This is a genomic window from Terrilactibacillus tamarindi, assembly GCF_009718825.1.
Taxonomy (GTDB): Bacteria; Bacillota; Bacilli; order Bacillales; family Sporolactobacillaceae; genus Terrilactibacillus; species Terrilactibacillus tamarindi.
On the sequence record NZ_WNHB01000005.1, the window covers coordinates 115,343 to 162,732 of the forward strand.

Annotated in this window: 43 protein-coding genes and 2 pseudogenes (1 of these 45 cut by a window edge); 29 read left to right on the top strand and 16 right to left on the bottom strand. The window is 37.1% G+C overall.

Going from position 1 to position 47,390, the window contains the following annotated elements:
- The 10 genes from GMB86_RS04675 to GMB86_RS04720 all read left to right on the top strand — a co-directional run.
- On the top strand, window positions 1-1,111 hold the 3' portion of the coding sequence (locus tag GMB86_RS04675; RefSeq protein ID WP_230459000.1) for a Glu/Leu/Phe/Val family dehydrogenase. 146 nt of this gene lie to the left of the window's left edge; only the last 1,111 of its 1,257 coding nucleotides appear in the window; its start codon lies beyond the left edge, outside the window; the stop codon is at window positions 1,109-1,111.
- A gap of 182 nt (window positions 1,112-1,293) precedes the next feature.
- Complete coding sequence (locus tag GMB86_RS04680) at window positions 1,294-2,271, top strand: aldo/keto reductase (RefSeq protein ID WP_155217307.1); 978 nt, start codon at window positions 1,294-1,296, stop codon at window positions 2,269-2,271.
- Window positions 2,272-2,344: 73 nt separating this feature from the next.
- Window positions 2,345-3,508: a PucR family transcriptional regulator gene (locus GMB86_RS04685; RefSeq protein WP_155217309.1), complete on the top strand. Its 1,164-nt coding sequence runs from the start codon at window positions 2,345-2,347 to the stop codon at window positions 3,506-3,508.
- Window positions 3,509-3,620: 112 nt separating this feature from the next.
- Complete coding sequence (locus tag GMB86_RS04690; RefSeq protein WP_155217311.1) at window positions 3,621-4,985, top strand: aminotransferase class III-fold pyridoxal phosphate-dependent enzyme; 1,365 nt, start codon at window positions 3,621-3,623, stop codon at window positions 4,983-4,985.
- Between the two features lie 54 nt (window positions 4,986-5,039).
- Window positions 5,040-6,164, top strand: coding sequence for an iron-containing alcohol dehydrogenase family protein (locus tag GMB86_RS04695; RefSeq protein WP_155217313.1), 1,125 nt, complete (start codon window positions 5,040-5,042; stop codon window positions 6,162-6,164).
- Between the two features lie 412 nt (window positions 6,165-6,576).
- Entirely contained in the window at window positions 6,577-7,875 is a 1,299-nt protein-coding gene (locus GMB86_RS04700) for an ABC transporter substrate-binding protein (protein ID WP_155217315.1), read from the top strand.
- 407 nt (window positions 7,876-8,282) lie between these two features.
- A complete protein-coding gene (locus GMB86_RS04705; RefSeq protein WP_230459001.1) occupies window positions 8,283-9,521 on the top strand; it encodes a carbohydrate ABC transporter permease in 1,239 nt (412 codons plus the stop codon).
- A gap of 61 nt (window positions 9,522-9,582) precedes the next feature.
- Complete coding sequence (locus GMB86_RS04710; protein ID WP_155217319.1) at window positions 9,583-10,410, top strand: carbohydrate ABC transporter permease; 828 nt, start codon at window positions 9,583-9,585, stop codon at window positions 10,408-10,410.
- Window positions 10,411-10,567: 157 nt separating this feature from the next.
- A complete protein-coding gene (locus GMB86_RS04715; RefSeq protein WP_155217321.1) occupies window positions 10,568-11,620 on the top strand; it encodes a pyruvate kinase in 1,053 nt (350 codons plus the stop codon).
- 234 nt (window positions 11,621-11,854) lie between these two features.
- The gene (locus tag GMB86_RS04720) at window positions 11,855-12,658 is read left to right on the top strand and encodes an SDR family oxidoreductase (protein ID WP_155217323.1); all 804 of its coding nucleotides are present in this window, start codon (window positions 11,855-11,857) and stop codon (window positions 12,656-12,658) included.
- A gap of 40 nt (window positions 12,659-12,698) precedes the next feature.
- Here GMB86_RS04720 and GMB86_RS15930 read toward each other — a convergent pair whose 3' ends face one another.
- Window positions 12,699-12,821 (bottom strand): hypothetical protein, encoded by a 123-nt coding sequence (locus GMB86_RS15930; RefSeq protein ID WP_268987289.1) that lies wholly within the window; start codon window positions 12,819-12,821, stop codon window positions 12,699-12,701.
- A gap of 52 nt (window positions 12,822-12,873) precedes the next feature.
- On the opposite strand from GMB86_RS15930, the gene GMB86_RS04725 reads away from it, so the two are divergent.
- The 5 genes and pseudogenes from GMB86_RS04725 (at window position 12,874) to GMB86_RS04745 (ending at window position 17,329) form a co-directional block, all read left to right on the top strand.
- Window positions 12,874-14,784, top strand: coding sequence for a BglG family transcription antiterminator (locus tag GMB86_RS04725; protein ID WP_155217324.1), 1,911 nt, complete (start codon window positions 12,874-12,876; stop codon window positions 14,782-14,784).
- A gap of 35 nt (window positions 14,785-14,819) precedes the next feature.
- On the top strand, window positions 14,820-15,251 hold the full coding sequence (locus GMB86_RS04730; RefSeq protein ID WP_230458995.1) for a transcriptional regulator GutM: 432 nt from the start codon (window positions 14,820-14,822) through the stop codon (window positions 15,249-15,251).
- A gap of 25 nt (window positions 15,252-15,276) precedes the next feature.
- Window positions 15,277-15,828, top strand: a complete 552-nt coding sequence (gene srlA / locus GMB86_RS04735; RefSeq protein WP_155217329.1) for a PTS glucitol/sorbitol transporter subunit IIC — start codon at window positions 15,277-15,279, stop codon at window positions 15,826-15,828.
- 15 nt (window positions 15,829-15,843) lie between these two features.
- The gene (gene srlE, locus GMB86_RS04740) at window positions 15,844-16,881 is read left to right on the top strand and encodes a PTS glucitol/sorbitol transporter subunit IIB (RefSeq protein WP_155217331.1); all 1,038 of its coding nucleotides are present in this window, start codon (window positions 15,844-15,846) and stop codon (window positions 16,879-16,881) included.
- Window positions 16,882-16,970: 89 nt separating this feature from the next.
- A pseudogene (locus GMB86_RS04745) lies at window positions 16,971-17,329 on the top strand (PTS glucitol/sorbitol transporter subunit IIA).
- A gap of 96 nt (window positions 17,330-17,425) precedes the next feature.
- Here the strand turns inward: GMB86_RS04745 and GMB86_RS04750 are convergent.
- From GMB86_RS04750 to GMB86_RS04765, 4 genes are all read right to left on the bottom strand, one after another.
- Complete coding sequence (locus GMB86_RS04750) at window positions 17,426-18,592, bottom strand: aminotransferase (protein ID WP_155217333.1); 1,167 nt, start codon at window positions 18,590-18,592, stop codon at window positions 17,426-17,428.
- Window positions 18,592-19,092 (bottom strand): Lrp/AsnC family transcriptional regulator, encoded by a 501-nt coding sequence (locus tag GMB86_RS04755; protein WP_155217335.1) that lies wholly within the window; start codon window positions 19,090-19,092, stop codon window positions 18,592-18,594. Before GMB86_RS04755 ends, GMB86_RS04750 begins: the two co-directional genes overlap by 1 nt.
- Window positions 19,093-19,473: 381 nt before the next feature.
- Window positions 19,474-20,043, bottom strand: a complete 570-nt coding sequence (locus GMB86_RS04760) for a hypothetical protein (protein ID WP_155217337.1) — start codon at window positions 20,041-20,043, stop codon at window positions 19,474-19,476.
- 171 nt (window positions 20,044-20,214) lie between these two features.
- Window positions 20,215-20,778 (bottom strand): Maf family protein, encoded by a 564-nt coding sequence (locus GMB86_RS04765; RefSeq protein WP_155217339.1) that lies wholly within the window; start codon window positions 20,776-20,778, stop codon window positions 20,215-20,217.
- 429 nt (window positions 20,779-21,207) lie between these two features.
- Here GMB86_RS04765 and GMB86_RS04770 point away from each other — a divergent pair, with 429 nt between their 5' ends.
- From GMB86_RS04770 to GMB86_RS04780, 3 genes are all read left to right on the top strand, one after another.
- Complete coding sequence (locus GMB86_RS04770; RefSeq protein WP_155217341.1) at window positions 21,208-22,200, top strand: ABC transporter ATP-binding protein; 993 nt, start codon at window positions 21,208-21,210, stop codon at window positions 22,198-22,200.
- On the top strand, window positions 22,172-23,692 hold the full coding sequence (locus tag GMB86_RS04775) for an ABC transporter permease/substrate-binding protein (RefSeq protein WP_155217343.1): 1,521 nt from the start codon (window positions 22,172-22,174) through the stop codon (window positions 23,690-23,692). Before GMB86_RS04770 ends, GMB86_RS04775 begins: the two co-directional genes overlap by 29 nt.
- Window positions 23,693-24,000: 308 nt before the next feature.
- Window positions 24,001-24,156 carry a hypothetical protein gene (locus GMB86_RS04780; protein ID WP_155217345.1) on the top strand — a complete coding sequence of 52 codons (156 nt, stop codon included), beginning with the start codon at window positions 24,001-24,003 and terminating at the stop codon, window positions 24,154-24,156.
- 97 nt (window positions 24,157-24,253) lie between these two features.
- On the opposite strand, the gene GMB86_RS04785 is transcribed toward GMB86_RS04780, so the two are convergent.
- Complete coding sequence (locus GMB86_RS04785; protein ID WP_155217347.1) at window positions 24,254-25,045, bottom strand: SDR family NAD(P)-dependent oxidoreductase; 792 nt, start codon at window positions 25,043-25,045, stop codon at window positions 24,254-24,256.
- A gap of 284 nt (window positions 25,046-25,329) precedes the next feature.
- Entirely contained in the window at window positions 25,330-25,452 is a 123-nt protein-coding gene (locus GMB86_RS15935) for a hypothetical protein (protein ID WP_268987290.1), read from the bottom strand.
- 307 nt (window positions 25,453-25,759) lie between these two features.
- On the opposite strand from GMB86_RS15935, the gene GMB86_RS04790 reads away from it, so the two are divergent.
- Together GMB86_RS04790 and GMB86_RS04795 are read left to right on the top strand one after the other, a co-directional pair.
- Window positions 25,760-26,509 (top strand): DeoR/GlpR family DNA-binding transcription regulator, encoded by a 750-nt coding sequence (locus GMB86_RS04790; protein ID WP_155217349.1) that lies wholly within the window; start codon window positions 25,760-25,762, stop codon window positions 26,507-26,509.
- Between the two features lie 83 nt (window positions 26,510-26,592).
- A complete protein-coding gene (locus tag GMB86_RS04795) occupies window positions 26,593-28,515 on the top strand; it encodes a PTS fructose transporter subunit IIABC (protein WP_155217351.1) in 1,923 nt (640 codons plus the stop codon).
- A gap of 133 nt (window positions 28,516-28,648) precedes the next feature.
- Here the strand turns inward: GMB86_RS04795 and GMB86_RS04800 are convergent, their stop codons facing one another.
- The 3 genes from GMB86_RS04800 to gnd all read right to left on the bottom strand — a co-directional run bounded on the left by GMB86_RS04800 (window position 28,649) and on the right by gnd (window position 33,883).
- Window positions 28,649-31,216 carry a vitamin B12-dependent ribonucleotide reductase gene (locus GMB86_RS04800; RefSeq protein ID WP_155217353.1) on the bottom strand — a complete coding sequence of 856 codons (2,568 nt, stop codon included), beginning with the start codon at window positions 31,214-31,216 and terminating at the stop codon, window positions 28,649-28,651.
- A gap of 384 nt (window positions 31,217-31,600) precedes the next feature.
- A complete protein-coding gene (locus GMB86_RS04805) occupies window positions 31,601-32,935 on the bottom strand; it encodes a GntP family permease (protein WP_155217355.1) in 1,335 nt (444 codons plus the stop codon).
- Between the two features lie 48 nt (window positions 32,936-32,983).
- Entirely contained in the window at window positions 32,984-33,883 is a 900-nt protein-coding gene (gene gnd, locus GMB86_RS04810) for a phosphogluconate dehydrogenase (NAD(+)-dependent, decarboxylating) (RefSeq protein ID WP_155217357.1), read from the bottom strand.
- 143 nt (window positions 33,884-34,026) lie between these two features.
- On the opposite strand from gnd, the gene GMB86_RS04815 reads away from it, so the two are divergent.
- Window positions 34,027-34,872 carry a MurR/RpiR family transcriptional regulator gene (locus tag GMB86_RS04815; protein WP_155217359.1) on the top strand — a complete coding sequence of 282 codons (846 nt, stop codon included), beginning with the start codon at window positions 34,027-34,029 and terminating at the stop codon, window positions 34,870-34,872.
- Window positions 34,873-35,056: 184 nt separating this feature from the next.
- Window positions 35,057-36,598 (top strand): gluconokinase, encoded by a 1,542-nt coding sequence (gene gntK / locus GMB86_RS04820; RefSeq protein WP_155217361.1) that lies wholly within the window; start codon window positions 35,057-35,059, stop codon window positions 36,596-36,598.
- Window positions 36,599-36,670: 72 nt separating this feature from the next.
- Here the strand turns inward: gntK and GMB86_RS04825 are convergent, their stop codons facing one another.
- Window positions 36,671-37,867 (bottom strand): DHH family phosphoesterase, encoded by a 1,197-nt coding sequence (locus GMB86_RS04825; RefSeq protein WP_155217363.1) that lies wholly within the window; start codon window positions 37,865-37,867, stop codon window positions 36,671-36,673.
- A 143-nt stretch (window positions 37,868-38,010) separates the two neighbouring features.
- On the opposite strand from GMB86_RS04825, the gene GMB86_RS04830 reads away from it, so the two are divergent.
- The 3 genes from GMB86_RS04830 (at window position 38,011) to GMB86_RS04840 (ending at window position 39,468) form a co-directional block, all read left to right on the top strand.
- Window positions 38,011-38,226, top strand: coding sequence for a DUF3219 family protein (locus GMB86_RS04830; RefSeq protein WP_155217365.1), 216 nt, complete (start codon window positions 38,011-38,013; stop codon window positions 38,224-38,226).
- 115 nt (window positions 38,227-38,341) lie between these two features.
- Complete coding sequence (locus GMB86_RS04835; protein ID WP_155217367.1) at window positions 38,342-38,473, top strand: DUF3219 family protein; 132 nt, start codon at window positions 38,342-38,344, stop codon at window positions 38,471-38,473.
- Complete coding sequence (locus GMB86_RS04840; protein ID WP_155217369.1) at window positions 38,470-39,468, top strand: LLM class flavin-dependent oxidoreductase; 999 nt, start codon at window positions 38,470-38,472, stop codon at window positions 39,466-39,468. The genes GMB86_RS04835 and GMB86_RS04840 overlap by 4 nt, the downstream gene beginning before the upstream one ends.
- A gap of 39 nt (window positions 39,469-39,507) precedes the next feature.
- Here the strand turns inward: GMB86_RS04840 and GMB86_RS04845 are convergent, their stop codons facing one another.
- From GMB86_RS04845 to GMB86_RS04865, 5 genes and pseudogenes are all read right to left on the bottom strand, one after another.
- Entirely contained in the window at window positions 39,508-39,987 is a 480-nt protein-coding gene (locus tag GMB86_RS04845; RefSeq protein WP_155217371.1) for a site-2 protease family protein, read from the bottom strand.
- 269 nt (window positions 39,988-40,256) lie between these two features.
- Window positions 40,257-40,610 (bottom strand): glucose starvation-inducible protein GsiB, encoded by a 354-nt coding sequence (gene gsiB / locus GMB86_RS04850; RefSeq protein WP_155217373.1) that lies wholly within the window; start codon window positions 40,608-40,610, stop codon window positions 40,257-40,259.
- Between the two features lie 116 nt (window positions 40,611-40,726).
- A pseudogene (locus GMB86_RS04855) lies at window positions 40,727-40,903 on the bottom strand (KGG domain-containing protein); the annotation flags it as partial.
- 351 nt (window positions 40,904-41,254) lie between these two features.
- Window positions 41,255-42,982, bottom strand: a complete 1,728-nt coding sequence (locus tag GMB86_RS04860; protein ID WP_155217377.1) for a pyruvate oxidase — start codon at window positions 42,980-42,982, stop codon at window positions 41,255-41,257.
- Between the two features lie 649 nt (window positions 42,983-43,631).
- A complete protein-coding gene (locus GMB86_RS04865; RefSeq protein WP_155217379.1) occupies window positions 43,632-44,318 on the bottom strand; it encodes a Crp/Fnr family transcriptional regulator in 687 nt (228 codons plus the stop codon).
- A gap of 146 nt (window positions 44,319-44,464) precedes the next feature.
- Between GMB86_RS04865 and GMB86_RS04870 the strand changes: the two genes are divergently transcribed.
- From GMB86_RS04870 to GMB86_RS04885, 4 genes are all read left to right on the top strand, one after another.
- Window positions 44,465-44,767 carry a cupin domain-containing protein gene (locus GMB86_RS04870; RefSeq protein WP_155217381.1) on the top strand — a complete coding sequence of 101 codons (303 nt, stop codon included), beginning with the start codon at window positions 44,465-44,467 and terminating at the stop codon, window positions 44,765-44,767.
- 21 nt (window positions 44,768-44,788) lie between these two features.
- On the top strand, window positions 44,789-45,070 hold the full coding sequence (locus GMB86_RS04875; RefSeq protein ID WP_155217383.1) for a ferredoxin: 282 nt from the start codon (window positions 44,789-44,791) through the stop codon (window positions 45,068-45,070).
- 69 nt (window positions 45,071-45,139) lie between these two features.
- Window positions 45,140-45,508 carry a DUF488 domain-containing protein gene (locus tag GMB86_RS04880; RefSeq protein ID WP_155217385.1) on the top strand — a complete coding sequence of 123 codons (369 nt, stop codon included), beginning with the start codon at window positions 45,140-45,142 and terminating at the stop codon, window positions 45,506-45,508.
- A gap of 5 nt (window positions 45,509-45,513) precedes the next feature.
- On the top strand, window positions 45,514-46,287 hold the full coding sequence (locus GMB86_RS04885; protein ID WP_155217387.1) for a flavodoxin family protein: 774 nt from the start codon (window positions 45,514-45,516) through the stop codon (window positions 46,285-46,287).
- The last annotated feature ends 1,103 nt before the right edge of the window (window positions 46,288-47,390 follow it).

A 47,390-nucleotide genomic window follows, 5' to 3' on the forward strand; every position in this document is an offset into this window, starting at 1 on the left:
TGGCGGGACCAAAGTCTTTCAAGGCTATCGAGCCCAACACAATGATGCCTGTGGACCAACCAAAGGAGGAATCCGTTTTCATCCTGATGTTACTCCCGAAGAGGTTAAAGCCTTATCTGGATGGATGAGCTTAAAATGCGGGATTAATCATCTTCCTTATGGTGGAGCTAAAGGTGGTATCATTTGTGATCCTAGAAAATTAAGTAGAAACGAATTGCAACGGTTAAGTCGTGGTTATATTCGTGCTATTAGTCAGTTTGTCGGGCCAACCAAAGATATCCCAGCACCTGATATGTATACAAATGCACAAATTATGGGATGGATGCTAGATGAGTATAATCATATCTGTGAGTCGGGTGCTCCTGGATTTATAACAGGGAAACCGTTAGTACTTGGGGGATCAAAAGGAAGAGAAACAGCTACCTCGAAAGGTGTTTTATATATTCTTCAAAAGGTTTGTGAACAACAAAACTTACAAATTCAAGGTATGCGTGTGATCATTCAAGGTTTCGGAAATGTTGGAAGTTACTTAGCACAATATTTATATGATCTTGGAGCAAAAATTGTTGGCATAGCGGATGCGAAAGGGGCGATCTATGATTATGATGGCATCGATATCCCGTATCTAATGGAAAATAAGGATGCCTTCGGGGTTGTCTCTACGTTTTTTAGACAAACAATGACGAATGAAGAATTGCTCGAACAAGAATGCGACGTATTAATACCAGCAGCCATCGGTGGCGTCATCACAACAGAAAACGCCGATCAGCTAAGATGTCGATGTGTTATTGAAGCTGCTAATGGCCCAACCACTAAAGAAGCCATAGAACGTTTAGATAAAAGAGGCATTCTTGTTGTACCGGATGTACTCGCTAATTCTGGAGGAGTCATTGTTTCATATTTTGAATGGTGCCAAAATAATCAAGGGTATTATTGGACAGAGGAACTTGTTGAACAACGGTTAAAAGAGAGAATCACAGAAAGCTATCATAATATCATGGAAATAGTTAAAGAATATGGTGTAAATATGAAAGTAGCCGCTTATATTCTTGGAACAAAAAGACTTGCGGAGGCTTCGCATTCTAGAGGATGGATCAATATAAGTGAATAGATAGATTCTCGGGTAGGAATACAAATTCCTATCCTATTTTTTTTGCTGTTTTAAAGTTCGTTATCTTACATAACCATAGAAAGCTGAAATAATTATGAGAAGGAAATCAGATAGAAGATGGCGAACTTTACTTTGTATGTGTTTATTTTATTGATATCATCTTTTGAAAGAGGGATTCATTCATGCGTATGATGCCTATCGAAAAAAGAAAACTTACAACAAGTCGTTTAGTTTTAGGATGTATGGGTTTTGGTGGCAATTGGGATCACAGTCCAGTCACTCAAGATGATATTTACATAGCAGAGCAGGCTGTTGATACAGCGTTATCTATTGGAATGACCATGTTTGATCTTGCGGATATTTACCGAATGGGGAAGTCTGAAACTGTATTTGGAAAGGTATTAAATTCACAACCTCATATGCGAGACAAGATCGTGATTCAAAGTAAATGTGGCATACGGTTTGAAGACAAGGTTGGCCCATTTCGTTATGATTTTTCAAAGGAACATATTATAGATTCGGTTAACGGTATTCTCAAACGATTAGGAACCGATTATCTTGATAGTTTATTGCTTCATCGTCCGGATCCTTTAATGGAACCTGAAGAAGTAGCTGAGGCCTTTAACGAACTAAAAGTGGGCGGAAAAGTTCTGCACTTTGGAGTCTCAAATATGAATGCCTCACAAATACAGCATATCCAAACATATAGTTCAGAGCCGATCATTGTTAATCAATTGGAACTTAATTTAAAGAAACTTGATTGGTTAGAACAATGTGTATTAGTTAATGAAACAAAAGGATCTGAAACACAATTTGGACCGGGTTTAATCGAGTATTGTATGATGCAGAATATTCAAGTTCAAGCTTGGTCACCACTCGCAAGAGGTCTTTATTCAGGGAATGCACCGAAGCATAGTTCGGAAACCGATAGAAAAACCATTGAACTCGTAGAAATGATGGCACAGGAAAAGGAAACAACAAAAGAATCCATTGTTTTAGGATGGTTAATGCGTCATCCTATGAAAGTACAACCTGTCATCGGTACAACGAATCCTGTTAGGATCAAAAATTGCCAGGATGCTGTACGTCAATCAGAACTAATGACAAGGGAAGAATGGTATTCTCTTTATGAAGCATCCAGAGGTAGCAAGTTGCCTTAAGAATGTTGTAAACGTGATACTATTATAGATATCTCAAACATTTATTGACGGGTTGAAAAGGGGGACAAAAGATATGACAACATTAAGAAGGGTTTTTAGTCTTCCTGAGTTTAAAACAATAAGTCTAGTTGCAGGTAAAGAAGGTATTGATCGAACTATAACGGGCGTTAATGTAACTGAGAGTGACGATCTTGCTGAGTTTTTTAGACAAAATGAATTGATTGTGACAACTGGAATCAATATGGCAAATGATTTGACAAAATTAATGAATATGGTTGAAACGGCCTATCAAAGAAACGCATGTGGAATGGTGATCAATACAGGACCGTATATTCCTTATATACCAGAAAGCATAGTGAGTTTTGCTGATCAAATGGCCTTTCCATTGTTTCGTATGCCATGGGAATACCGCGTGGCAGATTTTTTAAAACTATCCGTGCAATTTTTAATGACAGTACAGAATAAGCCAATGAATCGTGATTTTGTCTTGTCCGAAATTTTATTTAATCCAGATTTTAATGATGAAGATATGAAAACAGAACTAGCCAAACGAGGTTTCGAAAATGAAACAACGTACGCTATTGTTGTGTGTGAACTTCCAAACCATGTGAAACATCAAGAATCCATCATGAAAATCCTGGATAAATCTCTCAATGATCATTATGAACGCACCTTGTCCACGGTTTTTAAAAATCAATACATTGTATTAGTTGACACATTCAATCAAGGTGTTCCACATCCCTCTTTTTCTAAGATCGTTCAAGACGTCTACCAACGATTAGAACAACTAGATTTCACGACGTTGCCTCTGATCGCTAAGGGTGAGAATTATACTTACATATCAGACGTTAAGAAAAGTTACGATGAAGCTTTGAAAGTCATTCAACTCAATCGCAAACATGCAAGATATCAAATCTATTCATATCAAGATCTTGGTGCTTATAAGTTAATTTTAGGTGCTAGAGATCATCGCACGATCGACAAGTACCATCATGACGTTTTGGGAAAACTTTACCAATACGACAAATCCAATGAAACCGATTATGTATCTTTTTTAAGAATTTATCTAGAAGAAGATGGCCGAACGACCAATATCAGTCGTAAGAAATTTATCCATCGAAATACGGTGTTATATAAAATAAAGAAAATCGAATCGATCCTGAATATGAAATTAGATCATAATTTTACCAAAACTACTTTAACGCTCGCTTTTATGATCGAAGATCTTCGTATGTAGGGTAATTGTGCAAATGCACAAACCTTTTTGTTTGAATCATCATTGTTTTCTGATAACTATTTGATATATGATGGGTATATAAATTTTAAAAATGAATGGAGTTGTTACTCACATGGAATCAATAGATATCGAGAAAATTAAACAAGATGATAAGGATTATGTTCTACATTCATGGGCTAAACAAAAACAGGTTAATCCTAAAACGATTACAAAAGCGAAAGGCATCTTTTTTTGGGATGATGAAAATAAAAAATATTATGATATGTGTTCTCAACTCGTTTATCTAAATGTTGGGCATGCGCATCCAAAATTGCTTGAAGAATTTAAACATATTGGAGAAATACCTATTTCAGCGCCTGGTTTCGCCACAGCATCGAAAGCGGAACTCGCCCGTAAAATTATCGACGTGGCGCCAAGTAATATGGCAAAAGTATTTTTTGCCAATGGCGGTGCGGATTCAAATGATCATGCGGTAAAAATAGCTCGAATGGCAACGGGCCGTTATAAAATCTTCTCCCGTTATCGTTCCTATCATGGTGCGACATTTGGTGCTGGAAATTTATCTGGTGAGAGCCGGCGCTTCACTGTAGAACCTGGTTTACCCGGATTTATTAAGTTTGATGTCCCATACTTATACCGAGAAGTTATCGACTTTGAAAATGAAGAAGCAGCTACTAAGTTTTATTTGGATCGCTTAAGAAATCAAATGTTATATGAAGGACCGGAAACGATCGCAGCAGTCTTTATGGAGCCGATTCCTGGAAGTAACGGCGTTCTAATCCCGCCTAAAGGGTATCTTGAAGGTGTTCGCAAGTTGTGTGATGAATTCGGAATCCTGATGATTTGTGATGAAGTCATGACAGGCTTTGGTCGAACAGGAAAAATGTTTGCCGTCGATCATTTTGATTTTGAACCCGACATGATGACTTTTGCTAAAGGCGTAACCTGTGGCTACAGCCCACTTGGAGGCGTAATTGTTAGTGAGAAAGTCGCCAAATACTTTGATGACCATGTGCTTATGACGGGTTTAACATATAGTGGACATACCGTCTCTACACAAATTGGCTGCGCAACGCTTGATATTTATAAAGATGAAAACCTTATCGAGCATGCAGAAGAAGTTGGGAAAGTATTAGCTTCTCGCTTGGAGGAACTCCGTGGGTATGATTCAGTCGGAGATGTGCGACATATCGGTTTATTTGCAGCGGTTGAACTCGTCAAAGATAAAACAACCAAAGAACCAATTATAGCTTATGGAATGGATTACGGAAAAGACAAAGTAGGGCTAATGAGTAAATTTGTTGGTTTGCTCAGTAAATTAGGTTTCTATACGTATTCACATGAATCAAGTGTCATTATCGCACCACCACTTGTTATCACAGAACAAGAACTAAATGAATCTATGGATCTATTTGAACAGGCATTAACATTATTTGAAAAAGAGATCTTATTTGCCGACCAAGCCGTTAAATCTTAAGCACCTATCTATGTCAAACTCTAGAAACCTACCCGAGAAAGGAATTTAAGTAAGATGGAGAATTTTTTATATAAGCAACCTGTACCCATTGATTTCGGTGCAGGAAAAGTAAAGCAATTACCGGAAATATTGAAGAAGATGAATCTGAACCGTGGAATCCTAATTAGTGCTCCGTCGATGGTTCGACTGGGTATTGCGGAAGAAATCAAGGAACAATCGGAAGGAAGAATTGTCGCTATTTTTTCTGACATTAGACCGAATCCAACGGTTAAGAATACAGATAACTGTGCACAGATGATTCGTGAACATAACTGTGAATTTGCCATTGCACTTGGTGGAGGAAGTATCATGGATTGTGCCAAGGTAGCTTGCTTTGTTGCAGGAACAGAACATAAAACGGCTGATTATTTATCAAAAAAGCTTCCTGTGACAGGTACTAGTATTCCTCTCATTGCGATTCCAACAACATCTGGAACAGCAAGTGAAATTACGACGGTATCCGTCCTTACTGATGAAGATCGAGATGTAAAAGCCCCACTTGGAAGTGACATATTTTATCCTGTGTATGCCTTGGTTGATCCCGAATTAACTTTGTCATGTCCGCCTCATGTGACAGCGGCAAGTGGCCTGGACGTACTCGCTCACTCATTAGAAGCTTTTTATGGGAAGAAACATCAGCCTTTAACGGATCTTCCTGCAGAGCGTGCCGCTTCACTCGTGTTTAAGCATCTATTAACGGCGTATCATGAGCCTGATAATATTGAAGCAAGGGCAAAAATGAGTGAAGCTTCAGTTACAGCGGGAATGGCTTTTAACTTAACTCAAACCGCAGCTGCTCATGCCTGCTCCTATCCTTTAACACAAGAATTCCATATTCCTCATGGTGAAGCATGTGCTTTTACACTTCCTTCATTTTGGAAGATCAATAGTAAGGGACCAGAAGCAGAACGTTTGGAGGCCTTTAGTCAACGTCTCGGATTTGAAAATGCGGAAGAATTAGCCAATCAAATCGATGCAATGAAAAAAGAGATGGGTCTTCGCATGACGTTGCATGATGTTGGAGTCGGTACTGAAGATGATTTGGATCGTCTCGTTGAGGGAAGTTTTTCTCCCAATATGTATAATAATCCTGTTGACATGACAAAAGAGTCATTGAAAGAGATGTATAAAGCATTATAGGGATCACAAAAACGCTATAGTTACAATAGACGTTCAAAATAGTAGGCTTAATCGATATTAAAATGATAAGTCTACTATTTTTGTGTTTAATTTCAAAATTGCGGATTTATGAAGGGTCAACCATACATGGTCAGAACGTACCTAATACAGTTAAGAGGAAGGCGAAAATTGTAATATGTGAACAAATTTTGAAGGAATATATTGGTTGTTTTATTTTGAGAATTAAATTAAAATAAAAAAAAAGGTATGAAAGCGATTTCAAAAGGAGGCCGTTTTTAGATTAAAAAGATGTCATCCAACTATTTTATCCCATGTCATTAAGTTGATATGAAGAAGGATGTAAGTAACAAAAAAATGTAAGCGTAATCATTTTAAAGTGGTACCATTTACACCACCAAAGGGGGATGTCTTGATGAAACGTAAAGCGATGAGTATTCTTAGTTTATTTTTGGTAGCCATACTTATTTTAGGCGGTTGTAGTTCAGGAAGTAAGTCAGACCAAAAAGAAAGCAAAAATAATAACTCTAATAAAAAAGTTAAAATTATTTTTTCCCAAGGAAAGGATACGACGAAGGTTGTTCCTAAAATCATTAAAGCTTTTGAGAAAGAACACCCAACTATCGATGTTGAATTCCGAGAACTCCCATCCGACTCAAATGCTCAGCACGATGCATACGTCACGGCTCTAAATGCTAAATCATCGGAATTTGATGTTATCTCTTTAGATGTTGTTTGGCCAGCTGAATTTGCTCAAGCAGGTTATGTCATGCCATTGGATCGATTTATCCAACGAGATCATATCAGCATGAGTGAGTACAACAAAGGTGCCGTTCAAGCCTCTCAATTTAATGGTAAGCAATGGGCAATGCCGAGGCTCGGTGATGCGGCCTTATTGTTCTATCGAAAAGATCTTGTTTCTGATAAAGATGTACCAAAAACATGGGATGACCTTCAAAGAGTCGCTAGTAAATACCAAGGAAAAAATGGAACAAAGTATGGCTACTTAATGCAAGCTAAACAGTATGAAGGACTTGTTTGTGATGCAGTTGAATTTATCGCCTCTTATGGTGGACAGTTTATTAACGATAAAGGGGAAGTGGTGATAAATAGTCCTGAAGCCATTAAAGGATTACAAAAAATGGTTGATATCACCAACTCTAACATTGTTCCTGGCAATATTAATACCTTTACCGAAGTCGAATCCCATACATCTTTTATCAATGGTGAATCACCATTCATAAGAAACTGGACGTACAATTATGCGATTGCTAATGACAAAACACAATCAAAAATTGTAGGTAAGGTAGGTGTAGCTCCGCTTCCAGCAGGTGATAAAGGCTCCGTAACAGCATTAGGTGGATGGCAATTAGGTATTTCCGCTTATTCAAAACATCCAAAAGAAGCATGGGAATTTGTCAAATTCTTATCAGGTAAAGAAGGTCAAAAAATAACAGCAATTGAATCGGGGAATATCCCAACACTTACCTCCTTATTCCAAGATAAAGATGTCTTAAAAGCGAATCCATTCTTTGGAAATAAACAGTTCCAAGAAGGCTATGCAAATGCTGTCCCAAGACCAGTCGCTCCAAACTATCAAGAGATATCAGACATTATCCAAATTGAAGTATCAAAAGCCATCAATAAAGAAATTACAGCAAAGCAGGCCATACAGGAAATGGAAACACAGATCAAAGCAAAACTTGCAAAATAAAGTGATACTTCCATCAGTGGGGTTGTTCTTCATTCCCCACTGATGGTTAGCTGAACCAATCGGACCTTTACGGGCAGTTGATCCCCCACTTATTTTCTATGACTACTCAGAATCTTGAGGTGGGGGTCTTTACTTGCCGTTAAGGCGGGATAATCGTTGACGAGGTGCGGCCTTCTACTGAAGGTCAGCATTGGTATCTATTATGTAGTATAAGTTCTCCATGGAGTGTGATGAGTGTTGATATTCAACAGATTACTTGATAAGGGTGTGATGACATGCATTCTAACCTAGAAAAACCTGACAAAAAGTTAGGCCCATCGGTCGTTGATGTCCAATTAAATCAGAAACAAATAAAGAAGAAAAAACTATCAGAAAGATCGGCAGGCTATCTCTTAATTTTTCCATCGATGCTCCTCATCCTTGTTGTGGCCATTTGGCCTGTCCTGCAATCTTTTTATCTTAGTCTCTTTGATCTCAAATTAAATGACCCGACAAAATCTACGGTTCACCTTAACTATAGTTTTGATTTAGAGCGCTATTTAAATAGTGCCCCGTTCCTTATTTCATCCATAGACCAAGAGATACAATCAGGACATCATGTGGATGAGCTAACCAAAGTCAAAACACAAATAAATCAATTTGATGCTGTATTACAGAAGGATCCAGACATAAAAAAATCATATCAAACGGTTAATGATAAATTGATGGATTTTAAATCGATTTCAGACGATGAGGCCCTTATACCTATAGATAAAAAGCTCAGTGAACAATATCAAAATATGACCCATCAAGTTCAACAAGAACTAAAAGACGTGACAAAAAAAGCAAAATTAGAGCAAGAAGATAAAATCAGTGGTCTCGCAAATGGGTTAAACGACGCACTCATCAAATCTAATTTTGTGGGATTACAACATTACAAAGAGAATTTATCGAGTCCTCGCACGTGGCTCGCCATTTGGAATACTCTCTTCTTTACAGTTGTATCAGTAGCGTTTGAGCTCGTCATTGGTTTAGCTATCGCGCTGCTCATCAATAAAGCCTTTTTTGGACGGGGGTTAATCAGAGCAAGTATTCTGATTCCTTGGGCGATTCCTACGGCCGTTTCGGCGTTAATGTGGAAGTTTTTATATGACGGTCAGAACGGGATTGTGGCGTATTTATTTGAAAAAGTGGGATTAGTGGATAAAATGTCGGATCTCTTAACCACCAACACTGGGGCCATGTTTTCGGTTATCTTCACCGATGTATGGAAAACAACTCCTTATATGGCTTTATTACTTTTAGCAGGGCTACTAACCATCCCTTCCTCTTTGTATGAAGCGGCAGCGATAGATGGTGCAAATAAATGGCAGCAATTTATTAAAATTACCTTACCATTATTGAAATCGAGTCTTCTCGTGGCCCTTCTTTTCAGAACATTAGATGCGTTCCGCGTGTTTGACTTGATTTTTGTTTTGACAGGTGGGGGACCAGCTAACTCAACTGAAACGATTTCGATCTTAGCTTATAAAGTCATGTTTTCACAAACCAATTTTGGAAATGGTTCCTCACTATCGGTCATTGTATTCGTGTGTGTGGCCATTATCTCTATCATTTATATCAAATTGTTAGGCGCAGATTTAATTCAAGATAGCAATAAAAAATAACGGCTGAGACTAATCATGTTAACAAAAAATGATTCAATTACGAGGAAAGGAAGTGTCTGACATGCATAAGAAAACGGGTCCTTTATTCTATGTCTTTCTATTTGTCTTTGTTTTTGTTGTCATGTTTCCCTTTTTATGGATGTTAATTACATCAATTAAACCACTAACCGAGTTATTTGGGGATAAAGCGTTCACCCCTTATACAAGTCATCCAACTCTTGAAAACTATGTATCTGTTTTTACAAAACACCCATTTCTGCATTATCAATGGAACAGTTTAGTGGTTGCCTCCATAACAACGATATACACGGTCTTTGTTGCTTCATTTGCCGCTTATGCCATCGCGAGATTGAAATTTAAAGGTAAAACCATTATTTTAGGAACAGTATTGGCCGTATCGATGTTTCCTCAAATAGCCACCATTTCACCCATCTATATGTTTTTAAAAAACGCAGGATTAACGAATAGTTATTTAGGCTTAATCATCCCGTATACAACATTTTCTTTACCCTTGTCGATCTGGTTACTTGTTTCCTTCTTCAGGAAAATTCCGTTTGATTTAGAGGAAGCGGCTAAAATTGATGGGGCTTCGATGTGGCAAACGTACTGGAAAGTCATACTTCCTTTAGCGGGACCTGGAATCTTTACGACTTCTATTTTAGTCTTTATTGGAGCTTGGAATGAATTCTTATTCTCCCTCACAATTAATACAGCAGATAAATTTAAAACGGTTCCCGTCGGTATTGCGATGTTTCAAGGTCAATACACTATTCCTTGGGGTGAAATTTCAGCTGCAACGGTTGTTGTAACGGTTCCACTCGTTATTTTAGTTCTTATTTTCCAACGGAGAATTGTTTCTGGATTAACATCTGGATCAGTTAAAGAGTAATTAAAGTAAACGCCCCATTAAAATTTTTTTATTTATAGACAACAGTACTCCATCTTCTGAGTACTGTTTTTTTAAAATATTTACTGAAATATTCATATTTGCTCACCTTACTTCTGGGTATACTAATATAATAAAAGCTTTAGAGGAAGGTGAATTTATGACCATTGATCGAATTTGTACAATTGGACCTGCTAGTCAAAATAAAGAAACCTTAAAAAAGTTAATAGATAATGGCATGACGATTGTTCGGCTTAATTTATCCCATGGGACGCATGAAAGTCATCGAGAAGTGATCCAACTGGTTAAATCACTGGATAAGACCGTACGAATCTTGGGAGATGTTCAGGGCCCAAAAATTAGATTAGGAGAAATACCTTCTGGGGAAGTTAGACTAAAAGCAGGTGCATCGTTCATACTCCATAATCAACCAATCAAGGGAAATGACAAGGAAGCAAGTGTTGATTATGTAGGTATCACGGAAGATATTAAAGTCGGGAATAAAATTCTTATCAACGATGGTGAAGTTGAACTTGTAGCCGTCAAAATAGAAGATGGACATATTTTAACGACAGTTAAAAAAGGAGGTATGATTTCTTCTCACAAAGGAGTTAACTTGCCAGGAACAAAAATCCAATTACCAGCGATTACTGAAAAAGACAAGAAAGATATCGATTTTCTTCTAAATGAAAAAGTCGATTTTATTGCTTGTTCGTTTGTTCGGAATGCCACCCACATTCGAGAAATCAGAGATTTTATTGGAGAAAGGACACGTGTTTCGCCAAAGCTTATTGTTAAAGTTGAAACAATGGAAGCCATCAAGAATTTCCAAGAGATCGTTGAGTCTACGGATGGAATCATGGTAGCCAGAGGAGACTTAGGGGTTGAATGTCCTTATGAATGGATCCCGCTATTACAAAAAGCAATCATTTGCGAATGCAATCGATTAAATAAATATGTGATTACGGCGACACAAATGCTTCAATCCATGGTTGACCATTCGATTCCGACGAGAGCAGAAGTAACCGACGTTTTTCAAGCCGTTCTTGATGGCACCAATGCTGTGATGTTATCTGCAGAGAGTGCTTCAGGTGAACACCCTATAGAAAGTGTAGAAACCCTTAGGCTCGTCTCTCAATTTGCTGAAAGTATGAAAAGAGAAGCTCCGTTTGATATGGCAGACATGCTGAGTTTATTAAAAAAAACAGTTTAAAAAGAAAAACGTCCATCAACGATCACCTTTGATGGACGTTTTTCTTTTCAATCAATCACATAACTTTTTGGAATCACCATTTTACATAACGTTACATAAGCGAGCTCGATGGTTTTGGAATGGGGTCATCATTAGTACATATCTTTTCCATACCCATTGAAAATTGATGTATTAATTAATATTGTAAGCGCTTTTATAATGAGAGTATAATAAAAAGTGAAAGGGAGTTATCATATGGTAGCATCTTGGTTAGGTTTAGAAAATAAAACGATCATTGTAACAGGTGGGGCTTCTGGAATAGGGAAACATATTTCAAATGTACTTGCAAATGTTGGTGCGCAAGTGATTGTATCAGATCTTAATGTCACAACAGGAGATGTTGAAGAAAACGGAGCCTATCATGTTCAAACGGATGTAACAAAAAAAGAGAGCGTTGAAAGTTTAGTTCATCATGTTGTTGAAAAGTTTGGCACGATTCATGGTCTTGTAAATAATGCCGGTGTTAATCTACCTCGATTATTGGTCGATTTTAGAGGTGAAAAACCAGAGTATGAGTTGAATGAAAAAGACTTTGATTTTATGATCAATGTCAATGTTAAAGGGTTGTTTTTGACGACTCAAGCCGTCGTGCGTGAATTCTTAAAAAATAAATCCGGTGTTATTGTTAATATTTCATCTGAAGCTGGTATGGAAGGTTCGAATGGTCAAAGTGTATATTCAGCAACAAAAGGGGCTGTTAATGGTTTTACAAGATCATGGGCAAAAGAACTTGGATCAAGACACATACGCGTAGTTGGCGTTGCACCAGGCATCAATGAAAAAACGGGGTTAACAACAGATGCTTACAACGAGGCACTTGCTTATACAAGAGGCACGACAGTTGATGGACTTGGAACGGATTACTCTAAGGCTATTCCTCTAGGACGTCCAGGAAAATTAGACGATATTGGAAATCTAGTTGCTTACTTGCTCTCCAATCGTGCAGATTATATAACAGGAACAACAGTGAATATTACTGGCGGTAAATCTAGAGGATAGTCTCTTAAAGAGGTTGTTCAAAAAGTCACCAAATGATAAGCTACGAATCTCGGCGTTGGCTTGTTTTTCCGGTCCTCATGTAGTAAAAACCTACATTCCGGTCCTCGAAACAGCGCCGCCTTGATCTTCTTGCTTCTAATTTGTCACCTTTTTGAACACGCACTTAAAGTAAGTTATTCCGCCCAAGTGCACTCGGGTTAAAGGAGATAGTAGAAATGGGCAAAATAACTCAAGAAGATCGATTAAGATTTATTTTAAAACGTGTTAAAGAAAATGACATAACAGAAGAAGAATTAGCAAGGAAGCTTAATGTTTCCTCAAGAACGATTTACAATGATGTTAAAGTGATTAATCAAGCTTTGGATAAATCGTCAGAGCTTAAGTTAGAGAATGGTACTTATCGTTTTCTAATTTATCAACCTGAAAAGGTTGAAAAAATCATCAAAGAGTTCGAAAAAGAAAGTCAGTTGATCGATACACCGCATCAAAGAGCATCTTATCTCTTTTATCGTTTATTTTACGCAAGTCAACCACTAAAATTAGATGATCTTGCCTTTGAACTTAATATAGGTCGTTCAACATTAAATAATGATTTGAAAAAAATTCGATTGGCACTAGCTCCCTATGAAATTTTGGTTGAAGGGAAACCAAATGAAGGTATCCATGTTGAAGGAAATGAATGGGATATTAGATTATATATGATCCAAAATAATGATAACCGATATTTTGAATGTGACAAATTAGATCAAAACATTCAAACTATCATAAGAAATGATTGCAAGGAGCATTTGATTGAGGAAGAAACAGAATATAACTTGATACGATTCATCATGGTCGCCTTAAATCGAATGACGTCTCATCCAATTCCTTCACAAATACCTGAAAAATATCAATCTATTAGTCAAACTAAAGAGTTTAGAGAAACCAGTCATTTATTAGAGAAGATAGAAAAGGCATTAAAAATAAAGTTAACACAACCAGAAAAAGTTTTTATTACGATTCCCATCGTTAGTAGACGTTCACCGGTAAAACTAATGAATGTTGACAAGGTTAAGGTACCTGACGAAATCTTTAGTCTAATTGATGAGATCAAACAGCAAATCCAAAAAGAACTAAATATTGAACTAAATCTTAATCCAATCATAAATGAATTTAGCTATCATCTTACTTTTATGTTGAATAGATTAATATTTGGCATTCGATTGAAAAATAATCTGATCACAGAAGTCAAATTTAAATATCCATTGGCTTATAAAATGGCCGAAATTTCTAACGATGTCATTTATGAAAAATACCATGTAGAAACCTATCAAGATGAACTTGCTTATCTTGCGTATTATTTTTGCATGATGATTCATGAACAAGAGGAAAAAGTAAAGAAAATAAAACGTGTCGCTATCGTCTGTCATACTGGTAGAGGAACAGCAAAGATTATATCGATTCAATTAGATAAAATTCTAGATCAAAACGTAGAAAAGAGGATGTTTTCATCTAATGCTATCCAAAGTGATATTTTAAATACCTTTGATGTCATTTTTTCTACAGTCCCAATAGCTTGTGAACTTAACGTTCCAGTTATTTTATTATCAGAAATTTTTGATGAAAAAAAGATCCTCAAAAAAATTAATCAATCTTTTCTCTTGAATAAGTTAAATATTGCGACCGACCATCAGCATGAATCATTAATGAGCCATTTATTGAGTGAACATCGTTTTTTTGTCTTAGATCACACCAAACGGTATGATGAAAATTTATCTATTATGTTAGATGAACTAACTCAGTTAGATATCGTAGATTTGCAGTTTAAACAAAGAGTTTTTGAACGCGAGGATAAAAAAAGAACCCTATTTGATAATGCGATAGCTTTTCCACATACGGTAAATAAAGGCTCAAATCAAATAGTCTTTGCTTTAGGAGTGAGTTCACACCCAATTATAGTGGAAGGAAAGGAAATAAAACTCATCTTTTTATTAGGTATACCGGAAAATCAACAACTTGATGATGGAGTCATGATTAGTTTATACGATGAGCTAATCTCAATAGCGAAGAATAAAGACTTTGTTAACAAACTTTCGAAGACAAAGAACATTCTGGAAGTGAAAAGACTGTTTGAGATGGTGAATTAGAAAAGAGGTGTTCATTCATGTTTTTTATCACATTAATGATGTTCATAGGTGGAGCATTTATCGTTCAAATGGCCTTAGGTTATTTACAAATGAAACATTTTTCACATGTTTTTACGAGACTGAGGCGCAAAGGAAAAGTGGCCATAGGGCGAAAAAAAGGAAGATTAAGGTCCGGTACAATCGTGTTCATTAGAATTAACGAACAAGGGAACATCTGTGAGGTACAAAAAATGCAAGGTGTCACTGTCTTAGCAAGGTTTAAAGCATTAAAAGGATTAACAGGAAAAAATATCAAAACCTTAGGAGAACAAGATTTAAAGGCCTATAACAAACTTCTAAGAGCGGCCATTGAAGATGCAGTCAATAATTACAAAATTGTCATGAGTGGGGGAACCATTCCAACGAAATCAACGACCCCATTTCAACAAATGGTCACTTATGGAAAATCTCGTATTCTAGGTAAATAATGAATTTAAAAGGAGTGAAAAAGTAATGGATATAATCGTTGAACTCGCTAAAGGATTTATTAATCTGTTTGAAACAGGTGGAAAAACATTTATGTCATGGATGACGGGGATTGTTCCTGTAGTCCTTATGCTCCTCGTTTGTATGAATTCAATTATTCGTTTGATAGGCGAAGATCGAATTAACTCATTAGCAAGTAAATCGGCGCGGAATCCTCTACTTCGTTATATGGTTTTACCTTTTTTAGGCGCATTTATGCTAGCCAATCCAATGGCTCTTTCTCTTGGTCGATTCTTACCAGAAAAATACAAACCAAGTTACTATGCATCAGCAGCGTTCTTCTGTCATACAAGTAACGGTATTTTTCCACATATTAATGCAGGGGAACTTTTTATTTGGCTGGGCATTGCACAGGGAATTCAAAAACTCGGATTAGATACGACTTCTCTTGCCATCCGGTATTTACTCGTTGGCTTAGTCGCTAATTTCTTATGTGGCTGGATCACCGACTATTTAACTCGTTGGGTTTCGAAACAACAAGGTGTTGTACTAAGTAGTGAAGTAAAAATTAAAGCGTAAATGGGGTGAAGAACCATGACAGAATATAAATCAGCAAAAGTAACTAAAGGTAGCGGGGGGTACGGTGGACCTCTTATTATTTCACCAAAAGAAGGTAAAGACAAAATCTTGTATATTGTTGGTGGTGGGGCTAAACCTGCAATTGTCGATAAGTTATCGGAAATTACGGGAGCTATTCCTGTTAATGGATTTAAAACAAGTGTACCAGATGAAGAAATAGCAGCAGCTGTGATTGATTGTGGAGGAACACTCCGTTGCGGTATTTATCCTAAAAAAGGAATTCCAACCATTAACGTCATGCCGACGGGGAAAAGTGGTCCATTAGCCCAATATATTAATGAGTCTATTTACGTTTCCAATGTGGGTATTGATCAAATAGCGGCTGTGGGTATTGATCAAATAGCTGCTGCAACTGCTGAAGAAGAGACAATACCAGAAGAATCCAATAAAGCCGTTCATGAAAAGAAAACATACAAATACAGCACAGATAAGAAAATTTCAGAAACTAAAGCAGAAAGTTCCGATCAAAATATTTTAACAAAAATTGGATTAGGGGCCGGTAAAGTTATAGATACCTTCTATCAAGCTGGTCGCGATGCCATACAGACATTAATTAATACCATATTACCATTCATGGCATTTGTGGCCATGTTAATTGGAATCATTCAAGGATCAGGGATTGGAACATGGTTCGGGAATGTCATGTCTCCATTAGCAGGTAATATATGGGGATTAATACTCATCGGTTTTGTTTGTTCCTTACCTTTCCTCTCTCCACTACTTGGACCTGGAGGGGTCATCGGGCAAATCATCGGAACGTTAATAGGTGTTGAAATCGGAAAGGGAAACATTCCACCACAATTAGCTTTACCAGCCTTATTTGCAATCAATACGCAGAATGCTTGTGATTTTATTCCAGTTGGCCTTGGATTGGCTGAGGCTGAACCTGAAACAGTCGAAGTAGGCGTTCCTGCCGTTCTCTATTCACGTTTCTTAATGGGTGCACCAAGGGTGGTTATCGCTTGGTTATGTAGTTTTGGTTTATATGTTTAATCTTGAAAGCGCTTAAATGAAAGTTAAGTAGATCATTATAAAACAAAGGGAGGCAGTCTATTTACACATTGATGTAAATAGTAAGAGATATGTCAACAATTTATGAAAATAAAATTCAAAGTATTGGTTCAATGGCAAAAGAGTTCTTTTCAGAAAAAATGCTTATCTTATTCGGTAACGAAGCACCGGATGGATTGAAAGACTATTGTTTTGGTATAGATGTAAAGCCTGTAAATGGTGACATAAAAGTTGGAAATACAGTGTTTTTTAATAACCAATCATACAAAATTACAGCTGTGGGTAATCTTGTACAAAAAATTTAGTAGATCTCGGCCACATTACGATGAAATTTGATGGAAGCAAGTCACCTGAACTTGCAGGAACATTATACCTTGAGAATAAAGAAGTACCAGATATTGATCTTGGAACAAAAATTGAAATTCAATAGAGAAAATAGAAGAGGGTACGACGAAAAAAATTTATCTCATATCTTTGTAAAATACAAAGAAGCTATTTATCTACTTTAAATAGCTTCTTTGTTAATTTATAGATTATCTATAAATCTTCTTATTCGTTTCATTGCTTCTTGAAGCTGGGTTAGGGATGTGGCATAAGAGCAGCGGATATGACCTTCACCACTCTCACCAAACGCATTTCCTGGTACTACAGCTACTTTTTCAGCCTTTAGTAACTCCTCAGCAAATTCTTCAGAGCTAAGACCGGTTGATTCAATTGAAGGGAAGGCATAGAAAGCACCACCAGGGTTATGACAGGTTAAACCCATTTCATTCAATGATTGAACAATGAAATTACGACGTTGTCGGTAGCTTTTTCGCATTTCTTCCACATTTTCTCTTCCGTTTTTTAGACCTTCGAGACCGGCATATTGGGCCATTGTGGATGCACACATGATAGCATATTGATGTATTTTTAACATGCCTTGTGTAATTTCTTCTGGTGCACATACAAAACCTAAACGCCAACCCGTCATGGCAAACCCTTTTGAAAATCCATTTAATAAAATCGTCCGTTCACGCATTCCTTCAATGGAAGCGAGACTGGTATAGGGCTCATCGTAAACGAGTTCAGCATAGATTTCATCTGATAGAACAAGTAAATCATGGCGCACAGCGATCTCTGCAATTTTTTCGAGTTCAGCTTTATTCAGCATAGTCCCTGTAGGATTATTGGGTGAACAGAGCATAATCGCCTTCGTACGTTCAGTCATGACTTCTTCTAATTGACTAGGAAGTATTTTGAAGTCATTCTCTTTTAGTGTTTGGACATGAATCGGAACACCGCCAGCCATTGTCACAAGCGGGGCATATGATACAAAGCAAGGTTCAACAATAATAACTTCATCACCAGGATTTAAAATAGCTCTAAAAGCGATATCAATCGCTTGGCTAGCACCTACAGTGACGATGATTTCAGATTCTGGATCATAAGAGACTGAAAATTGCTTTTGCATGTAACCCGCAATTTCTTCTCGTAATTCCATTAAACCAGCATTCGCTGTATAAGATGTATAGCCTTGTTCTAATGAGGTAATCGCAGCTTCTCTCAAATTCCAAGAAGTCACAAAATCAGGTTCACCCACTCCAAGCGAAATAACGCCCTTCATTCCAGCAGCTAAATCAAAAAATCGACGAATGCCTGAAGGTTTTAATGCTTTTACATGTTCAGCTAAGTAAGTGGTCGTTTGACTCATCACGGAGACACCACAATTCTTCGATCTTCATCATCTGACTCATATACAGTGCCATCATGTTTATATTTTTTCAAAATAAAGTGCGTTGTTGTAGAGATAACAGATTCAATCGTTGAAAGTTTATTGGAAACAAACCGAGCGACTTCATTCATTGACTTCCCTTCTATAACAACGGATAAATCGTATGTACCAGACATTAAGTAAACCGATTTAACCTCTTTAAAACGATAAATGCGCTCAGCTACAGCATCAAAGCCAACGTCCCTTTTCGGAGTCACTTTGACATCAATCATGGCTGTAACCCCTTCATGGCCTTCAATTTTTGACCAATCTACAAGGGAAACATAGCGAACAATAATGTTATGTTCTTCAAGTTTTTTAATGATTTTGTCTGTCTCATCTAAGCTTAAATTAGTCATCTTCGCGATATCTTCATTTGATAAGCGAGCGTTTTTTTCTAGAATCTCTGCGATTTCAATTTCAGTTGATGTAAGTTTCATGAAATCTCTCCTGTCATCTGCAAGTATCCCTATTATAGCAAATGCAAAGCCGTTATTAAATGAATTCTGGATGTTGAAACTTAATATTTTTTGAGAATCAAAATGACTAATAAGATGTTAAAAGCAAAAAATCCTTCAACCAATGAAGGACGAAATTTCAGTCAAGTTCTTCAATAAAAATGTATAGGATCTTTTTAATTAAAGTAGATGATCACTACAGTATGTCGTGTAATGCAATTATTTCGTTTATCCCGCCTTAACGGCAAGTAAAGGCCCCCATCTCAAGATTCTGAGTAGTCAAAGAAGATTGGTAGGGGATCAACTGCCCGTAAAGGTCCGATTGGTTCAGCTAACCATCAGTGGGGGAGAGTGAACTTCACTTTATTGCTTCTTTATCTTCGTTCTTACCCCGGCAATGGTGGCAATAACAAGTCCACCGAGGGTATCAGCGATTAAATCGGTCATTGTGTCGGTGTTACCACCGCCTTGCAGAGTCTGGCCAAAGAGTTGGTCAGTACTAAATTCATAAATTTCCCATACAACGCCTCCAAAGACAGCGAAAGAGAGCGTAAAAAGAAAAACCAGCCAAGGAGAAATTTCATGTCCAGCACTTCGATGTGTGAGTCGTTCGTACAAAGCAATGGCTGTATAAGCAAGGATCACACCACTAATCACATGCATAAATGTATCCCACCAACCGAGACCGTACCAGCCCATTAATGAACCTAAAAATTGCGATCCAAGTAAAAATATTAGATAAGAAATGACGATAGGTAAATTAAATTGTATTTTTTTAAAAAAAGTAAGGAGAAGGGGGATAGCACCGCAAATGACGCCTCCGATGGCTATAACGGACTTAAATGATAGGTCTTGGGTGTGATAGTAAATGGCTAAAATGGCCATAAAAAGGACATAAGCTCCACTCAAAGCCATGACTAGTTTGCGTTTCATTTGTTCACCAACTCCATCCGTTCAAATAGTACTAAATCTTATGATATGCCGTCTATTGAATTATTATTACCACTATCAATTAATTGGTGAATGATAAGAAAAGTTGGTAATTAATCAATGAAAATGCAAACAGATAAACACTATTTACGTTAGCAAACAATAACGAATCAGTTAATTCAAGATTGATTTTAGTTCTCGATAGACACGCGCAACAGGTAAACCCATAACTGAGAAAAAATCACCATTGATCCTTTTGACGAAAAGAGCACCTTGTCCTTGAATCCCATAGGCTCCAGCTTTATCAAAAGAATCACCAGTTGAAATATAGTTATTAATTTCTTCGTCCGTTAAATCATAAAAAGCGACATCCGTTTTTTCAACAAAGGATAGGGTGATATCATTTGATTTAATGCATACTCCTGTCATAACAGTATGAATACGGCCGGAAAGCCGTTTTAACATTTGTTTAGCTTCTTGTTCGTTTTTGGGCTTTCCAAGACTAACATTATCTACACAAACCATGGTATCGGCACCGATAATCACGGCATCTGGGTAATTTAGGCTGACGGCCTCTGCTTTTTGTTCAGCTAATGATTTGACATTTTCCTCTGGAGTAAAGTTTTCATTTAATTTTTCATTAATTTCACTGACAACGATTTTGTAAGGAAAACCCGTCTTATCAAGAAGTTCCTTACGTCTAGGGGAATTTGATGCAAGAATTAGTTTTTGTGACATAAGAATTCAACCTCCATAAAAGATGCTTTTAACCATTATTTTAGCCATAATCGTGGTATGGTACAATTTTTCTGTTAATATCGTTAATTCCGTGTTCTTTTTACGCAATTACGTAAATAATTGACAAGCCACTTGGTAATCTAGTTCAAAATAGTAAAAGACATATATTTTATCCCGCATTAACGGCTATATAGCTCCCCGCTTCAAAGTAATGGGTGTAAACGAGCATTCCTAGGTGGGGAATAACTGCTCGCATGAGACAGGTTTACGATCAGTGGGGATGAAGAACCCCCCCCACTGATAGAAGTTTCACTGGATTGTATAAGAGTTTTAAATGGATTCGAATAAATGAAGCAAGATAGCGGCTTTCTAGATCTTTTTACGCTAAAATAGGCTAATACATAATTACAAACTAGGAGCTGGTGACAGTTGATCCGATTTGAGAAGGTCACAAAAGTTTATCCTGATGGCACTCAGGCTGTAAAAGAAATAAGTCTGTCAATAAAAAAAGGTGAGTTCTTTGTTTTTATTGGAGAGAGCGGGTGTGGTAAGACAACCACTTTGAAACTTATAAATCGACTGATTGATTTAACGAGCGGTTCAATAAAAATCAATGATAAACCAATATTAGATTACCATATTGATGAACTGCGCTGGAACATTGGGTATGTGCTGCAGCAAATTGCTTTATTTCCTCATCTAACGGTCGCAGAAAACATTTCGGTTGTTCCGGAATTAAAGAAATGGAAAAAAGAAAAGATAAATCAACGCATCGATGAGCTGTTAGAGATGGTTGGACTGGATCCAAGCGTTTATCGGGATCGTAAACCAAAGGAATTATCTGGTGGAGAGCAGCAAAGAGTCGGCGTGCTTCGTGCACTTGCCGCTGATCCTGATATTATTTTAATGGACGAGCCATTTAGTGCACTTGATCCTTTGAGTAGAGAAAAACTACAAGACGATCTACTACAATTGAAAAATAAAATTCAAAAAACCATTGTTTTTATTACTCATGATATGAAAGAAGCCTTGAAACTAGGAGACAGGATAGGAGTCATGAAATCGGGGCAGTTAATTCAAGTTGACTCGCCAGAGGAGTTACTATTAAATCCAAAGAATGACTTTGTCGAGTCCATCCTACAAACCCAACGAGAAGACACGTTATTGTCAAAATCTCTCGAATCCATTTTGAATCAAATCGATTTAGAACCTATAGAAAGTAAGGCAAGCCTTAATGAAGCTTTGATACGATCGTCAGATGTACTGATAACTGAAGTTCTAATTCTATTAATGGAAAATAAGGAGATATATGTGGAACGTAACGGACGCTTATTGGGGGCTTTTTCTCAAAAAGGTTTGAAGCACTATTTAACAAATCGAAGGAGGGGAGATCATGACATCCTTTCTAAACGTTTTTCATGATCGAGAGGATCAACTCTTGCAAGCTCTCTTAGAGCACTTGCAATTGTCGCTCATCGCACTCTTGATTGCGGTTTTCATAGGTATACCACTAGGAGTTTACATTACTCGTCACATAAAAGTGGCTGAAATGGTGCTTGGAATCATAGCCATAATACAAACGATTCCATCTCTTGCCTTACTAGGACTATTGATTCCACTTGTAGGCATTGGCTCTGTTCCGGCCATCATAGCCCTTGTCGTCTATGCACTACTTCCAATCTTAAGAAATACATATACAGGAATTCGTGATGTTGATTCATCTCTCATTGAAGCGGCGAACGCGATGGGGATGTCCAATAATAAACGATTAACGAAGGTTGAATTGCCTCTTGCTATGCCTGTCATCATGGCAGGTATTCGGACAGCCATGGTTCTCATTGTCGGTACGGCTACTCTTAGCGCATTAATAGGTGCAGGCGGACTTGGAGATCTTATTCTACTCGGAATAGATCGAAATGATAATGCCTTAATCTTAATCGGAGCCATTCCGGCTGCGTTACTCGCCATTTTCTTTGATTGGCTCTTAAGGTTGGTTGAAAAGCTATCCTTCAAGCGGGCGATTCAGACAGTATCAGCCGCCTTCATTATTGTCGCTTTTATTGCCGTCATCCCGTATATGCATGGGTCTACTCAAAAGCCCATTGTGATCGCAGGGAAATTGGGTTCAGAACCTGAAATTTTAATTAATATGTACAAATTGATGATTGAGCAAGATACCGATATTCCAGTCCATCTAAAACCAGGTCTCGGTAAAACTACCTTCGTCTTTAACGCCTTAAAATCGGATTCTATTGACATTTATCCAGAATTCACTGGAACGGCTGTCGAGACATTCTTAAAAGAGCATGCGGTGAGTCATAGTGCAGAAGAGGTCTATAATCAAGCCAAGGTCGGACTGGATAAAAAATATCATATGACGTTGCTTAAACCAATGCAATTTAGTGATACGTATGCCTTAGCTATTCCTGGGAAAATGGCTGATATGTATCAAATTAAGACCATATCTGATTTAAAAAAGGTTGAATCTAGTATAAAACCAGGTTTTACATTAGAATTTACGGATCGATCGGATGGGTATAAAGGAATACAAAAAACCTATGGCCTTCATTTTTCCGATGTAAAAACGATGGAACCTAAGTTGCGTTATGCTGCGGTGAAAAAAGGAGATATTAATCTTGTAGATGCTTATTCAACAGACAGTGATATAAAACAAAATCATCTCATTGTTTTAAGAGATGATAAGCAACTTTTTCCACCATACCAAGGTGCTCCTTTGATCAAAACAAGTACTTTACAAAAATACCCAGAACTTAAAACCGTCTTAAACAAACTGGCCGGAAAAATCACAGATACTCAAATGCTAAAAATGAATTATGAAGTGAACGTTCAAGGAAAGTCAGCTGAATCGGTCGCTCGAAATTATTTAAAGCAAGCTGGCCTATTAAAGAATTGATGGAGGATGTCATAGAGACCAAAGCCGATAAATATGGCTTTGGTCTTATTTAATATGATTGTTTTTTTAAAAAATAAGAAGAATAATACTATTCAGTAAACATAAACTGTTGAATATAGGACAAAATAAACCTTATTCTCACATATTAGATAGATAACAATATACTATTATTGAAACTAAAAAAGCAGCTTCGATCAATGTTGTCTTAGGGCGATAAATCACTTAGTGTTTGGCATTTCTTAAAATGTGGTATTACTTTAAATATGACATTGCAAATAACAAATTAAAATAATAGGAGAGATATTATCATGTTAAATAAGCTAAAAGTACACCATAAAAATATTTCAACTGAAACAGACCCTCTATTAGATAAAAAAATGCAAAACTTATTGAACTTGCTATTAGTGATAAATCCTAATTTTGATATTGATGAATTACTTGATAGTCAGCATAAATTAATCTGAAAATAGATTCATAAAAAATAAAGAAACCCAAGAAGTCATTTTCTTGGGAATTCCTTTGCTTCTTAGAAACAGTATATTTAGAAATAACTAAAGTGGATTAGATTGAACGAATAATACCGCCTTCGACTCTTTGAGCTGAACCATTGATGGCGGCTGCCTGTTCAGATGCCAGGTAAACAATGATACTTGCGACCTCTTCTGGCGAAGCGTATCGCTGTATAAGGGATGTTGGTTCATTAACTTTAAAATAATTTTGTACAAACGTATCAAGATCTTGTTTTTCTGCTTGAGCGGCGCCTTTCATGTAGTTAGCAACCCCTTCTGTCCAAGTGGGTCCAGGAAGGACAGAGTTGACAGTGACAAAAGTCCCTTTTGTCATTTCTGCCAAACCCCTGGATAAACTAATTAACGATGTTTTAGTCATTGAATAGGGAATCATTTGAGGCAAGGGTTTAATGCCGGCTTCACTAGAGAGATTAATGATTCTGCCGGAATCTCTTTTTAGCATCAAAGGCAAAAAATGTCGACATAAACGAATGGCGCTTAATACATTGACTTCAAAATAGTGTAGCCATTCCTCATCCGTCACGTCAGCAAAATCTTTTACTTCAAAAAAACCTAAGTTGTTAATTAGTATGTCTAAATTTCCTATCTCATTTATTTGCTCAATCAATTTTTTGGATTCTTGAACGTCAGCAAGATCTGCTGCAATCCCGTGAACGTTTCCATAATTGGATAATTCCTCTTTAACAGCCTGTACTTTATCATTTGATCGGCCATTGATGATAACAGAGGCACCTTCTTCTAGAAAAGCTTTTGCTGTGGCTTTTCCAATTCCTGCTGTTGATCCTGTCACAAGGACAAGTTTGTCTGAAAGTTTTAGTTCCATATCTATTCATTCCTTTAAAAAAATAGTGATATTAATTATACAAATAAAGTGGCATGGTTGGAAATCATATGCTTTGCTTGGCATGAAGGGTCTAAGGCGATCAAAAACCGAAAGTGGAATAAAGTCCTTTATCTAACTTAAGTTATATTATGGTTGCTTTTTGATCCATTTATTCTAATGTTAAAAAACATTAAGAGAAAAAGGCATTGAAGGAGAGAAAGCTACTGCTCTTCAACTAGGAAAACTATTTATAGAGGTTGTTCAAAAAGTCACCAAATGATAAGCTACGAATCTCGGCGTTGGCTAGTTTTTCCGGTCCTCATGTAGCAAAAACCTACATTCCGGTCCTCAAAACAGCGCCGCCTTGATCTTCTTGCTTCTAATTTGTCACCTTTTTGAACACGCACTTATATACATAAATATGAACGTATTTGATAGTTTACATAGTGGAGTGGGGCTCCAACCTTTAGATGGCCTAAGAAAAATCTGAATAAGAGGACATAACTTCATGTTCTAACGTATGACAATCCCCAACACAATAACCGAAGTGTATATAAAGCCTCAGATGCTCCGCATTAATTCAGTCGGATTAGCTTAAAAATAATATCTTCATGTATTAAGTTTACTAAACAAAAAAAGTTGAAAGTTTTTGAATGAAAACGCTTGCATTTGGATGGATTGGTGGTAAAATAAAAGTGTGGAGGGGGAAGAAATATGTTGGCTGAAGAAAGACACAAGATCATACTGAATCGTCTTGAAGCAGAACATATTGTGAAGTTACAAGATTTAGTTAACGATCTTCATGCTTCTGAATCCACTGTCAGGCGAGATTTACATGAGTTAGAAGTTCAACGCTTACTAAGGCGAGTTCACGGCGGAGCTGCATTATTACAACAACGTAGTGAAGAACAGGATATGGAAACAAAATCATCCAAAAACATTCAGCAAAAGAGAATCATTGCAAAAATGGCAGCAGAACAAATCAAGGATAACGAATGTCTATATATTGATGCCGGATCAACAACGTTAGAAATGATTCCTTATATTCACGCAAAAAATGTAAACGTTGTCACTAATGGATACGCCCATGTTGAGGCCTTAGTCAAAAAAAATATGGCAACTTATCTCATCGGTGGTATGATGAAGCCCAATACAAGAGCTTTTATTGGAAGCGTAGCTATTCAAGCCCTTGATACTTTTAGGTTTGATCGAGCCTTTATAGGTGTTAATGGCATTGACATAGATATGGGTTATACAACACCAGATCCAGAAGAAGCCATGATTAAACGACGGGCACAAGAACTTGCCTTAAAATCTTACATTCTTGCTGATAGTAGTAAATTTACAGAAGTATCCTTTAGTAAAATGTTTGATCTCTCTAAAGCATCTATTATTACAAATGAGTTACCTCGAGCGGTTAAAGACATGATACTAAAAGAAACAACGGTGATCGAATCTAATTGATAGGGAAAATCACCCAAAAAATGTAACCGCTTACCTTGAGGTTGCGTGACTATTTATATACCATATTGAAGGGAGTCTTCATAATGAAAATCACAGATTTAATGATACCTAGTGTGATGATTATGGATATGAAAGCATCAACGAAAGAAGAAGCTATTGATGAACTTATCGCAAGTTTAAATAATCAAGGCCGAATTAACGATCCTGCGTTGTTTAAAGACATGATATTAAAACGTGAATTAGAGTCAAGTACGGGGATTGGTGATGGCATTGCGATGCCACATGCAAAAACAAAAGCTGTTAATGAAGCAACCGTGGTTTTTGGACGGAGTAGAAAGGGCGTTGATTACGAGGCTCTTGATGGTCAGCCATCACACTTATTCTTTATGATTGCTGCTCCAGAAGGTGCCGCTAATGTTCATCTACAAACATTAGCCGCCTTATCCAGATTATTGATTGATCAACCTTTTGTTGAACAAGTAAAAAATGCTAAGACACCAGCTGATGTTGTACGCCTATTTGATCATAAACAAGCTGAAAAAGAAAGAGAAGAAACGAAAGTCGATGATAATCGGGGGAATAAACCATTCATTGTTGCCGTTACGGCTTGTCCAACGGGTATTGCTCATACTTATATGGCAGAAGATGCTTTAAAGAAAAAAGCAGAGGAAATGGGTGTTGCTATACGTGTTGAGACGGATGGTTCAGAAGGTGTAAAAAATCGATTAACGAATGCTGAAATCGCACAGGCTGTAGGCGTCATTGTCGCTGCGGATAAAAAAGTTGAAATGGCCAGATTTGATGGCAAGAAAGTATTACAAACAGCTGTAAGTAGTGGTATTCGTAAACCAGAAGAGCTCATTCAAAAAGTATTAGACAAAAAAGCACCGACGTATCATGCTGAAGGTGGTTCAGATGACTCAGAAGCAAATGATCATAAAGTTTCTGTTTGGGGTAAAATATACAAAGATTTAATGAACGGGATTTCTCATATGCTACCTTTTGTCGTCGGTGGTGGTATATTACTAGCGGTTTCTTTCCTACTTGAAAATACACTAGGACAAAACAATTCCATCTTCAAAATGCTAAGTACCATTGCTGGGGGAACCGGAGCGTTTCATTTTCTTATACCGATTTTAGCTGGATATATCGCTTATAGTATTGGTGACAGACCAGCACTTATGCCTGGTATGGTAGGTGGACTTTTAGCTGCAAACTCTAATGCTGGATTCCTTGGTGGGCTGGCTGCTGGTTTCTTAGCAGGTTGGATCATCCTTTTTCTCAAAAAAGTCTTTACTAATTTACCAAAGTCTTTGGATGGTTTGAAACCTGTCTTGATCTTTCCAGTTCTCGGCCTTTTGATAACAGGTAGCTTAATGTATTACATTGCAGACCCAATATTCAATTGGGTCAATACAGAACTTGTAAATGTTCTTAACAATTTAGGAACAGGAAATGCCGTTATTTTAGGCCTAGTTCTTGGTGGAATGATGTCAGTTGATATGGGTGGACCGGTTAATAAAGCAGCTTATACGTTTGCAATCGGTGTCTTTACAAGTAGTGGAAACACAAATGGTTTAATGATGGCAGCTGTTATGGCTGGAGGAATGGTTCCACCACTCTCAATTGCTCTTGCTACAACACTATTTAAAAATAAATTTACTGAAAGTGAACAAAAAGCAGGGATTACGAACTATGTTTTAGGTTTATCTTTTATCACAGAAGGGGCGATTCCATTCGCAGCCTCAGATCCTATGAGAATTATTGGTGCGAACGTCATCGGTTCCGCGATTGCTGGTGGATTAACTCAATTGTGGCATATTAATGTTCCTGCACCGCATGGTGGTATCTTTGTCATCTTCCTTGCTAATCACGCTTTATTATTCCTTGTTTCGATTGCGATTGGAGCCGTTGTATCTGGACTCATTCTTGGTTTCTGGAAAAAACCATTTGATCAAAAAATCGCAGAGTCAGTAACAAATGAAAAAGAGATTAATATCCTATAAATAAAACATGAAGAACAAAGAACCAAAATGAGTCTTCCCGAAAAGGAGTTCACTTTAGTTCTTCAATTGGTGTAATTAAATATTCAAGATATAAAAAAAGCTTGAGGGGATCCCTCAAGCTTTTGTATTAAAATTACAACCCACATTTTAATTGGGCACCACAGTTATCACAAGTATTGCAACCGCCAATATCACGAACTTCCCCTTGTCTACATACAGGACATGTGTTACCAACTTCACTGCCAATTGTGACATTGGTTGATTCTAATTCTGTAATCGTATCAACCAAATAGACTTTAGGTTTATCGTCATGATCACCGAATGTCAAGTCCAGTTCAGTTTGTTCTCCTGCACTTTCTTCACTTTTAAGGGTAAGAACTTGTGCGTCGCGGCTCCCATCAACATATACTGTACCGCCTTTAGCTTTTCCATTATAGAGACGTTCATAAACCTGTTGAACTTGTTCAACGGAATAACCGCGCGGGGCATTGACCGTTTTACTTATCGAACTATCTACCCAACGTTGGATAACACATTGTGTATCTGCGTGTGCCTCAGGTGGAAGTTCCATGGCAGATACGAACCAATCCGGCAAGTTGTGACGATCGACATCTGGGTTTTGATCAAGATATTCTTGAACGATATCCGCATTGACTTCAATGAACTTACCAAGTCTTCCGCTTCTAAAGTAGGAGAAGGAGAAGTAAGGCTCGAGTCCTGTAGAGACACCAACCATTGTACCTGTGCTTCCCGTTGGTGCAACGGTTAACAAATGAGAGTTGCGAATTCCGCTCTCTAGAATAGCCTCATGAATGTCTTTAGGCATTTTTTTCATATAGCCTGTTTGAATAAAAGCTTTTCTTAGTTTGTTCGTTTCTTCTTCAGTTTGACCTGTTAAGAAAGGGAAACTTCCTTTCTCTTTGGCAATTTGAATACTTGTACGATAAGCGGTAACAGCCATAACTTCAAAAATTTGATCAACTAATGCATTTCCTTCTTTAGAACCGTATTTTTGTTCGCAGTAAATAAGCAGATCATGAAGCCCCATGACACCAAGACCGATTCGACGTTCTCCGAGGGCTTGCTTTTTATTTTCTTCTAAGAAATAAGGCGTTGCATCAATAACGTTATCTTGCATCCGAACAGCAACTTCAACAATTTGACGCAATTTATCAAAATCAACTACTTTGTCTTGTTTATTAGCTACATTAGCCAAGTTTATGGCACCTAGGTTACATACAGAATACGGAGCGAGAGGTTGTTCACCACATGGGTTCGTTGCTACAACTTTTTGTCCATAGGCTTTTGCATTGGTATCGTTATTGGCATTATCAATAAAGAAAATACCAGGCTCTGCAGAATAAGTAGCACAAATATTAATCAAATTCCATAATTCTCTCGCTTTTATTTTTCGATAAACGCGAACTTTGTACCCAAGTTTTTCCCATTCGCGAACATCACCGACTTCATGCCAGTGAGTATTGTAGTCGTTTTTCTCTTTGTCTGAATAATGGTCAATATCAGGAAAACGAAGTTCATAGTCTTCATCGTTCTTGACAGCTTCCATAAAATCGTTCGTGATACAAACACTAATATTCGCACCAGAAAGGAAATCAGGCTGATGAACACTATATGTTCCGCCGTCTCTTAATTTTTGTTCAGCATCATTAATAGCACTCTCACTGAAACCGCCATGTCCCTCGATATCTTTAAAATTGACGATCCCTTGATACATATTTTGCTCTATCTCAGTTAGAGGTGTAAATTTTAATTTATCTTTTGCTAGCTTTTTAATTTGTTCATCCTGTGTATTTTCGATTAAATATCTTAAAATACGTGGATTTTGCATTTTGGAGATAATAAATTCAACAATATCAGGATGATCAGATTGAAGCATGATCATTTGGGCACCCCTACGGCTTCCTCCTTGTTCAACGAGATGAGTCAATTGAGCAATATCATTTAACCATGAGACAGAGCCAGATGATTTACCGTTAACCCCTTTAGCGAGGGCATGTCTAGGACGCAATGTACTTCCGTTTGTCCCAACACCGCCGCCTCTAGACATAATCTCCATCACTTTCTTACGATGTTCTGAAATACCTTCGCGGCTGTCTTCCACATAAGGCATGACATAACAATTAAAGAATGTGGTTTGAGTATTTGCCCCAGCACCGTAGATGACACGTCCGGCTGGCACAAAGTTAAGAGAGACGAGTTCTTTATAAAATTTTTCTTCCCACTCTTTTTGTTTTTCAGGTGTTTTTTCAACACCTGCAAGCCCTTTGGCATTACGAAGGGCGATTTGTTCATAATAAATTTCTAAAGGTTTATCTAGCACGTCAATACTCGTTTTAATAATTCCGTTTTTAGCGGCTTCATGTTCGAGTATGCCTCTAAACTCATCTTCAATTTGAACAGTTGCAAGTCGTTTATTATAGTCAAGGTCTAATACAAACCCTGTTCCTCTTGCCGGAAATTTAGGATCTTCCTTTATAGTAAGAACAACAAAATCGCCTTCAGCTAGCGTTGTTTTTGCTGTATCTTTGAATGAATAACGATCTAACATGACAAGCCTTGATACACCTTTATAGGTGGTATTCATATCGTTTGTAATTTTAGCTACTTGAGGAAAAAGATCAATATCTTTATTTAATTTATCGATGTTAATCTGACATTTCGTTGATTGCAGTGTGGTCATTAGATCACGCTCCTTTTTTAAATCATGGTAAAAAAGTATCTTGTCTATCATGAGATTTTAGAAAAACATATTTGATGGAGAAAATAAATAGAATACAATATGTAGTATAACGGTGGGGAGAATATACTATATAAAGACATTATATTGACATTATATCGTATATTTGGTCGAAATCAATCATCTAAACCTTTGAAGCATGAACAAATTTCGACAAAACTAGATCATGGATTAAATACAAAATAACGTGAAGATAACAAAAATGAAAACTAACTCGGACAAGATGTTATTATAACATGTATAATTTCATCATACTAAGAGAAAATAAAAGAGAACAACAAGTTTCGTTGTTCTCTTACTGTTTTGAATTTGTTTACGCTTACAATTTTAGATAAACATACCGAGGATGAGAACACAAACAAGTCCCATGATTGAAATAAGGGTTTCCAATAGAGTCCATGTTTGGAAGGTTTCTTTTAAGCTTAGATTAAAGTATTCTTTAAACATCCAGAAGCCCGCATCATTTACATGGGAAGCAATTAAGCTACCCGCACCTGTCGCAAGCACCATTAAGGCTGGATTAACCGATCCAGCGGCCATCAATGGAGCAACGAGACCGGCCGTTGTTAAGGCGGCTACGGTTGCAGAACCTAAACAAATTCTCAATATGGCTGCAATCAGCCATGCTAGCAATAAGGGTGACATATTTGTATCGGTAAATAACTTAGCCACATAATCACCTACACCGCCATCTATAAGAACTTGTTTGAATGCTCCGCCCCCACCAATAATTAAGAGCATCATTGCAATCTGGGAGATCGATTCAGACACCGAATCCATGATTTTATTCATTGGGATCTTTCTCGCATATCCCATCGTATAAATCGCAATTAATAACGAAATTAACATAGCTGTACCAGGGGCACCGATGAATTCAATAATCCTTTTAAATTCAGAATCTCCTTGAACAACTAATGAGATGATGGTAGATAATGCCATTAAGATGACAGGAAATAAAGATGTAAGGGTGCTAATAGCAAATCCAGGTGTTTCTTCAATATTAAATGTTTTTTGTTCGCCTAAGGCTTTAATATTCCCTCTGCGCTGGAAAGCATTTGGCATCAATTTAACGGCTACTTTACTAAATAATGGACCTGCAACGATTGTTGTTGGAATCGAAATAATGAGTCCAAGCAAAAGTACTTGACCAATATTCGCATCAAATGCGGCTGTAATCGCAGTTGGAGCAGGGTGTGGTGGCAAAAAACCATGAGTGACGGAAAGGGCTGCAACCATCGGTAAACCAAGATAAAGAATCGACATACCAAGTTCAGTTGCAATAGCAAAGATAATAGGAATTAATAAGACGAGCCCAACTTCGAAAAACAAGGCTATACCGATAATAAAAGAAGCAATGACGACGGCAATTTGTATTTTTTTACGACCGAATTTGTTAATTAAAGTGGTTGCGATACGGTAAGCTCCACCCGCATCGGCAACGAGTTTGCCAAGCATTGCTCCAAAGCCAAAAACGAGAGCTAAGTGACCTAATTGACCGCCAATCCCAGTTTCAACTGTCGTCACAATTTTAGTCAAATCCATACCTAAGCCTAAACCGACCAATATCGATACGATTACGAGTGAAATAAACGTATTCATTTTAAATTTGACAATGAGAAACAGAAGTAACAAGACTCCAATAGCAACGATAACTATGGGCATGATTTCTTCCTCCTTTGGTGTAGACTCTTAATCTACTAATATTTGAACCTAGGCATCATGTTCAACTGCATGTCCGCCAAACTCATTACGAAGAGCAGCAACGACTTTCCCAGTAAATGTATCCGTTTCTAATGAACGATAACGCATCATTAAAGACAAAGCGATGACAGGGGTAGGAACTTGTAAGTCAAGAGCCGTTTCCACAGTCCATTTTCCTTCTCCAGAAGAAGCCATAATCCCTTTAATACCGTCTAAATTTGGGTCTTTACCGAAGGCAGATTCAATTAATTCCATTAACCAACAACGAATGACTGAGCCATGATTCCAAACGTGAGAAACAGCCTCTAAATCATAATTAAATGAACTTTTTTCAACAACCTCAAAACCTTCTGCAATGGCTTGCATCATTCCATATTCAATTCCGTTGTGCACCATTTTTAAGAAGTGGCCACTTCCTGAAGGACCTGTATATAAATAACCATCTTGAATGGCAATGTCTTGGAATACTTTCTCAACAGATTTGAAAGCATTTTCATTTCCACCAATCATAAAACATGCCCCATGTCTAGCACCTGACATCCCACCTGATGTCCCGACATCCAAAAAATGAATTCCTGCCTCTCTAAAACGCGCTGACCAAGCCATCGATAATTTATAATTTGAATTGCCGCCATCAATAACGACATCGTCAGGTTCACATATTTCTAGTAATTCGTTTAATACTTCCTTGATAGGTTCACCAACTGGGACCATAACCCATATTTTTCTTGGTTTAGGTAATTTATTGACCAAATCGTGTAGGCTCGATGCCTGAACGGCTCCTTTTTCTTTGAGTTCTAAAGACGGAGACACATATTTATCATAAACCATCACTTCATGACCATGTTCTATAATATTTTCAACCATATTGGCTCCCATTTTTCCTAATCCGATAAATCCAATATTCATGGTTACACACCTCATTCTAGATTTAGTATTGATAACGCTTTCATTATACAAAAAATTATTTCTTTTTTCAAGTATTATAAAAAAATTTTTTTGATTTGTCTGTGTTATACTGTTTTTAAAGAAGTCTGAATAGGGGGGTCTATATGAGCAATGATGGTTTAAAGAGAATCCATTCACTTTATACCTGTTTTAGCGTAAAAGAGAAAAAAATTGCTGATTATATCTTAGCGAACCCAAAACGTATCATCCATCAAACCATCAATGAGTTGGCGGATGAAATTGGCGTCGCTGATGCAACGGTTTTTCGTTTTTGTAAGCGCTTAGGTTTTAAAGGCTATCAAGCTTTTAAAATATCATTGGCTTCCGAGATAATGAGCCCAATCCAACAAATCCATGAGGATATAAAAGAAGGTGACAGCGAATTATCTATTGCGAAAAAAATTTTCTTATCAAATAAAAGATCGCTTGAGAACACGGCACTCATCATGGATGAACGTTCGTTCAAACAAGCGGTTGATTTACTTTTAAACAGTCAGAGAATTATCTTCTTTGGAATTGGTGGCTCTTCCATCGTTGCTATGGACGCTTATCATAAATTTATTCGGACAGGTATATCATGCCTATTAGGTGGGGATATACATTTTCAATTAATGGAAGCTTCTCAAATGTCGAGTCTCGACACAGCCTTCTTTTTTTCTCATTCTGGTATGAATAAACACTGCTTAGAAATTTTTCATGTTGCACAGAAAAGTGGTGCTAAAACATTAGCTATAACGAGCTTTCCCAATTCAATTCTTGCAAAAGAAGCAGATATGGCATTATTTTCTCGTTCAGAAGAAACAAAATATCGATCCGAAGCGTTATCGTCCCGAATTGTTCAACTCAGTCTCGTAGATGCTTTGTTGGTTAATGTGTTGGTCAAAAGAGGGGAAGAAGGGTTACTGGCCATGGAACACGTAAGAGAAGCGATAGAGGATACGAGAATCTAGGAAACGTTTCAGTAAATATACACCAATTATTTTTTATAAAAAATATGTGAATAACGTTTGAAAGCCCTTTCAAATTGTGTGTTAATGGTTTATAATTTAGATAGCATGAAAATAATTTTTAGGTCTTTATGTGGATGTAGAAAAATTTTTTATTGTATTTTCTTTCAAATAGGAGTGAGAAACGATGAAACAAGCATATTATTTAGGTGTTGATATCGGTACGACGAGTACGAAAGCCGTCGTTTTCGGAGATAAAGGAAAAGTCATCAGCATGCATCATGTGGAGTATCCATTGCTAAGTCCTGCACCTTCTATTGCAGAGCAAGATCCAGACGAAATATTTGAAGCTGTTATGAAAACAATTAAACTATCCATTAATAAAGCAAAAATTAATCCAGAAGACTTGCATCTTGTCTCATTTAGTTCGGCTATGCATAGTCTTATTGCGATGGATGAAAATGGAAAACCACTGACACGCTGCATTACTTGGGCAGATGGCAGAGCCAAAAAATGGGCAGAGAAAATTAAAAATGAATTAAATGGCATTGAGATTTATAAAAGGACAGGCACACCGATTCACCCGATGTCCCCTCTTGCAAAAATCGCATGGTTAAGAACAGATTATCCAGATCTCTTTAACAAAACACGTAAATTTATTGGAATCAAAGAATACATTTTTTATAAATTATTTGATCGTTATCTTATTGATTACTCATTAGCTTCAGCAACAGGATTATTTAATTTGAAAAATTTGACTTGGGACGCCGAAGCACTTCAAATCGCAGGAATCACACCCGATCAATTATCGGAACCTGTTTCTACGACTTTTGCAGTAAAGGGCTTGAAACAAAATTATGCTGAAGAAACGGGACTATCTACCGAAACACCGTTCATTGTCGGCGCAAGTGACGGTGTCTTGTCCAATTTAGGAGTGAATGCCATCGATCCTGGTGTTGTTGCAGTCACCATTGGAACGAGCGGTGCTATTCGAACGGTGACGGATAAACCAGCAACCGATCCAAAAGGACGAATATTCTGCTATGCTTTAACAGATAAACATTGGGTAATCGGGGGACCCGTGAATAATGGGGGAATGACTTTCCGATGGGTGCGCGATGAATTAGCGTCTTCCGAAGTCGAAACCGCGAAACGTCTCGGAATAGATCCGTATCAAGTCTTAACTAAGATCGCTTCACGTGTATCTCCAGGTTCTGATGGTCTTTTATTCCATCCTTATTTAGCTGGAGAGAGGGCACCTTTGTGGAATGCCAATGCAAGAGGATCCTTTTTCGGTCTCGGTTTACACCATAAAAAAGAGCATATGATTCGTTCTGTTCTAGAAGGTGTTATTTTTAATCTTTATACCGTCATGCTTGCTTTGCAAGAAGTGATGGGAATGCCAACTAAAATTCAAGCAACAGGCGGATTTGCAAGATCAGAACTTTGGCGTCAAATGATGGCGGATATCTTTGATCAAGAAGTCACTGTTCCAGAAGCATATGAAAGCTCATGTTTAGGCGCGATTGTTCTTGGTATGTATGCTTTAGGAGAAATTGACGATTTTTCGTTAATGTCTGAATGGGTTGGTTCCACTCATTCTCATCAACCGATCAAAGAGAATGTGGCGGTTTACCAAGATTTAATTCCTATTTTTATTCAAGTCTCAAGGCAGCTCGAAAATCAATATGATAAAATAACCCAATTTCAACAAAAATGGGTGAAATAATCAACATAATAGTCATTCATTTAAAGAACAACCTGAATTCGTCAAAACTCATTCAGGTTGTTTTTTAGTTCCTTAAATCTCTTCTTGTTCCTTCGCCTTTTTCCGAAAGGCCATTAAATAGTTGACAAATTCATCGTCACGTAATAACCATACGCCATAACTTCGTTTTAAATATTTTTCCGCCTCATCAAAACTATAAAAAGTTTCATCCATTTTTAATTCGTTAGATTCAATAACCCACGTGTATTCATTTTCAGGATAAAGGAAGAAGATATCATTCCTTCGATTTTTATAAAGTGAACCAAACGGAGACTTTTTAAGATTATATTTATTGAACCGTGCATCTTCATGTAATGGCTCAAGATGAAAGGTGTCTAAGACAAAGTGTTTATAAGCATCTTCGGTTAATACACAACCGGACGCTTTAGCATGTCCACCGCCGCCATACAGCCCTGCGATCTCTGAAACATCGACATGATCATGAATTGTGCGAAATCCGAGTCGTTTTGCTCCCATGTTAATAATGGTAATGTAATCAAGGTGAGGATAATCTTTACCTAATTCGTTCCCAAGCTCTGAGTGATACGATTCAGCATACACAACACCAGCAAAATTTTCGCCAACTTGAATTTGTACAAGTTCACGCCGCTTACGACGAATGTAACGTTCAATTTTGTTTTCTTCCATTGTTAAAATTCTGTTTTCAAATTCATCGAAAGAAAAATGCTCTTGTTTACTTAAACGCTCTAACATCATAGCCTCAAATTCATCGATTGAAACGAGATAGAAGAGGGCATTTAGTCGCTGCGCTTGTTGATTGTTATTTGCTTCCCACTCCCACGTATCATATTGTCTTACAAGTTCGACATACTCACTAATCGATGATTTGGGACTTAAATAGTTATGGTTAAGAAGGTACTCATATAAAAGAGAGGTCGCTGAACATAGATGACCTTCTTGATCTTCAACTTTAACATGTCCCCATTCATAGTCATTAAAATGAAGAGCCGTTTTATGATGATCGATCAACTGAACCTTTCCACCGTCTTCATAAAATTCATTTAGTTTTTGTTCATTTTCTGCGTTAACCGATAAGTCTGTAATCCATAGCGTGGTATTTTTATCTCCATTTTCAAGAAACCATTTCACATTTTGATCCAAAGCTGAAACAGAATTATAACGAACGTTAATATCTTTACCAAATGCGAGCTTAGCAAGGATACCGCAGCTAACGCCGTCTAAATCTGTATGTGATAGCAATTTATACATCTTCGTCACCTCTAAACTTAGTATGGATCCTTTTTATGAAAAATATTGATGAGAATATTCTTCTAATGTTTAAAAAGTCATTCATTTGAACCCACAATCGTTTAAATGATATCATTTTTTCATAAGAATGGGAGACGATAGACATGGTAAATGAAATTATTTTAGATAAAACAGCAATCAAATTAGATGAATATAAAGAAGATATAGATAATGGATTAATTAACGTTTCGATTGTCTTTCAAGTAACCAGCGAAGATTATCATGATATAGCGACATTACTATATAAAGGAACATTCGATGTAAAAGTACCAGATCGGAATTTAACTTTTAAAGAGGTTGTTCAAAAAGTCACCAAATGATAAGCTACGAATCTCGGCGTTGGCTTGTTTTTCCGGTCCTCATGTAGTAAAAGCCTACATTCCGGTCCTCAAAACGGCGCCGCCTTGATCTTCTTGCTTCTAATTTGTCGCCTTTTTGAACACATATTTAAAATGCACGATTAAGCAATATTATACCTCGATCACTAATCTCTATGAAAAAGGTCACGTTGGAGAGTATTCGTTAACTTTACAAGAAATCAAGCGGCCGGAAAGAGGACAAGAATGAAGTTAAGTATTTTAGATCAATCGCCCATTTCCTCTAATCAAACAGCAAAGGAAGCATTAGAAACCTCCATAAAACTTGCCCAAGCAGGTGAAGCTTTAGGATATGCCAGGTTTTGGATGGCGGAGCATCATGATTTACCTGGACTCGCGTGTCCTGCACCAGAGGTTATGCTTAGCTATATTGGCACCCAAACTCATCATATTCGAATCGGTTCAGGAGCCGTATTACTTCCCCATTATAAACCCTATAAGGTCGCTGAAGTGTTTAACCTTTTAGCGACTCTTTTCCCGGGACGTATTGATTTAGGAATAGGAAGGGCGCCTGGCGGGTCAGCTGAAGCTACAAATGCTTTAAATGATCATTTTTTAGAACAAGTTTGGAAGATGCCGGATCTTGTGAAAGAACTACTCGAATTTTTAGATGACGATTTTAAAACCGATAATGCTTACGCTAAGTTATCAGCATCACCAATACCTTTAATATCACCTATGCCTTGGCTCCTTGGAACGAGTAAAAAAAGTGCTCTTTTAGCTGCGGAAAATGGCATGGCCTATGCATTTGGCCAATTTATGAGTGATATGAATGGAAAAGAGATCATCCGTGATTACTTAGATTCCTTCCGTCCTCGAAAACCAAGTGAGCGTCCATATGTTATCCTAACGGTTTCTGCCATTTGTGCTGACACAACAGAAAAAGCCAATGATCTTGCCGTAAGTTCACTCATTTGGGGTTTACAAAGGAGTAAAGGAGAGGGAGGCTTTATTCCATCCTTTCGTGATGCAAAACACTATTCTTTAAGTGAATCAGAAAAAAACGAGTTAGCAAAAAAGAAACGCAACATGATTATTGGAGATCCAGATGAAGTAAAAGAGAGACTTCAAGAGTTACAAACGACCTATCAAGCGGATGAGATCATGATTGTGACGATCACATATAATCCACAAGACAAAATAAGATCCTATGAACTCATCGCAAAGGAATGTATAAAAAAGTAGAATGGACGTTAAGTCCATTCTACTTGTAAATAAATGGGGTTAATTTTTGATTTGACTCCGGCTGCCATATCGAAGAATTCGATAGATGGCTAACCCATCGCTGACATTGGTTTTTGAATACTGAACAGGTACTATGCTGAAAAAACAAAAATACAATGAAAAATAAACAAATTGGTAAAATAGGGTGTGGTAGGGGATAACACCATGTAAAATGAGACTATTAATCAATAGACTTGTTCCTATATTAAATAAAGGACCACCCAAATACACAAGCATATTCGTTACTCGATTATCCCATTTTAGTTTTGTATAGTTACAATAAGAATCTATGAAATATAGGCTATTAACTTTGAACTTTCCAAATTTAATCAATTGGCGACCGAAACCCATTTGAAAGGATGCTTTGCCGCCAAAGAGATAAGCCATAAACAGATGACCTAGTATATGGATAAACGAAACGATTGGGTAAATAATTAATAATCCTATTAAAAGGGGAAAAAGATCTTTTAAATGGAACATAAAGAACCTCTTACTTTAAATTCGTTTAGTCTATTTAGATGATTGTCTTTCTTGTCAATTTCCCCTAATTTACGGAGGTTTATACAGGCGAATTTTGTTTTTTATTAAGGAATTTAGTTAGTACTTTTTTTCCTGCAAATATAGCGAGACTAATGAATGCGCCTTTGACTAAATTTTTCATATTAGATCACCTCGTTTGTTTGAATAAAAAGGGGACTGAAGGTCGTCCCCTTAAATTATTAAATAGAAATTTTTGTTCTTGAAAGATTTTAGTTTTTGCCGCCTTTACTACCAATTTCTTGATAGAATTTCTTATCGTGATTATCAGCTGTGGCTTCGCCGCCTTTTTGACCAATTTCTTGATAGAATTCCTTGTCATGATTATCAGCTGTGGCTTCGCCGCCTTTTTCGCCAATTTCTTGATAGAATTCCTTATCGTGGTTATCAGCTGTAGCTTGGCCGCCTTTTTCACCGATTTCTTGATAGAAGTCTTTATCGTGGTTTTTACTAGTGGCCTCTCCGCCTTTACTGCCTATTTCTTGATAGAACTCTTTACCATGTTTCTCACTATTTGCTTGACCGCCTTTTTGTCCTGCTTCTTCTCTTGTCATTTTGTTAGCCATGTGTCATTCCTCCTTGATATATTTAAGTTCAGTTTTTGAAATTTTTCGAATAAATTATTCATAAAGGTAGAATTTGATTGGATCTCTTGTTATAATAAGGTTGTTTATTAATTGCTTCCGCCTTTATGACCAATTTCTTGATAATATTCTTTATCATGGTTTTTACTAGTGGCTTCGCCGCCTTTTTCACCAATTTCTTGGTAAAACTCTTTGCCATGTTTTTTGCTAGTAGTTTCTCCGCCTTTATGGCCGGCTTCTTCACGACTCATTTTATGATCGTTATCTTTCGCCATTTTCAATACCTCCTTTGTCGTTGTACTATACGCTTCCCGCCTCACAAGATGTTAAACATGATTCTATAATTTATTTTGGATTTTTTCATAGAATATGAGATTCGAAATCTATCTTTATAACCTAATTGTTTCGGTTGTTAATATTTATTCGGCAAGTAAAGACCTCACCTCAAGATTCTGAGTAGTCAAAGAAGATAGGTGGGGGATCAACTGCCCGTAAAGGTTCGATTGGTTCAGCTAACCAACAGTGGGGGATGAAGAAAACCCCACTGTTGGAATTTTTACTTTATTTAAGCCATAATAAAACCCTCTGATAAGTCATCTTTGTTCAGAGGGTTTTTGAGCCTTTATTTATAGAAAACGTCTAACAACGTCTTTCATTGGTGGCATTTTTTCTAATTTATGATTTTCCTTTATCGAATTCATTTCATATTTAGCGTAACCTTTTGCTTCATCCATCACGATCTTACCTGGAAGTGGTGCAGCATCAACATCGACTGTAACGTCAAGAATGACAGGAACGCCAGCCGTTTTTGCTTTTTCAAATGCAGGTCTTAAATCTTCATATTTCTCGATACGAAAACCTTTTCCTCCGCAAGCTTCAGCAAATTTGGCATAATCAATATCTTGGAAATCAATCGCGTACGTTAGCTGCCCAACCACTTGTTGCTCATATTTAATGAAGGAGAGTTGTCGATTATTTAGCACAACGACGATGATCGGCCAATTATATTGAACGGCTGTCGCAAAGTCCTGCATGACCATCGAGAAAGCACCGTCTCCACAAATGGCAATCGCTTGTCGATCGGGGAAGGCTTGTTTTGCCGCTAATGCGCCTGGAAGACCACATCCCATGGTGCCAAGCCAAGCAGAGATAATAAAGTCTTGGTTCTTAACTTTAAGATAACGCGTGGTCCATACGGTTGCTGTTCCGACATCAACAGAGAAGATTGCATCATCTTCGGCAATATCTTGGATGGCTCCCATAACCGCTTGAGGCGCAATCGGGGTATCGGTTTTCGCACGATCTTCTTCCATCCAACCGTTCCATGTTGCCATGTTCTTTTGACATGTTTTAAGGAATTGACGCTCTGGTACAAAGTCAGAGTGCTCTGTTAACCATGATAGGGCGCTACCTGCATCACCAACAATACCTACATCTATTGAGAAACGTTTACCCATTTTAACAGGGTTTATATCAATTTGAATGCCTTTAGCTTGATCGGGTAAATAAGCACTATAAGGGTAATCTGTTCCAACCATAATTAATAAATCAGAGTTCTTCATGGCCTCGTAAGCAGGTTTAGTCCCTATTTTCCCTATATTACCGATAAAGTTTGGATGTTCGTCTGGAAGAACACCTTTTCCAGGTAAGGTAATCGCTACGGGAGCTGAGATATGTTCAGCAAAGGCGGCAAGTTCTTTCTTAGCGTGTTTTGAACCAACACCTGCTAGTATAACAGGTTTTTCTGCTTCGTTAATTAATTTTACAGCTTCGGCCAAGTCATTTTCAATAAGTCCAGGTAATTTCCTTTCGAACAAAGTAGATAATTGCGGTGTTTGATCCGAAATTTCTTGCAAAGCAATATCATCAGAGATAGATATCACGGCTACACCTTGCTCTTGATAGGCCGTACGAATGGCTTGATTGACAACCGTCGGAAAACTTTCTGCACTCGTAATGTCTTTATTATAAACAGCCACATCTTTAAATAGTTCGTAAGTATTAACTTCTTGAAAATAATCTGTTCCGGTCAGTTTCGATGAGATATGTCCTACGAGAGCGAGCATCGGAACATGATCCATTTTGGCATCGTACATGCCATTTAGTAAATGAATGGCTCCTGGTCCTCCAATAGCCAGACACACACCTATTTTTCCAGTTAATTTTGAATAGGCCGCAGCTGCCATTGAGGCGACTTCTTCATGACGAACGTTATAGAATGTGATTTTATCTTGTTTTTTACGGAGGGCTTCGACCATCGTGTTTATCGAGTCACCTGGGATTCCATAGACATGGTCAATTCCCCAATTCTCAAATAATTGAACGACAACATCACTAGCTTTCTTTTTACCCATCGGTAAATCAACCTCCTTAAAAGTAAATCCACAGAAGTTAATGAAATGTCAAGATATAATTCCAAATAAATATGACAAAACTGTGAACCCTTATTTTAAGTTTACGACTAAAACGATTGAGAATAAAATATTTTGCACTATTGTCGCGTAATCGTTTATTTATATTTAAAAATGTTATTTCATATGCATGCATAGATTATCTGCTTCTATCTATATGAAAGGTCTATTCTTAAATCAAGATGGAAATATGATAGAAAAAGAGAAGAGAGAATCATAATGAATTGGAAAAGGGAGTTGAACATGAGGATTAAGATTGTGAAATTTTTTAGGACAAATAGGTGGTTGGAATGAAAACAATCAGGATGGAAGAGTGAAACAGATCATCAAAGTTCTAAGGAACGAACCTTTCCGAAGTTAATAAAAATTGCAGATTTGAAAGATGACGTATTAGAACTTCTATGTGATCAATTTAAAATCGAAGATAAAAGGAAGTATGCCCACAGGACAGTTTGTAATTTAATAACAGTTGATTTCCATGTTTACAAATAAAAAAGGTCATTACTTAATAACCTGACTAGCGTGGAATTCTAATCAGTCAGGGTCAGGTTCTTAAACCAAGTATTAGGAACCTTCCTTTGTTGACATGATATTAACTCTTCAGTAGTTTCAAATTCACACAAATCTTCTTTTGTCCGGCTTTCTTTGCTTTGTTGTCACGATATAGCTGATGTAAGATTCGACTGATCGTTTCTTGTGTAACACCGATATATTCCGCCATGTTTTGTACTGTCATGCCATGTTCTATAAGAATCCAGTCACCGTCCACTTTCTCACCTGATTCACTCGCCAATCGCTTGAGCAACGAAATAAGTTGATCGGAGGCTGTTTCAAGTACAGAATTCGAAAATCGTGTCATCAATTCTTGGTTTTTTACCGTAAGAAACAGGGTCAAGTGTTCGTGGATGGTGGGGTATTTATTAAATAACGTGTTCATTTGTTGTTTGGATAGAACAAATAATACGCTATCAGATAATGCTTCAGCATTTCCCGGATAGACCGATTTAGTCTGATTAAACCCGACATGCGGAAAAAATTCTCCTTCTGACAATAAGCTTGCTATCCACTTTTTTCCTTCTTCGTTTTGTTTATAGATCGCAACTGACCCCTTGATAACGAAGTAATAGTGCGTTAACTTTTCTCCATTAAGAAATATAGATTCCTTTGCATGAAATTCTTTTATAATTCCCTTGGTCTCAATTTCTTGAACAGAAGCTTCTGAAAGACCTTCTAACCATCCTATAGGTCGTAAATGTATCAATAATATCACCTTTTTCATTACAATTGACGAATTACCTTTGAAAATATGATCTAGATCATTTTTTTAAAAAGCATCTGTAGCTATTATAAATGATAGGAGTTATCAATTAAAGAAGTCATCTCAATTAATGAGGTCAACAATATAAAATAACAGGGGGAAATAAGATGGAACTATTAACATGTCAATTTCAACAACAAATGAAGGAACGTCTTTTTCATGATCCATCACAAACGATTGTGCACTTATCATTAGCAAAAAATCAAGAAGTTCCAGAGCACCATGGGGGAAATGCGCTAGTAACCGTCATTCCCGTTAAAGGTGAAATTGTTTTCTCAACACAAGAACAATCAGAAACGTTAGTCCCGGGTAAACTCGTTCGTTTGAATGCTAGAGAACCCCATTCATTGAAAGCTTTACAAGAAAGCGAAGTTATTGTTGTAAAAATCCCAGTTTCAAAAGAAATATAATGAGATCAAGGTGAAAAGAGGATGAAAAAGTTTACGAAAGTCAATAAAGACATATGCATTTCGTGTGGTGCCTGTGAAATGGCTGCGCCTGACATTTTTAATTATGATGAAGATGATTTGGCTTATTCAATGATTGACGATAACAAAGGGATCACACCCGTTCCAGAGGAATGGATTGATGACTTGATTGAAGCCTATGAAGGTTGTCCAACAGAAGCTATTTGTGTATCTGACCAACCATTTGAAAATGCTCCTGTTGAAAATGAAGAGCAATCTGGAAAAGACCTTAAAAGTAAGTTATGATGATGGCACGACTTCTAATCTTTACTTCAAGAAGTTGTAAAATTAACCTTAATAGAGATGATATAGAAAATGATTCAAATAAAACGTGTCTATGAGATAAATGAACCATCGGATGGAATACGTATCCTTGTTGATCGCCTCTGGCCAAGAGGGATATCGAAAGAAAAGGCAAACCTAGATTTTTGGATGAAAGACGTCGCCCCAAGTTCTTCGCTTAGAAAATGGTTTAACCATGAAGAATCAAAATTTAGTGAATTTAAGAAAGCATATGAAAGTGAACTCGCTCAAGATGAAGCTAAACAAGAATGCTTAGAAAAAATCATGGCTTTAAGTCATCAAAAGAAGGTAACTTTAGTATACGGAGCAAAACATCCTTCTATTAATCACGCCGTTGTTTTACTCGACTTTATTCAAACACATTTTCAAACAGACAGGTGAATTCAGTGACAAAAGTGATTGGTATTTTAGGTTCGACAAATACAAATGGCTTAACCGCACAAATGCTAAAAGCGGTGTTAAGAGGTGCAGAGGAGCAAGGCTGTGTGACTGAAATGATTCATTTAAGTGAACTCTCATTAAAATTGACACCGAGTGGCGAAAAAAATGACATTTTAGATGCACTTTCTGATCGGTTAATAGCCGCGGATTGCCTTGTTCTAGCCTCACCTACATATTGGGGAGATGCTTCAGGACTCATGAAAAATTTCCTCGATTGTATGCGTTCAAAACTTTTGGCATTTAATCAAAAAGGTGAAACGATGCCAGGCGATTTTAAAGGAAAAGGCTACGTATTATTAACATCATGCTATACCAAAAAAAGACAAAATCGTTGGAGCGGCATCACTGATCCAACATTTACAACGATGGACAAACCGCTAGGTACAGCTGGAATGAATGGTCTTGGCGAAGAAGTTTGTACTGACACATTTGGAAAAACGATATTACCATCATCAAAAGAAGAGGATTGTATTCAACTTGGACGACAGATACCCAAGAAACTGAACAAGGGAGGGTTTACAATGAAAAGGTATATTCAGCTCTTCTTTATGCTTGCAGTAACGGTCTTAATCGTCATGGGCATTCAAAAAGGACTGAGCTCTCTTGGAATCATGAGTTTAACTAATTTCTGGTTGAATTACCTTGTATTCGTCCTATTAACGTATATATTATTATCTGGTCTACTGCATTATTTTGCGGTTAAGAAACATAAAAGATGATAAAGTGAAGCTTCCATCAATGGGAGGGTTCTTCATCCCCCACTGATGGTTAACTGAACCAATCGGACCTTTACGGGCAGTTGATCCCCCACGTATCTTCTTTGACTACTCAGAACTTGAGGTGGGGGCCTTTACTTGCCGTTAAGGCGGGATAAAAACCCTATGATCTGCTTATAACTATGCGGATTATAGGGTTTTTAGTTAGTGAATGTTCAATTAAACGAGTAGAAAAGAATATGGGATTTATATGTGAGGTTTAGAATTGGATTACATATAGAACAGGTAACCATTGCAGTATCAAAGCCTTGGTCAATTGAATCAAGTTCAAATTGGTGTGTTGATCCTGTAAAATGACAATTCAGGTTAACGACATTATATTAAAAGGGAAATATTAAACAGCCAGTTCTCAAAGGGTGGGTATTTTTACAACTTGATTTAATATCATCTCAATTCAGTAGAACTCTAATGGGATTCAGAAAGATCATTTAGAATTTAATTGAATATAAGGACAGTCGTTCAAATAGGAAAGAAGTATGTAGATAAGGATAAAGAATGTTAATTAATTTGTTTTGACTGTAAAATAGCCTACTTATAGATAAATGGTTGGCACGTCTTTTTAGGCTATTAAAATAACCATAAAATTTATCAAAAAGAGTATTGACTATTGTACGTGAACATGGTAAATTATTAAGCGTCGCTCAATTAAACGATTAAATCACTTGAAAAAAGATGTTGACATGATTGTTTAATAGAGTTATAATATAAAAGTCGCTGTTACGAAATAGTGATAAGTAATCAAAAAAGTAGTTGACAACAACTATTGAGTCTGATATAATATAAGAGTTGCTGTTGTGAAACAGTGATATAAAAGTTAGAAAAAGTATTGACAACAACTTTTGAACGTGATACAATATAAAGGTTGCTGTTATAAAAGTTTAAGAGATTGTTCTTTGAAAACTAAACAAAAGCCAAGCGTAATATCAAACGGATAACACCGATTGATTTCTTTGAAAAAAAGAGCGATGGATCAAATGAAACGATTTAATTATTTTTTTGTTCATTATAAATGAACTAACAGGATAAGGAACATCGGCTAACGCCGG

Excerpts from the sequence above, each read along its gene's own strand:
- GMB86_RS04680 (WP_155217307.1), top strand. The coding sequence starts at position 1,294 with ATGCGTATGATGCCTATCGAAAAAAGAAAACTTACAACAAGTCGTTTA.
- GMB86_RS04685 (WP_155217309.1), top strand. The coding sequence starts at position 2,345 with ATGACAACATTAAGAAGGGTTTTTAGTCTTCCTGAGTTTAAAACAATA.
- GMB86_RS04690 (WP_155217311.1), top strand. The coding sequence starts at position 3,621 with ATGGAATCAATAGATATCGAGAAAATTAAACAAGATGATAAGGATTAT.
- GMB86_RS04695 (WP_155217313.1), top strand. The coding sequence starts at position 5,040 with ATGGAGAATTTTTTATATAAGCAACCTGTACCCATTGATTTCGGTGCA.
- GMB86_RS04700 (WP_155217315.1), top strand. The coding sequence starts at position 6,577 with ATGAAACGTAAAGCGATGAGTATTCTTAGTTTATTTTTGGTAGCCATA.
- GMB86_RS04705 (WP_230459001.1), top strand. The coding sequence starts at position 8,283 with ATGCTCCTCATCCTTGTTGTGGCCATTTGGCCTGTCCTGCAATCTTTT.
- GMB86_RS04710 (WP_155217319.1), top strand. The coding sequence starts at position 9,583 with ATGCATAAGAAAACGGGTCCTTTATTCTATGTCTTTCTATTTGTCTTT.
- GMB86_RS04715 (WP_155217321.1), top strand. The coding sequence starts at position 10,568 with ATGACCATTGATCGAATTTGTACAATTGGACCTGCTAGTCAAAATAAA.
- GMB86_RS04720 (WP_155217323.1), top strand. The coding sequence starts at position 11,855 with ATGGTAGCATCTTGGTTAGGTTTAGAAAATAAAACGATCATTGTAACA.
- GMB86_RS04725 (WP_155217324.1), top strand. The coding sequence starts at position 12,874 with ATGGGCAAAATAACTCAAGAAGATCGATTAAGATTTATTTTAAAACGT.
- GMB86_RS04730 (WP_230458995.1), top strand. The coding sequence starts at position 14,820 with ATGATGTTCATAGGTGGAGCATTTATCGTTCAAATGGCCTTAGGTTAT.
- srlA (WP_155217329.1), top strand. The coding sequence starts at position 15,277 with ATGGATATAATCGTTGAACTCGCTAAAGGATTTATTAATCTGTTTGAA.
- srlE (WP_155217331.1), top strand. The coding sequence starts at position 15,844 with ATGACAGAATATAAATCAGCAAAAGTAACTAAAGGTAGCGGGGGGTAC.
- GMB86_RS04750 (WP_155217333.1), bottom strand. The coding sequence starts at position 18,592 with ATGAGTCAAACGACCACTTACTTAGCTGAACATGTAAAAGCATTAAAA.
- GMB86_RS04755 (WP_155217335.1), bottom strand. The coding sequence starts at position 19,092 with ATGAAACTTACATCAACTGAAATTGAAATCGCAGAGATTCTAGAAAAA.
- GMB86_RS04760 (WP_155217337.1), bottom strand. The coding sequence starts at position 20,043 with ATGAAACGCAAACTAGTCATGGCTTTGAGTGGAGCTTATGTCCTTTTT.
- GMB86_RS04765 (WP_155217339.1), bottom strand. The coding sequence starts at position 20,778 with ATGTCACAAAAACTAATTCTTGCATCAAATTCCCCTAGACGTAAGGAA.
- GMB86_RS04775 (WP_155217343.1), top strand. The coding sequence starts at position 22,172 with ATGACATCCTTTCTAAACGTTTTTCATGATCGAGAGGATCAACTCTTG.
- GMB86_RS04780 (WP_155217345.1), top strand. The coding sequence starts at position 24,001 with ATGTTAAATAAGCTAAAAGTACACCATAAAAATATTTCAACTGAAACA.
- GMB86_RS04785 (WP_155217347.1), bottom strand. The coding sequence starts at position 25,045 with ATGGAACTAAAACTTTCAGACAAACTTGTCCTTGTGACAGGATCAACA.
- GMB86_RS04790 (WP_155217349.1), top strand. The coding sequence starts at position 25,760 with ATGTTGGCTGAAGAAAGACACAAGATCATACTGAATCGTCTTGAAGCA.
- GMB86_RS04795 (WP_155217351.1), top strand. The coding sequence starts at position 26,593 with ATGAAAATCACAGATTTAATGATACCTAGTGTGATGATTATGGATATG.
- GMB86_RS04800 (WP_155217353.1), bottom strand. The coding sequence starts at position 31,216 with ATGACCACACTGCAATCAACGAAATGTCAGATTAACATCGATAAATTA.
- GMB86_RS04805 (WP_155217355.1), bottom strand. The coding sequence starts at position 32,935 with ATGCCCATAGTTATCGTTGCTATTGGAGTCTTGTTACTTCTGTTTCTC.
- gnd (WP_155217357.1), bottom strand. The coding sequence starts at position 33,883 with ATGAATATTGGATTTATCGGATTAGGAAAAATGGGAGCCAATATGGTT.
- GMB86_RS04815 (WP_155217359.1), top strand. The coding sequence starts at position 34,027 with ATGAGCAATGATGGTTTAAAGAGAATCCATTCACTTTATACCTGTTTT.
- gntK (WP_155217361.1), top strand. The coding sequence starts at position 35,057 with ATGAAACAAGCATATTATTTAGGTGTTGATATCGGTACGACGAGTACG.
- GMB86_RS04825 (WP_155217363.1), bottom strand. The coding sequence starts at position 37,867 with ATGTATAAATTGCTATCACATACAGATTTAGACGGCGTTAGCTGCGGT.
- GMB86_RS04830 (WP_155217365.1), top strand. The coding sequence starts at position 38,011 with ATGGTAAATGAAATTATTTTAGATAAAACAGCAATCAAATTAGATGAA.
- GMB86_RS04840 (WP_155217369.1), top strand. The coding sequence starts at position 38,470 with ATGAAGTTAAGTATTTTAGATCAATCGCCCATTTCCTCTAATCAAACA.
- GMB86_RS04845 (WP_155217371.1), bottom strand. The coding sequence starts at position 39,987 with ATGTTCCATTTAAAAGATCTTTTTCCCCTTTTAATAGGATTATTAATT.
- gsiB (WP_155217373.1), bottom strand. The coding sequence starts at position 40,610 with ATGGCTAACAAAATGACAAGAGAAGAAGCAGGACAAAAAGGCGGTCAA.
- GMB86_RS04860 (WP_155217377.1), bottom strand. The coding sequence starts at position 42,982 with ATGGGTAAAAAGAAAGCTAGTGATGTTGTCGTTCAATTATTTGAGAAT.
- GMB86_RS04865 (WP_155217379.1), bottom strand. The coding sequence starts at position 44,318 with ATGAAAAAGGTGATATTATTGATACATTTACGACCTATAGGATGGTTA.
- GMB86_RS04870 (WP_155217381.1), top strand. The coding sequence starts at position 44,465 with ATGGAACTATTAACATGTCAATTTCAACAACAAATGAAGGAACGTCTT.
- GMB86_RS04875 (WP_155217383.1), top strand. The coding sequence starts at position 44,789 with ATGAAAAAGTTTACGAAAGTCAATAAAGACATATGCATTTCGTGTGGT.
- GMB86_RS04880 (WP_155217385.1), top strand. The coding sequence starts at position 45,140 with ATGATTCAAATAAAACGTGTCTATGAGATAAATGAACCATCGGATGGA.